The following is a 56,116-nucleotide window of genomic DNA, read 5'->3' as shown; positions in this document are numbered from 1 at the left end:
ACACGGCTTCGTGCTGCATCAGGCGGGCGATACCGTCGGTGAGCTGGATCTCGCCGCCCACGCCGCGTGGCTGGTTGCGGATCTCGTCGAACACGCCGGGCGTGAGGATGTAGCGGCCGGCCACGCCCATGCGCGAGGGGGCGACATCGGCCTTGGGCTTTTCCACGATGCGTTCAATGCGGATCAGCGGGCCGCCAGCGGGCTCGCCGGCCACGATGCCGTATTTGTGGACCTGGTCTTCCGGCACTTCCTGCACCGCGATGACCGAGCGGCCTTGCTGGCGGAAGGCGGTGGCCATCTGGGCCAGCACGGGCTGGCCGCCTGGGGGGCCCACCATCAGGTCGTCGGCCAGCAGCACGGCAAAGGGTTCCTTGCCCACCAGCGGCTCGGCGCACAACACGGCGTGGCCCAGGCCCAGCGAGCGGGGCTGGCGCACGAACGCGCAGTCCATGTCGTCGGGCTGGATGGAACGCACCAGCGCCAGCAGTTCCTTCTTGCCGGCGGCTTCGAGTTCGGCCTCCAGCTCATATGCCGTGTCGAAATGGTCTTCGATGGCGCGCTTGCTGCGGCCGGTCACGAAGATCATGTGGCGGATGCCAGCGGCATAAGCCTCTTCCACAGCGTACTGAATCAACGGCTTGTCAACCACGGGCAGCATTTCCTTCGGAGACGCCTTGGTGGCGGGCAGAAAACGGGTGCCCAGGCCAGCGACGGGAAATACGGCTTTGCGAACGGTGGTGGCAACAGTCATGAGACTCCTTGAGTGAAGACAGGGATTCGGGGTGTTGTGGTCGTCGTGGATATGCAAGTGTCAGGCCAGAGCTGCCCGGCCCTTCACTTTTGTTCTGTCAGCCCAGGCGACCCAGCTGGTCGCGCAGGCGGGTCAGCGTGGCGCCGAAGTCAGCGATGCGCTTCTTTTCCTGGTCGATCACGGCCGGTGGGGCCTTGGCCACAAAGGCTTCGTTCGAGAGCTTGTTGTTGGCCTTGGCGACTTCGCCTTCGATGCGGGCGATTTCCTTGGACAAGCGGGCCTTCTCGGCGGCCACGTCAATCTCCATGTACAGCGCCAGCCGAGCTTCGCCCACCACGGCCACAGGCGCTGCCTGCGCGGCAGCGGCCCAGGCGGCCTCGTCGTCAAACACCTTGACCTCGCTGAGCTTGGCCAGGGCCTGCAGCACCGGGCCCACGCCGCGCATGAAGTCGGTGTCGCCTACGGTGTACAGGGGCAAGCGGGTGGACGGGGACACGTTCATTTCGCCACGCAATGCGCGGCAAGCGTCCACCAGGCCCTTCACGCGGCCCATGTGGACAATCGCGGCCTCGTCGATCTTCTCGGGCTGGGCCTGGGGGTAGCGCGCAATGCTGACCGACTCGCCCGGGATGCCTGCCACAGGCGCCACCACCTGCCACAGGGCTTCGGTGATGAACGGGATGATGGGATGCGCCAGGCGCAGGATGGCTTCGAGCGTGCGGATCAGCGTGCGGCGCGTGGCGCGTTGCTGCGCTTCGGTGCCGTTCTGGATCTGCACCTTGGCGATTTCCAGGTACCAGTCGCAGTACTCGTTCCAGACAAAGTCGTAGATCGTGTTGGCCACGTTGTCTAGGCGGTATTCGGCAAAGCCCTTGGCGACTTCGGCCTCGGTCTTCTGCAGCAGCGAGCTGATCCAGCGGTCGGCCTGGCTGAACTGCATGTAGCCGTGGGCGCTGCCGCCGGGTTGGCATTCTTCCTTGGTGTGCTCCTTCAGGCCGCAGTCCTGGCCTTCGCAGTTCATCAGCACAAAGCGGCTGGCGTTCCAGAGCTTGTTGCAGAAGTTGCGGTAGCCCTCGCAGCGCTTGCTGTCAAAGTTGATGCTGCGGCCCAGGCTGGCCAGCGCCGCGAAGGTGAAGCGCAGCGCATCGGCGCCATAAGCCGGAATGCCCTCGGGGAATTCCTTTTGCGTGTTCTTGCGCACGGTGGGCGCGGTCTCGGGCTTGCGCAGGCCGGTGGTGCGCTTGTCCAGCAACGGGTCGAGGGCAATGCCGTCGATCAGGTCCACCGGGTCGAGCACGTTGCCTTCGGACTTGGACATCTTCTTGCCCTGCGCGTCGCGCACCAGGCCGTGGATGTACACGTGCTTGAACGGCACGCGGCCCGTGAAGTGCGTGGTCATCATGATCATCCGGGCGACCCAGAAGAAGATGATGTCGTAGCCCGTGACCAGCACGGTGCTGGGCAGGTAAAGGTTGAAGTCGTCGGTTTTGGCGGTGCCTTGGTTCGGCCAGCCCATGGTGCTGAAGGGCACGAGCGCGGACGAGTACCAGGTGTCCAGCACGTCTTCATCGCGGCGCAGCGTCTTGCCCGGGGCCTTGGCCTGGGCTTCGGCTTCGTCGCGGGCCACGATCACGTTGCCGTCTTCGTCGTACCACGCCGGGATCTGGTGGCCCCACCACAGCTGGCGGCTGATGCACCAGTCCTGGATGTTGTTCATCCACTGGTTGTAGGTGTTCACCCAGTTCTCGGGCACAAAGGTCACTTCACCGCTGGCCACCGCATCGATGGCCTTTTGCGCAATGCTCTTGCCGGTGGCGTCGCCTTCGCCCACCTTGCTCATCGCCACGAACCACTGGTCGGTCAGCATGGGCTCGATCACCTGTCCGGTGCGGGTGCAAATCGGCACCATGAGCTTGTGCTTTTTCACCTCGACCAGCGCGCCGATGGCTTCCAGGTCGGCCACCACGGCCTTGCGGGCCACAAAGCGGTCCATGCCCTGGTACTTGGCGGGCGCGTTCTCGTTGATGGTGGCCTGCAGGGTCAGCACCACGATCATGGGCAGCTTGTGGCGCTGGCCCACGGCGTAGTCGTTCTGGTCGTGCGCAGGGGTCACCTTGACCACGCCCGTGCCGAATTCCTTGTCCACGTACTCGTCGGCAATCACCGGGATCTGGCGGTCACACAGCGGCAGGTTGACCATCTTGCCGATGAGGTGCGTGTAGCGTGCATCCTCGGGGTGCACCATCAGCGCCACGTCGCCCAGCATGGTTTCAGGCCGCGTGGTGGCCACCGTCAGGCTGCCCGATCCATCGGCCAGCGGGTAGGCGATGTGCCACAGCGAGCCGTCTTTTTCTTCGCTCTCGACTTCCAGGTCGGACACGGCGGACTGCAGCTTCGGGTCCCAGTTCACCAGGCGCTTGCCACGGTAGATCAGGCCCTGCTCATACAGCTTCACGAAGGTGTCGGTCACCACGGCGCTCAGCTTGTCGTCCATGGTGAAGTATTCGCGGCCCCAGTCCACGCTGTCGCCCATGCGGCGCATCTGCGTGGTGATGGTGTTGCCAGACTTTTCCTTCCACTCCCACACCTTGCTCACAAAGTTCTTGCGCGCCTCGGGCGGGGTAGGGCCCATGTCGTAGCGGCTGATGCCTTGCTCCTGCAGCTGGCGTTCCACGACGATCTGCGTGGCGATGCCGGCGTGGTCAGTGCCCGGCACCCACACGGTGTTGAAGCCACGCATGCGGTGGTAGCGCGTGAGGCTGTCCATGATCGTCTGGTTGAACGCATGGCCCATGTGCAGTGTGCCCGTCACGTTGGGCGGGGGCAGCTGGATGGAAAAGGCGGGCTCGCCCGCCTGGGGCTGGCCCGTGCCACGGTGGCCTGCGGTGCCATACCCGCGCTTTTCCCATTCGGGGCCCCAGTGGGCTTCCAGCGCGGCGGGTTCAAAGGACTTGGACAGGCTGTCGAGGCCGGGTTGTGCTTGGGGCGTGCTCATGGGGTTTGGCAGAAGGAAGAGGCAGGCACAGGGCGTGCCTCAACGGTCAAGAGGGTGGACCGGGCATTTTACGGGAGCGCCAGCCGGTCTTCCCCTGCGCTCGCATCCCACCGGCATTCCGTCTGTCGGGCATTTCTCGCCAATTGTTACCTTGTCGCTCGACCTGCCCGCCGTGGCGTCTTGATAATCCCGCCCGGTGGAGCGAGAGGGCCCCTGGAGAGGGGGCGGGCTCCACGCATTGCCCGGGTCAAAAACATACAACCAATCGGTCCCATCCATGCATCTTCCATCCGCACTCCGCGCGGGCCTTGCCAAGGTCTTTGTCTACGCGCTGCTGGCGCTTTTTCTCATCCCGGCGTTGACCTATGGGTTCACCGTCTACGCGCAGCGCGACCAGGACGCGAACTTTGTGGCCGGCATCAGCCAGCGCATCGACGCTGAAAAGGGCATGCCGCCCGCCGAAAAGCAGGCGCGCAAGGATTACTACCGCAGCAATCCGCCGTCCACCATTTGCAGCAGCACCGACCCCGACGCGCAGGACTACCGCGAAGCCCTGTGTGAGCGCTATTCCGACGTGTGGCAGTTCCACATGGCGCGAGCAGTGTCGTTCTGGACCCTGGTGGCCAGCGGCGTGCTGCTGGTGGCCGTGCTGGGCCTGGGCGCGCTGGCCTTTGCCGACCGCACGCTGCAGTACACCAGCTTTGTCGCGGGCTGGCGCCTGACCACCTGGGCCAGTGCCGCCGCGCTGGTGGTGCAGGGGGCGATGGCGGTGTGGCTGTCGTTCTGGGTCACGGCGTTCTTCTTTCACAAGTATTCGCCCAAGCTCATCATCGTCGTGGGGCTGGCCGTGGCGGTGGGTGTGTTTGTGGCGGTGGCGGGCATCTTCAAGCGCGTGCAGTCTGACAACCATGCCGTGGGCGAGCTGGTGTCCGAAGACGATGCGCCCCTGCTGTGGAAGCGCATCCGCCACATGGCCCAGCGCCTGAAGACCGAGCCTCCGAAGAACATCGTGGCGGGCATCGATGCCAACTTTTTCGTGACCGAGGCACCGCTCACGGTGGGCAACCACACGCTCACGGGCCGCACGCTGTTTGTCAGCCTGCCGCTGCTGCGCATCCTCGACCAGGCCGAGGCCGACGCCGTGTTCGGCCACGAGCTGGCCCACCTGCGCGGCGGCGACACCCAGAGCAGCGCCCGGCTGGGCCCGAAGCTGGTGCAGTTTGACCACTACCGCCATGCGATCCGCAGCGGTGGGCTCTCGGCCGTGGTGTCGCCAGTGCTGGACCTGTACCGCACCATCTTCGAAATTGCCCTGGCGCGCGACAGCCGCGAGCGCGAGTTCAAGGCCGACCGCATCGCTGCCAAGCTCATCTCGCCAGCGGCCATTGCGCAGTCGCTGGTCAAGATCGCGGCCTACGCGCAATACCGTTTCAAGATCGAGGACGAGCTGTTTGGCCGCAATGAGCGGCACGACACCACCACGCTGGGCATCGCCCGCTTTGTGGCCCAGGGGCTGGCGCCCTATGCGGCCTCCGACGATTTTCTGGATGCGATGAAGACGGCCAACGTGCCCCACCCCTTTGACTCGCACCCCGCCATGCCCGAGCGCCTGCGCAACGTGGGCATGGCACTGAAAGAGCGGGACTACGGTGCCATCGCCGTGCGCGCGCCCGCTGCCACCTGGGTGCAGGAGATATTGACGGCGGACGCGATCGAGCAGCGCCTGTGGAGTGACTACGAACAGCAGTTTGCGCAAGACCATGAACGAAGCCTGGCCTACCGCTACGAGCCCGCCACCGACGAAGAGCGCGCGCTGGTGCTGCGCTACTTTCCACCTGTGGTGTTTGCGCTCAAGGGGGAGAACACGGTGGAGGTCAGCATCGACGGCATCCGCACCTCGGCCGACGAGACCACGGTGTTCTGGGACGCCATCAAGGCGCTGGAATTCAAGGAAAGCAGCTTCGGCAATGCACTGGTCGTAACGCACCCCGAAAAGAACGCCCTGGGCCTGGGCGCCAAGACCAGCAAGATCAAGCTGTCCGGCCTCACCAAGGAAAAGGACCAGTTCAACGCCGTGTTGGGGGCCTACTGGCAGCGCCACCAGATCATGCGGGCGCAGCAGCAACAGCCTCAGGAAGGCTGATTGCGACCGGCGGAGTGGTTGGTGGAGCTTTGCTACCAAATAAATAGCTGTTAGCGCTTGTTGGTAAAGCGCTGGAGGCTATTTTTACCTGTATTTTTATCGCTGACGCCACGTTGCACGTTGGGTGTGCAACGTGGCGGCGCCAAAGGCTTGTCAGCCTTTGACGAACTCTGGCCGGTCGTTCTGCTGCGGCTTGAGCGGTTCCACCGCCTTGCCTTCAGCGCGCTCCTTGCGCCACTGCTCCTTGCGCGCCGTCCACTCGTTCAGGCGGGCGTGGGCCACGGTGCTGTCCTTGGCCATCTGTTCTTCGTCGGCCAGCTGGGCCGACAGCTCCAGACGGATACCGTTCGGGTCAAAGAAATAGATGCTGTGAAAGATGTGGTGGTCCGTTACGCCCAGCACCTCGATGCCGTGGGCCTCCAGGCGCTTCTTGGTGTTCTCCAGCTCCTGCACCGTGTCCACGCGAAAAGCAATGTGGTTGACCCACAGCGGCGTGTTCGGCGAGGGCTCTGCCTTCACGTCGTCGCCCAGGTCGAAGAAGGCGATGAAAGAACCGTCCTTGAGGCGAAAGAAGAAGTGCGTGTAGGGGCAGTATTCGCCCGTGCTCGGCACGTAGTCGCTCTGGATGATGTGGTACAGCGGCAGGCCCAGGATGTCCTCATAGAACTGGCGCGTTTCTTCAGCGTCACGCGCCTTGTAGGCGTAGTGGTGCAGTTGCTGGATGGGCGCGGGCGGGGGCAGGGTGGCCAGATCAGGTTTCAGGATGGCGTTCATGCAGAGTCTCCTCAAATCGGTTTTGCGATTCTACTATTCGTAATTGATTTACGTTAAGTTAATTTTTTGAGGGCCGGGATTGCGGTACATTCCGCAGTCGTCCTTCTTTGCCCCTGAGGTATTCGTCCGATGCGCCTGTAAGCCCCTCAAGCCTTTCCTTCCTGCTTGCCCATTGCCGGGCCAGGCGGTTGTATGTCTTGTCTGGAGTGCTTTTGCATGGCGACACCTTCAATGCCGGGCGATTCCGCCCATCGCAGCCGCAGCGCTGCCGCAGCCTCGACGGCTGCCTTCCCTCCTCGGCCCTCTAATGCCGCGCCCCGCAGTGCGGCTTCGTCTGCGGGTCCCGTTGTCCTTCAGTTCCACGACGTCACATTCAGCTTGCCTGACGGGCAGGCACTGTGGGCACGCCCGCTGAATGTGGCCCTGGGCCAAGGCGTGACCGGCTTGGTGGGCGCCAACGGCGTTGGCAAAAGCGTTTTCTTGCAGCTTGCGCAGCGCATGCTGCAGCCTGCAAGCGGTGTGGTGGCGGGCTGCCCTTCCGTGCACGCGGTGGCGCAGGAGGTCGGTGCAGCACCTTCGGCCACCGTCGCCGATATTGCGGGCCTGGGCCCGGTTCTGGGTGCACTCGACCGACTGGAAGCGGGCAGGGGCTCGCCCGATGATCTGCTTTTGGCCGACGGGCGGTGGGACCTGCCCTCGCAATGGCAGCAGGCGCTGCACGCGCTGGGGTTGGGCCACCTGCCGCCGGAACACGCGGCGCAGCAACTTAGTGGCGGCGAGCGCATGCGCATGGCGCTGGCAGGGGCATTTCTGTCGGGCGCCGATCTGCTGGTGCTGGATGAGCCCACCAACCACCTGGACCGTCCGGGTCGGCGCTGGTTGATGGAGTCGCTGGCGCAGTGGCGCGGTGGCGTGCTGGTGGCCAGCCACGACCGCGAATTGCTAGGCATGGCGAACAACATGGTTGCGTTGTCTGCAGCGGGGCTGCAGCGCTACGGCGGAAACTGGTCCGTGTACCAGGCACAGCGCCAGGCCGAGGCTGCTGCTGCCCAGGCCGCGCTGGACCATGCGCGCACCGAGCGCGAGCGGGGCATGCGGGCGCTGCAGCGCGAGCACGATGCCCAGCAGAGCCGCGCCGCGCGGGGGCGCGAGGCCGGCCGCACTGCCAACCAGGCATCCGTCCTGCTGGACCGCAAGAAGAACAACGCCCAGGCCCACGCGGGTCGCGAGCACGAGCGGCAGCAGCAGGAGCGCCTGCGGCTGAACGATGCGGTGCGCGAGGCCGCTCAGCGTGTTCCTGCGGGGGGCGATACGGCGCTGGTGCTGCCCCAAAGCGCCGTGCCTGCGGGCAAGCAGGTGCTGGCGTTCGAGCAGGTGCATGTGCCGCATGCGCCGCCCGGCTTTCCTCCGCTCCATGGAGTCTGGAACGGGCCCATCCGCATCGCCATCACCGGGCCCAACGGCTGCGGCAAAAGCAGCCTGCTGCGCACCATTGCCAACCCTGCGTTGGCCACTGCGGGGCGGGTGTTGCGGGGTGTGCGGGCCGCCTGGCTGGACCAGCACAACGCCGACCTGCTTCCACCCCAGCACGGTGTGTTGGCGCGCCTGCAGGCGCTCGGTACGCCCCTGTCCGAAGCGGCGCTGCGCACGCACCTGGCCCAGATGGGCTTGGGCGCGGACAAAGTGCAGCGGCCTGCGGGCGTGCTCAGCGGTGGAGAGCGCATCAAGGCTGCCCTGGCCTGCGCCCTGTGGTCGGGCGAGCCCGCGCAAATGCTGCTGCTCGATGAGCCCACCAACCATCTCGATGTGGATGCCATCGAAGCGCTGCAGTCCGCCTTGCAAGCCTTCACGGGCGCGCTGGCCGTGGTGTCGCACGACGTCACCTTCCTGCGTGCGCTCGGGCCTGATGTGGTGTGGGCCTGGCAGCCCCAAGGCTGGAACCTGGATGCCACGCTGGACGCTGCGTGACACGCCCGGCGAAGTGCGCGTGCATGAAAAAGCCACCCGCTGCGTGAACGCAGGGGTGGCCTGTGGGTTTGGCGCGCAGCAGCCGCCCTTCCGGGGCGAGCAGCCCGCGCGCCTGCCGATGGTGGATTACTGCTTCACAGCTTCAATCTGCACCACCAGGCGCACGTTCTTGGGGAAGCCCCATTCCACGCCGTAGTTCATGCCCCACTGGGTGCGGTCGATGGTGGTTTCAAAGTCGCCACCGCACACTTCGCGCTTGAGCATGGGGCTGTCGTAGCAGTTGAACTGCGTGGCCTTGAGGGTGACGGGCGCGGTCTTGCCCAGCAGCGTGAGCTGGCCGGTCACTTCGCTGACCTTGTCGCCGTTGAAGCTGAACTTGTCGGACACGAACTTGATCGTGGGGTGCTTGGCGGCGTCAAACAGATCGGCGCTTTGCAGGTGCTTGTCAAAGGGAGGCGTGCCGGTATTCACCGAGGTGGTGTCGATGGTGATGTCCACCTTGCCGGTCTTGGCGGCGCGGTCAAATTCCACAGTGCCTTGCTTCTTGTCGAAACGGCCACGGTTGGTGGTGGCGCCAAAGTGGCTGATCTCGAACGTCACGAAGGTGTGCGTGGGGTCGATGGCGTAGTTGGCGGCCTGGGCAGCGCCAGCGGTCATGGCAGTGGCAGCGGCCACGGCGAGCAGGGAGAAGAGGGACTTGCGCATGAAAAAGACTCCTTGAAAAGAGGAACTACGAAACGAACCAGGGGAAAAACGGAGGATGAAAGAGGCGTAGCTGGAGCCAGAAGCTGGTCAAAGCTTGCCGACGCCAGTCAGTGCGAGCTTGAACTTCACGGTCACGTCGTCGGCCACCATCGAGGTGTCGGCCCACTCGTTCTCGCCGATCTTGAAAGCCAGCCGCTTAATGGACAGCGTGCCGGTGGCCGTGGTGGTGGGGCCGCTCTGGGTCAACGTCACCGGCACTACCACGTTCTGCGCGGTGCCCTTGATGGTGAGCTTGCCCGCCACCTCAAACTTGCCGCCGCCCAGCGCCTTGATGGCCGTGGATTCGAACTGCGCCTGCGGGAACTTGGGCACGTTGAACCAGGTGGGCTTGGGCAGCTCGGCGTCGGTCTCGCGCGAGCCCAGCGTAGCGCTGCCGGTGTCTACGGTGAAGGCGATCTTGCTGGTGGCCAGCTTGGCGGGGTCAAACGCCACCTGGGCGTTGAACTTCTTGAAATGGCCATCCAGCGGCACGCCCATCTGGCGCGCGGTGAACTGCACCTCGCTCTGGGCGGGGACCAGTTGCTGCTGGGCCAGTGCGGCCTGCGCGCTCAAGGCTACGGCGGCCACCAGGAGGGTGCGAGACAGTTGGGAAGACAGGTTCATGCAAAAAACTCCGTTCAAAAGACAGAAAGTGAAAACCAGATCCATGATCTGGAGGGCGGTGCGTTGCCCCGCCCTGCACGCGACTCAGGGGTGTTTCATCTGCCCGGCAGCATGCGGGCGATGAGCCCATCGCGGTCCACGATCTGGTGCTTGAGCGCGCCTGCGATGTGCAGCAGCACCAGGCCCGCCATCGCAAAGGCGGTGTACTGGTGCCAGGGTTTGATCGCCTCGGCCAGCTCCTTGCTCACGGGCACGAAGTCGGGCAACTGCCACAGGCCCAGAAACACGATGGGAAAGCCTGCTGCCGAGCTGTAGGCCCAGCCAATCAACGGCACGGCGAAAAACAGCGTGTACAGCAGCCCGTGCGTGGCGTGGTGCGCCAGCTTTTGCCAGCCCGGCATGGCGTTTTCGATGGCTGGCGGCAGAGCGGGAGGGCGGTGCGTGGCGCGCCACAGCAGGCGCAGCACCGAGAGCACGAGGATGGTGACCCCCGCCCACTTGTGCCAGTTGTAGAGCTTGAGCCGCTGCGGCGAGAACGGCAGCCCGGTCATGTAAATACCCACGCCAAACAGCCCGATCAGTGCCAGGCCCAGCACCCAGTGCAAAAGCATGGCGGTGCGCGTATAGCGGCGGGGCGGGGCGTCTGCAGCGGTGCGGGTGGCGGTGGCTGAAGCAGTCATGAAGAGAGGAAACGTGGGGCTGTTGGACGGAGCGCCGGGCGGGGTCGCCAGCCCGTTCGGGGCTGACATCCGTCAAGCGATGGGGCAGTGTAGGAAGCCGTTGCCGCATTCGGCTTCAGGCAGATTGATGCTTCAATTCAAAAAAAATGAATTGATAAGGCCTGAGCGCTCAAAGTTCCCCAATGCTGTGCACGTTGCACCAGCGTGTATCCGATGGGGTGTGAGGGCGGCGGATTCACCAGGGATGCCCTGGTTCGGTGCGGCCCAGAGCGCTGCGGCCCGGGCTTTTTTACGCAAAGGGCTGCGCCTGGAAGGCGCAGCCTTGCAAAGAAGGCCGTTTACCGGCCGAGCGCGGCCTTCTTCCAGGCCTCGGCGGCGGCGCCGTCGTCGCCACGTTTTTCTGCCAGCTCGGCCAAGTGGCGCCAGGCGCTGGCCCGCAGGCTGCTGTCGCCCAGCTGCTGCGCCGCCTGTGTGAGCAACTGCTGGGCCTTGCCCCACAGCTGGCGCTTGAGGCAGGCCATGCCCGCCAGGTACTGCAGGCGGGCGTCGCGGGGATTTCCCTGGTAGGCCGATTCGATGCGCGCCAGCCAGGGGGCGTCGAGGTCGTCCAGCCCGGCTTCGAGTGCGCGCACCAGCTTCAGCGCGTGGTGTTCGGCCAGCGCATCGGGCAGGTCCACCATGCGGTCCCACACGGGCAGCAGCCAGGCGCGTACCTGCGTCGCGTCGCCGCCCAGGGCTGCCAGCCGCTGTGCGGCGTGGATGGCCAGCTCGGGCATGCTGCGCTCGGACGATTCCAGCGACATCCAGGTCTGCTGCAGCTGCGCGGTGTCGTGTGCGCTGTTGATGAGTTCAATGGCCAGGCCCCGCACGATGCTCTGGGCCGCAGCGGGCGAGAAGGCGCGGTGCTTGCCCAGCAGGCGTGCGGTGTCCAGCGCCTCCTGCGTCTGGCGTGCCAGGCGTGTGGCTTTGAGCTTGATGCGCAGCGACAGTGTGCGGCGTGCGGCACCTTGCGGCAGGGCCGCCAGGCGGTCGAGCGCAGCGTTGGCATCGCGGTCGTCCAGCGACCAGCGGGCGGCACGCATCTGGGCGCCCTCGCGCATTTCCTGCTCGTTCACGGTGCCGCGCAGCGGGGCCTCTTGCAGGGCGTCCTGCAGATGGCTTTCGCGCGTGGCGCTGTCTTGCAGCGCGTGCGAGGCCTCGGCCGCAATCATGTGGGCCAGGGCGCGCAACTGGCGGCCGTGGGGCACGGCCTCGCCAGCTGTGGCCAGCGCGTTTTCTTGCGACAGCGCAGCCACCGCGGCCTTGCGCGAGCGGATGAAGCGCCCGCCCAGCATGTGCGTCAGGGCGTCCAGCAAGGCCGCGTGCATGGCGCGCTCCTTTTGCTGCACGCGCCAGCGCCGGGCCTGGTGGGGCAACTCCAGCAGCGCCGCCAGGGCGCGCAGCGCGGCGTACACGGTGACAAACCCGCCCACCAGCAACAGCACGACCAGGTTCAGCGACAGGTCGATGCGGTACGGCGGCCAGTACAGGGTGACGGTGCCCTGGTTGTTGCCCGCAAACAGCGCGGCGGCCACCGCCACGCCAAACAACGCCAAAAGCCAGAGTGCTGCACGCATGCGTACCGCTCCCTTACCGGCCGGCTGCAGCTGTTGCCAGCGCAGAGAGCGTTTCGTCCAGGCGCGGCTGCTCGGCCGCCTTCATGCTGGCCTGGGCGGTCTGCAGCGTGCTGGCAGCGTTCTGCGTGCGGCGCGATGCCGGGTCAAAGTATTTGTTGAGCGCAGCGTTGGCGGCGGCCAGGTCGGCGCGGGCCGATTCGAACTGGCGCGCCAGCACGCCCAGGCGGGCATTGAGCAGCTTGAGCTTGAGATTCTCGCGCAGGAAGAAGGTCTGCTCGGGCGCCAGCAAGATGGCCTCGGGCTGGTCGATGCGGCTCACGCGCACCAGGCCCCGGGCCTCGTCGCGCACCACTTCCCAGCTGCGCTGCAGGGCTGCCTGCCACCAGGCCAGGTCGCCCTGGTTGAGCGGTGGCGTGTTTGTGGGAGCGGGTGTGGCTGCCAGGCGGCGTGTGGCGGCCGCCTGGGCCACGGCGTTCAGCACGGGCAGCTCGTCCACCTGGCGCACCAGGTCGTCCAGACGGGCCAGCAGGCCGGCAGTGTCGGTCACGGTGGCGCGGGTCAGGCGGTCCAGGTCGCGGCCAATGGCGCGCTGCACGGGGGCCAGGCGGGGCTGGGCGGCGCGTTCGATGCGCTGGTTGGCGCTTTTGAGCGCGGCCACCAGGGGCTCCAGGCTGCCGGTGAGCTGCGCCTGTTGCTGCGCCAGGCGGATGGCCGATTCGATGTCCACCACCAGGTTCTCGTCGCGCGAGCGCGACAGGCTTTGCATGAGTTCTTCGAGCTGGCTGCGCTGCAGCGCCACTTCGCTCACCCGCGCTTCGGCCACCGACAGGCGGGCTGCCGTCTCGCGCACCAGTTCTTCGGCCTGGCGGGCCATGGTGCGGGCCTCGATGGCCTGCGCGCCCGAGTCTGCGGACTGACGGGCAAGTTGCTCTTGAATGGCGCTGAGCTTTTGCCACAGCATGCCGCTGCTGACCAGCGCGGCAGCGGCCACCGCGCCCAGCAGCAGCGTGACGGCGCCACCCCGGCCCGGGGTAGGTGCTGGAGGTGCGGACGCGGCTGCCGGGCCCACGGCCGGTGCGCCCACGGGTGCCGCGACAGGTGCCGCCATGGGCGCTGCGGTGGGTGCGGGGGGCAGATCGTTGGGGGGCACGGAACTCATGCGGCCGATTCTATCGAGGCCACCACATCCTCCAGCGCCGGACGGCATTCCCGCACGGTGCCAAAGCCCGCTGCGCGGGCCGCTTCGGCGATGCGCGGGTGGGTGGCCAGTGCGTGCGCGGCGCCCCAGTGCTGGCCGGGCAGGGCCTCGGTCAGGTGGGCTACGGCTTCAGAGCTGCTCAGCAGCCAGATGGAGCCATCGCACGCTGCCTGTTGCGCCAGCGCCACCTCGCGCGCTGAAAAATGCGGCGCGCCGCGTTGGTAGGCCACCACAAACTCCACCGTGCCGCCCGCCGCCTCGATCTGGCGCGCCAGCCAGTCGCGGCCGTTGCCTGGGCTTTCATGTACACCCTGGGGCGTGGAGGACCTCCCGCGCACGATCAGCACGCAGTCGCCGGGCTGGATCTGCCCAGAGACCTGCTGCCACAGCGCTTCCGAGTCGAACTGGGGTGCATCCGGTGCCGGGCCGTCGATGCAGCCAGGCGGCACACCGGCCTGCTCCAGCGCACGCGCAGTGCCGGGGCCCGGAGCCCATGCTCTTGTTTTGATAGCTGCTAGTGCTTGTCCATCAAGCGCTAGGGCCTTATTTGGCTCAAAAAAATGAAACACCGCATTGCCACTGACAAACATCAGGGCCCGGTACTGTGGAAGCCGGGCATGCGCCTGGGTGAGTGCTTGCTCTGCTGCCGCGTCACGGCAGGGGCCGATGGCGATGAGTGGCAGGGCCACGGCATCCACACCGCGCGCGCCCAGCAGCTTGACCCAGTGCGCAGCCTCGCGGGCGGGCCGCGTGACGATCACCCGGGGCATGGCATGCGCGTTCAAACCAGGGGTTCGGCGCCCCGGGCACCACCGGCACGCAGGCGCTGCGCAATCGCGTCGCCCAGCGCTTCGGCCTGCGCCAGCGTGGAAACGGCGGCGCTGGCCGCTGCGCGCACCAGGGGCGCCTGCGCATCCACGTCGCCCCAGGCGGCGTCGAGCTGCAGCACGCCATCGGTGAACGTGCCGTGCGCTGCCAGCGGCATGGAGCAGCTGCCGCCCATGGCGCGGCTCACGGCGCGCTCTGCGGCCACGGTCAGCCAGGTGGTCTGGTGCGCCAGCGGCGCCAGTGCTGCGATCAGGTCTTGCCGGTCGCTGCGCACTTCAATGCCCAAGGCACCCTGGCCGGCTGCGGGCAGCATGGCCGTGGGCGCAAACGTGGCGCGGATGCGGGATTCGAGCCCCAGGCGCTTCAGGCCCGCAGCCGCCAGCACGATGGCGTCGTACTGGCCTTCGTCCAGCTTGCGCAGGCGGGTGTCGAGGTTGCCGCGCAAGGGCTCAATCTTGAGGTCGGGCCGCAAAGCCTGCAGCAGCACCTGGCGGCGCAGGCTGGAGGTGCCCACCACTGCACCCTGGGGCAGGGCATCAATGTTCGGGTAGTTGGGTGACACAAACGCATCGCGCGGGTCTTCGCGCTCCATCACGCAGGCCAGGGCAAAACCCTCGGGCAGCTCCATGGGCACATCCTTGAGCGAATGCACGGCAATGTGCGCGCGGCCTTCTTCCAGCGCCACTTCCAGCTCTTTCACAAACAGGCCCTTGCCGCCCACCTTGCTGAGCGAGCGGTCCAGGATCTGGTCGCCCTTGGTGGTCATGCCCAGCAGCTCCACTGTGTGGCCCTGTGCGCGCAAAAGAGCCTGTACATGCTCGGCCTGCCACAGCGCCAGGCGGCTCTCTCGGGTGGCAATGACGATGGAAAGGGGGGAATGGGCGAGGCTCAAGTTCGTAACCTGTTTGTAATCATTCAGGGGCGGGCGATGCTAGCATGCGCCCGCACTGGGGCCGGTGCGCCCCGGGGGATGCGGGGGCAGGCGGCGCCAGGTCACCTACCCACCTCCGGAGACCCACGCACCATGAAACGATCCGACAAGGACCAGCCCCTGATTGACGACATCCGCCTGCTTGGCCGTATTCTGGGCGATGTGATCCGGGACCAGGAGGGCGTGGCCGCCTACGAACTGGTCGAGCAGGTGCGCAAGCTCTCGGTGGCCTTCCGCCGCGATGCCGACCAGGAGGCCGACCGCGCGCTCAAGAAGCTGCTCAAGTCCCTGTCGGGCGACCAGACGGTGAGCGTGATCCGCGCCTTCACTTACTTCAGTCACCTGGCCAACCTGGCCGAAGACCGCCACCACATCCGCCGCCGCGCCGTGCACGAACGCGCGGGCGACACGCAAGAGGGCAGCATCGAAGTCGCCCTGTCGCGACTGCGCTGGGCTGGCATTGCGCCCAAGACCATCTCGCAGACGCTGGCGGGCAGCTACGTGGCCCCCGTGCTCACCGCCCACCCCACCGAAGTGCAGCGCAAGAGCATCCTGGACGCCGAGCGCGACATCGCCCAGTTGCTGGCCACGCGCGACGACATCCAGGTGCGCGCCCAGCTCTACAACAGCGCCAAAGACGCACTCACCCCGCGCGAGCTGGCCGCCAACGAAGCCCTGCTGCGCGCCCGCGTGGCCCAGCTGTGGCAAACCCGCCTGCTGCGCTACAGCAAGCTCACCGTGGCCGACGAGATCGAGAACGCGCTCTCTTATTACGAAGCTACCTTCCTGCGCGAGATCCCCAAGATCTATGCGGACCTGGAGAACGAGCTGGGCCAGTACCCCGTACACAGCTTTCTGCGCATGGGCCAGTGGATCGGCGGCGACCGCGACGGCAACCCCAATGTCACTGCGCAAACGCTGCAATACGCCCTGGGCCGCCAGGCCGAGGTGGCCTTGCGCCACTACCTGACCGAGGTGCACTACCTGGGTGGCGAGCTGTCGCTGTCGGCCCGTCTGGTGCAGGTGTCGGCCGAGATGGAGGCCCTGGCCCAGCGCTCGCCCGACACCAACGAACACCGCGTGGACGAGCCCTACCGCCGTGCGCTTACTGGCATCTATGCGCGCCTTGCCGCATCGCTCAAGGATCTGACCGGTGGCGAAGCCGCGCGCCATGCCGTGGCGCCGCAGAACGCCTATGCCAATGCCGAGGAGTTCCTGGCCGACCTGCGCGTGATCGAAGCGTCATTGAAGTCGCACCATGGCGAAGCCCTGGCCGCAGAGCGCCTGCACCCGCTGATCCGCGCCGTGCAGGTGTTCGGCTTTCACCTGGCCACGGTGGATTTGCGCCAAAGCTCTGACAAACACGAAGAAGTGGTGGCCGAGCTGCTAGCCAAGGCCCGTATCGAGCCCAACTATGCAAGCCTGCAAGAGGCCGCCAAGCGCGCACTGCTTATCAAGCTGCTGAACGACGCCCGCCCCCTGCGCGTGGTGGGTGCCGAATACTCTGCCCATGCCAAGGGCGAGCTGGCCATCTTCGAAACCGCCCGCGTCATGCGCGAGCGCTTCGGCCACGAAGCCATCCGCCACTACATCATCAGCCACACCGAAACCGTGAGCGACCTGCTGGAAGTGCTGCTGCTGCAAAAGGAAGTGGGCCTGATGAATGGAACCTTGGACACCGAGTCCAAGAACCACCTCATCGTGGTGCCGCTGTTCGAAACCATTGAAGACCTGCGCAATGCCGCGCCCATCATGCGCGAGTTCTATGCACTGCCCGGCGTGGCTGCCCTGGTGCAGCGCAGCGGTGGCGAGCAGGACATCATGCTCGGCTACAGCGACAGCAACAAAGACGGCGGCATCTTCACCAGCAACTGGGAGCTGTACCGCGCCGAGATCGCACTCGTTGAACTCTTCGACGAACTCGCCACCAGCCACGGCATCCAGCTGCGCATGTTCCACGGCCGGGGCGGCACCGTGGGCCGGGGCGGCGGCCCCAGCTACCAGGCCATCCTGGCGCAACCCCCCGGCACCGTGCGCGGCCAGATCCGTCTGACCGAGCAGGGCGAAGTCATCGCCTCCAAATACGCCAACCCCGAGATCGGCCGCCGCAACCTCGAAACCCTGGTGGCCGCCACGCTCGAAGCCACGCTGCTGCAGCCCACCAAGCCCGCCACCAAGGCGTTTCTGGACGCCGCGGCGCAGCTCTCGCTGGCCAGCATGGGCAGCTACCGCGCGCTGGTGTACGAGACCCCCGGTTTTACTGACTACTTCTTCAACTCCACCCCCATCCGCGAGATCGCCGAGCTCAACATCGGCTCCCGCCCCGCCAGCCGCAAGGCCAGCCAGAAGATCGAAGACCTGCGGGCCATCCCCTGGGGCTTCAGCTGGGGCCAGTGCCGCCTCACGCTGCCCGGCTGGTACGGCTTTGGCTCGGCGGTGGACGCCTTTGTGAACACCGAAGGCAAAGACCCCAAGACCCAGCTGGCCCTGCTGCAAAAGATGTACCGCCAATGGCCGTTCTTCCGCACCCTGCTGTCCAACATGGACATGGTGCTGGCCAAAAGCGACCTGGCCCTGGCCTCACGCTACAGCGAACTCGTCACCGACGCCCGCCTGCGCAAAAAGGTGTTCACCAGCATCGAGGCCGAATGGCACCGCACGGCAGAGGCCCTCACCCGCATCACCGGCGACAAACAGCGCCTCACCCACAACACGGCCCTGGCCCGCTCCATCAAACACCGCTTCCCGTACATCGACCCGCTGCACCACTTGCAGGTTGAGCTGGTGCGCCGCTGGCGCGCAGGGCAGGGGGATGAGCGGGTGCAGACGGGGATTCATATTTCTATCAATGGGATTGCTGCGGGGTTGAGGAATACCGGCTAGCAGAACGCGGCTGAAATTGAGAGGACTGCCGGGGATTATTTATAATTTTCTCCGGTTGTGGAGTTTGCTCGCGTTTTTCAAGCAGTTGTGAGCGGGTTGAGTATTAATAATAAGAGAGGGAGCACCCATGAGTGCATTTTTTAGGGCGGTTTTTATATTGTTTGCGATGCTGGCTGGTGGTCAGGTGCAGGCTCAAAGTAATTATTCTGATGTGTGCATTGAAGGGAGCCCGGCGGGTTTCATGATCTGCCGCTTGAAGCCTGATGTTTTTACGGAATGGGTATATGGATCGGGGTATGGCATTGCCCCGTATGATGTGCCAGGCGGGTATTCTACTGAGGCTAAAGCTGTTCATGAAACCATGAACCGCCTCGTTTATTCAAGTACCGGCTTCAAAAATATGTGTGCAGTCTCGCATTCGCTGGCTGGCACGACAACCGTCTATACCAGGGATGGTTTCATTTTATCCAATGCATCCATTTGGCAATCGAGAACTCTGAATATCACAAAAGGCTGGATTGTGGATGGAAAATGTAAGGATATTTCAACCGTTGGTGTGGAAATCTATGCCAAACGCCACTTTCAATGCAATCATCTGGAGCGCGGTGCACGTGTAAATTGGGCGCCTGACCTGCAAAGTAACATTTGTGCTACCCCGACGAATTCAACCCCGCCGCCTTGTGAAACATGCCCCCAAACCGCCCTCAAAGGCAACCCCATTCTTGTTCCTACCCGAGAAAAGGTGGAGTTAGCGATGGACCTGGTCAACGCAGGTCCTATGCCGCTGGAGTTTCGTCGGATCTATCGAAGTCATCGGGCACGGGACAAGGATATTTGGTTCAGCGGTTACTTTAACGGCCCCGTCCCAAGTTCGATGGGGCCCGGCTGGCTTCATAACCACAACATCCACCTTGCAGTTGCCGGTAAAGATACCAGTGGAGAGATTCATTCAAGAAGCGGCTCTGAAAGCGGCGTGGATGTGGGCACCGGCCCCTTGGTGGTAAGAATTCAAATGGGTGACGGGACGTTTAATTACTTCTATCGTCCAAACACCGGTTCAGCCTTTGTTGGCCGCAACAAACTTCAAACGCTTGAATTCAATGGTACTCGATGGATATTTAACGATGGTGAAGCCGAGATACGGTATGCCTTTGGTTTGAAGGGGCTTTTGGAAGAGCAGGTATATCGCAATGGCTGGCGCTTGGTCTATGGCTACAACACGCAGGGCCTTCTGGCCGTGGTGCAAAACAATTTTGGCCAGAGTCTGCAGTTTACGTATGGGGGCGCTCCGAATGGCGCGCTGATCTCTGTTACCAGCAGCGATCAGCGCAGCGTGTCGCTGATGTACGCGGATACGGGGTTTCTAACGTCTGTGCGTCAGGCAGACGGCACCACCATTCAGTACGCATATACCAACGCTACTGCCAAGGTGGGCTCCTTGCTGGCCGGGCGTATTGACGAGCAGGGGGTGCGATACACCACCTTCAATTACGACACGGAGGGCTGGGCGCTCAGTACAGAAAAAGCGGGCGGGGTGGATAAGTACACGGTGCCTACAAATAACGGGTATGTAGATCCTCTTGGCACCAAGCGTAGTCACAGCTTCCGCATTTATGGAAACGAGCTGGTTTTTGTGGGGGCGTCGCCAGCGCCAGCTTCTCCTAGTGAGCTTCCCATCGCTTCCCGCACTGTGCGCTCAGATGGTCTTGTGGAGCTCGAATACGACCAGTCCAGCAACCGGTCTACCTACCAGTGGGACGCGCCCCGCCGCCTCCCCATCTCCGTCACCGAGGGCGTAGGCGCCCCCGAATCGCGCATCACCCAAGTCACCTGGCACCCCCAGTGGCGCCTGCCGGTGACCATCACTGAACCGGGCCGCGTTACCAGCTACGCCTACGACAGCCTGGGCAACCCCCTGACCCAGACCATCACCGACACCGGCGGTGGCTCCGGCAGTTCAGGCACCACCCGCACCACCAGCTGGACCTACCACGCCAGCGGCCTCGTCGCCACCGAAACCGCCCCCAACGGCGCTACCACCAGCTACCAGTACGACAGCGCAGGCAACCTCACCCGCGCCACCAACGCCCTGGGCCATGTAGACGCCTACACCCACGATGGCGCAGGCCGCGTGCTCAGCCACACCGCCCCCACGGGGCTGGTCAGCACCTACACCTACGACGCCCGGGGCCGCATGCTCACCGCCAACCGGGGTGGGCAGCTCACCACGTTCACCTACCGCCCCAGCGGCCAGGTGGCCACCGCCAGCCTGCCGCACGGCCATGTGGTTACCTACACCTACGACACCGCCCAGCGCCTCACGGGCTGGAGCGACAACCGGGGCAACTCCGGCGCCTACACCCTGGACGCCATGGGCAATCGCACGCTGGAAGACATCCGCAACCCCCAGGGGCAAACGGTATGGCGCCTGGCGCGCTCCATCAATAGTCTCAATCGTGTGGCCTCTGCCACCATTGGGGGGCAGACCACCACCTATGGCTACGATGCCAACGGAGACTGGGTGTCTACGACCAACGGTTTGAACCAGAGAACAAGCCAATCCCTGGACGCCCTGCGCCGCACCAAGGCCATCACCAATGCCGAAAACGCCACCGCATCCCTGACCTACAACGCCCTTGACAGCGTCATCCAGGCCAAGGACGCCAAGAACGTAACCACCACCTACACCCGCGACGCCCTAGGCAACGCCACCACAGAAACCAGCGCCGACACCGGCACCGAAACCGCCCAGTACGACGCCCTGGGCCTGCCCAGCACCATCACCGACGCCCTGGGCCAGGCCACCACCATCGAACGCGACCTGCTGGGTCGCCCCACGCTCATCACCCATGCCGACGGGCGCACCACCACCCTGCGCTACGACCTCACGGCTGCCAGCAAAGGCTACCTGGGCGAAATCCTCGACCCCAGCGGCACCACCACCTACGAGCGCGACGCCCACGGCCGCGTCACCACCAAAACCCAGCGCCTGATCAACGGCGACACGCGCAGCGTCAGCTACGCCTACAACGCCCAGGGCCTGCTGGCCAGCACCACCTACCCCGGCGGGCAAGTGCTGCAAAACGTTTACGACACCACCGGCCAGCTCACCGGCCTGACCTGGGCGGGCCAACTGCTGGTGAGCGGCATCACCTGGAACCCCCTGGGCCAGCCCACCGGCTGGAGCTGGAGCCTGCCCGGTGGCGCGGCCCCCATCCCGGCCACCCGCAGCTACAACACCGCAGGCCAGCTCACCGCCACGGAATTCAGCGGCTACCAGTACGACGCAGCGGGCCGCATCACGGGCATCACCCAAGACCTGTGGCAGCCTGCCAGCACCAACCCCCAAGACAGCACCCTCAGCCAAGCCACCAAGCTCTGGACGGTGAAGTACGACCTGGCGGGCCGCATCATCCAGCTTGGAGACACAGGGCGCACCACCACCTACACCTACGACGCCAACGGCAACCGCAAAACCAGCGTGCAGACCACCACCGTGGGCACCCCTGGCACCATCAGCCGCACCTACGGCAATGCCAGCACCCACAACCGCCTGCTGGGCTTTACGCAAACCGCCACCGCAGGCAGCAACAGCGCTACCACCAGCGTCACCTACCAATACAACCCCGCAGGCGACCTGCTGGGCGACGGCCTGACCAGCTACCGCTACGACAGCGAAGGCCGCATGGAAAGCGCCAGCACCGGCCAAGGCGAAGACGCCCCCACCACCAAATACGCCCACAACGGCCTGGGCCAGCGCGTGTTCAAGACCGAGCCGCTGTACAGCAGTACCCCGGCCAGCGGCAGCAGCAACAAAAACCTCAACAACCTGCTGGCCGACGACGACGAACCGCAGGCAGAACCACCCGGCCTCATCCAGCAAATCCTCAGCTTCTTCAGCAAACTCTGGAGCCCCAGCACCAGCGACGCAGAAAAGCTGGGCTACAGCTACGTCTACGCAGAAGACGGCAGCCTGCTGGGCGAATACGGCTCAGGCGGCAGCAACAGCACCGGCACCGCGCAATACCTGTACCTGCCCACCGCCAGCGGCCCCATGCCCATAGCGGCCGTGATCAAAGGCCAAACCTATGCCGTCCACAGCGACCACCTGAACACCCCCCGCAAACTCACCCAGCCCGACGGCCAGGTGGCCTGGCAATGGGCGTACAGTGCGTTCGGAGACGAACAGCCCACCATCGGGGCCAAGCGATTTACCAGTGAGAGCACGAACCCGACGACGGGCGCCACCAGCATCCCGGAAGTCACGTTCAACCTGCGGTATCCGGGGCAGTACTTCGACAAGGAGACGAAGCTGCACTACAACTACTTCCGCACGTATGCGCCGAGCACGGGGCGGTATACGCAGGGGGATCCGATTGGGTTGGATGGGGGATTCAACAGATTTGGGTACGTAAATCAAAACGCATTGTCATTTATTGACCCTGCAGGATTGAGTGCGACTGATATTGAGATTATGCTTAAGGAACTAGCATATGAATTTGACGAATTTCGACCAAGAGGAACTTGGATGTTTGGTGTTCCTAGTAATCCTGATGACATTGCTGCGACAGAATTAATATCTGGAAATATGATTTTTCGTCCTGAATGGTCTACCCCTGGGTGTTTGTCGCCTGAAGAATTTAATACTCGAATTAGCAAGGTTTTTCATGAGGGTATGCATAGTACGGATAGTGCGTTTCGGAGAATTTTTGGAGGCGAGGCAAATCACGAATTAATATGGAATCGTGAGAGATGGGAATTTGGGGTTATGCATCCAAGTAAGAGAAAAAAGAAGGGGGCGATGTGGGGAAATCCGAGATCAACCCCCGTGGATGAGGATGCCATCTACAGCAGGTATTTAAAGAGCAATCCAGACTGCACTTGTAGACGATAGGAAAAAGCATGAGTCGTCCAAAAGTTGTTGTTTTGATTTTATTTCTATCAATTGGTTTTATATTATTTGGATTTTTGTTCTTTGGGAAGGCGCATGAAAATCAGCGCGAGAAAACTACAAATATGAATATTTCTGATGTGGGTGCCGCTATTGGTTTGTTTGAAAAAGAATATCATCGTTATCCTATAGTATTAGAGGAATTGGCTCCGCCGCAAGGGAATTTTATATATCCAACCGCGCGTGTTCTTGATGGATGGGAACAACCGATCAGGTATTATTTGACGGAGGGGGCTATAAAGCCTTTCAATCTGTACTCGATTGGTAAAAATGGCAGGGACGAGCATGGTTCTGGGGATGATTTGAGTTTTTGGACTTTAGAAAATGCAGGCCTGGAAGGGCGGATTCAAAAGTGAAGTGCAACACGCTCCACTCATGCTGGCTCTCAGCTATTGAAAACTCCTAATTTCATAGCTGCCAGCGCTTACTCATCAAGCGCCAGAGGCCAATTCGGCCTCAAACCCGCCAAGGCCAGCAGGCTCCCTCCCTGCTGGCCTTGGCCTCTTGGTTGCCGGGGCGACATCCCATGCCATCAGCCTCCCCAGGATTTCCCCGGCCAGCCATGGCCACCCGCACCTGCTGGGCGACGGCCTGACCACCTACCGCTACGACAGCGAGGGGCGCATGGTGAGCGCCAAAAAACAAGGGGGCAGGCAGTAGAGTTTTCGAGGCATTCCAACACCAACAAAAAGGGCTCCCAAAGGGAGCCCTTTTTGCCTGCCCGCCCCTGCGGTTCAGTTAACACTCCCCATGGCAGCGCCACCCGCAAATGCAAAGTGCCACCACCATGGGAAGTCCCGCAACTGCTTCAACCAATCTCAAGCAGTTGGTCTACCAATTACATGGCGCTGAATTCGCCCGAAGGGATCTTGCCGGTGCGCAGGGCTTCCGCAGCCTGGGCACGCACAGCAGCGCGGTCAGCGGTGGAGGTGTAGGTCACCACACGCGAACCAGCAGGTTCCTGGCTGCGGGTCTGGGCGACGGTTGCGGCTTCAGCGGCCACTTCAGCGCGGGTGCGGTTCGTTTCGAACTTCAGGGCGAATTGCGAGCTGTCGGCTTCGTCAGCCTGGGCGCCAAAAGAAGCGAAAGCGGCAACAGCAGCGACGGAGAGGAAACGGGCGGTCTTGTTCATGATGAAAATCCTTGAAAGTTAAAAAGCGTCTCAAAAAAGCCGGGTCAAAAACCATTCCTGAACCGGGTTCGGTGAGTCGCCTTGCGGGTTCGGCTCATCGATGGGATGAACTGTACGCCGATGGTGTTCACGAAAAAACTACCTGGTCGCGAACTAACTGTTCCAGTATTGGAAACAATCTTTGAGGCCGCCTTGACCTCCTGGGCCACGCAGGTGCGCCGTGATGGTGAGTGATGTGGGTGGGGTGGGAGAGGTGGGAGAGGTGGGTGAGGTGGGTGAGGTGGGTGAGGTGGGTGAGGTGGGTGAGGTGGGGCTGAGATGCCCATCGCCCCGCAGCGTGGCGAGGGGGGGCATCTGCCGGTTTGCGGCAGATGCCGTGTGTCAATCCCCCAGCAATTCGCCCACGGCCTTCAGATCTTCGACCCGGTCGCACACGGCTTTCACGGCCATCATCACCGGGATGCCCAGCAGCAGGCCCCACAGGCCCCACAGCCAGCCCCAGGCGAGCACGCTGACGAACACGGCCACGGGGCTCATGCTGCTGGTGCGGCTGGTGAGCCAAGGGGTGAGCAGGTTGCCTACCAGGGTGTGGATGACCAGCGATGCACCGCCGATGGCCAGGGCCATGTCCAGGGTGCCGAACTGCAGGAAGGCCACCAGGGCCGATGCGCCGGTGACCAGGGCCGAGCCGATGTAGGGCGCGAGGTTGAGCACTCCGGCCGCCACACCCCACACGGCGGCGTTCTCCAGGCCCAGGGCCCAGTAGGCAAGGCCGGTGGCCACGCCCACCAGCACGCTGGTGAACACCTGCACCATCAGGTAGCGCTGGATCTGGTTGGTGATGTCTTCCAGCACGTGGATGGTGACCTTGCGCCGCTCCAGGCTGGTGCCCGCGATGCGCAGCAGCTTGTTGCGAAACAGGTTGCCCGATGCCAGCGCAAAGTAGGTAAGGAACACCACCACCGTGAGCTGCCCCAGCGCGGACATGAGCCCCATGGTGCCGCTCCACAGGTAGTCGCGGATGTTGAAGGGCGGGCGCTCTACCACCACGCGCTGCACGCCGCGCCGAGGTGGGCTGGCGGTGGCGCTGTTTTCGTTGGCGGCCTGTTCGATCTGCGTTGCGGCCTTTTGCATGGTGTCGAGCGGGCTGCTGGCGCCGGTGCGCGCCTTGAGGCTGTCGCGCACCTTCTTGGCGGCCACGGGCAGCGAGTCCACCAGTTGCGCGGCGCCGTCGCTCAGCGACCAGGCGGCGCTGGCCAGGCCCACCACGATGGCGATCAGCAGCACACCGGCCCCCAGCCAGCGGGGCACGTAGCAGCGCCGCAAGACTTCCACCACAGGCCGCAGTGCCGTGGTGAGCAGCAGGCTGAGCATGATGGGGATGAACACGGCGCTGGCCCAGTGCAGCAGGGCCACGCTGGCAAACAGCGCCAGCAGCGCGAGCGAGAGGTTGCGCACGTCCACGGGCATGTGGAGCATGAGCGGGCCGGGGAGGGATGCGGTGGCTGCGGGCGCGCCGCTTGGTGGTTGCGCAGGCGGTGGGGGGCTGTCGGGGGTTGACCGGGCTTTGGCGGGTGGGGCCGCTTCGTCCGCTTCGGCCATTTGGGCCACTGGTTCGGGGTCGCCCGCCGCAGGCGCGTGGGGGGGCAAGGTCGGGGCTGCGTCAGCGGCGGGGCTGCCTGGCTGTGGGGGCTCGGCAGCGGAGGCGGGCGGGGATGCAGGGGTGGGCTCGGTCATCATGCGCGGATTGTGATGGGACTCGGGCCTGCTGGGTTGTAGGTCGGGCTGACATGCAGTGTGTCGGCGGGGGGATGTGGCGGTTCGGAAGCTCTGGCGGGTGGTTTGCCCGGCGACCCGCCAGCGGTGCCTGTGTGGCAGGGTTCGGCGCCCTGCCCGTTGGCATCAGCACAGCGGCAGCGGGCGCTTCTTGTTGAGTGCATCCACCGTGCCCAGCAGTTGCTGCCAGTAGGTGGGCAGTGATGACCACGAGGCGCCGATGGCCAGGTTGGTGGCATAGACCATGCCGGTGTTCAGGCGGGGCCGGTGGGCGTGCTTCACGGCAGCCTGCATGTCGGTGCAGGTGCTGGCGGTGTGGACCAGCATGGCCTGGGCGGCGTTGTCCTTGGCGTAGACCCAGGTGCTGGCGGGCTGGGGGTCTGTGGCCTGGTAGGCGGCGGCATTGCCAGCGTAGGTGACCAGCGTGTCGGCCACGCCCGCATAGGCCGCTACGGGGTAGGTGCCTGGGTTGCCGATCACGGTGGGCGCGTTGGGCGGCGTGGCGCCTTTGCTCATGCCCGAGGCCCGGGCCTTGGCGTAGTTGTAGACGTCCTGAAAGTACGCCAGCCGTGCGCTGTCGGTGGCCATGCCGTCCAGGAAGAAGCCGTCGAGCTGGTCGGGGTAGAGGCGGATGTAGTTGTCGATGGTGGCCTTCACGTCAGCCACCGAGCGCGACCCGCCGCTGCCCGAGGTGGCCACGTAGGCGACGACTTTGTTGGTGGTGCCCGCCACGGCCTTGAAGTCTGTGATGGCCGTGAGCAGGTCGTCGTCAACCTCGGAGTCCGCGGTCAGCACGCCGTCGCTGGCGCTGGCCACTGCAGTGATCTGCACGTCCGGGTAGCTGGCTGCGCCGCTGGTGAGGGTGGCCCAGGGCGATGAGGTGCCGCTGGCGCTGAAATACGCGGGCACCAGCACCTGCAGGTTTTTGTGGGTGGGGCGCACGTAGTACGTGAGGCTGTCGCCCGCCGTGTTGGCGCTGCTGGTGGCCGTGGCGCTGACCTGGAAGGTGGCGCTGGGCGGCAGGCTGCTCACGGTGAGCGTGGTGCTGGCCACGCTGGCCACGGTGGTGGGCGCCACGGGGGAGAAGGTGGCGGCTGCGGAGGGGCTGACGGTAAAGGTGACCACCGTGCCGTTGGGGGCTGCGCCGCCGTTGACGGTAACGTCGGCCGCCAGCGGCTCGGAGGCGCCGGGTTCGAGCACGTTCTCGGTGGGCTGCACGAAATGCAGCGTGACGGGCGCGCTCGCGGGTGGCGGTGGGGCTGTCGTGTTGTTGTCCTTGTCCGTGGCGCCGCCGCAGCCCGCCAGTGCCGCAGTGAGGGCCATCAAGGACGCGAGGCGGTGGGTGCGGGTTGTGGTGAGCATGGTCTTCACGGAGGGTTGGTATGAATGGGTTGATTGTGAAGGTTCGTGCGTGCGGCTCCAAGGGCTGAAACGGCCGCTTTGACCGGGAAAAACGGCCTTGTTGCGCCGATTGCCGCAGGCGGGCGCCAGTACCATGGCCCACATGCCATCCTTCCTTCACCGCATTCCGGCCGCCGCAGCAGCCTTGCTGTGCGCAGCGCTGCTGGTCGGCTGCGGCACGCTGGACGTGCCGCGTGCCGACAACTACCCCGCCACCGGCCAGAAGAAAGCCCGCGCCGTGCACCACTGGGATGTGCTGGCGGGCGATGTGGCCGGGCGCGTGGCCGAAAAAATCGCATCCTGGCCCGAGGGCGAATACCCGCTGTACGTCACGGTGGCGGACAACTCCAGTTTCAACCAGAGCTTTCTCAAGTTGCTCAAGGTGCACCTGCTGAACCGGGGCGTGGCGGTGTCCACGGTGCCCACGGCGGTGGAGCTGGAGGTGCAGACGCAACTGGTGCAGCACGGGTCTGGCTCACCGCGCGGCCTGCCCGTGCCCATGGCCGGCACCATCATCGGCACTGGCGTGGGCGTGTGGCGCGACTGGGCGGTGCACTATTCCGACCGCACCCTGTTGCCGGGTGTGGCCACGGCCCTGGGCGTGGGGGCAGGGGTGGCGCTGGACATGGCCCAGCTCTACACCCAGGGCGCCGCCGCAGGCGGACCCACGCGCACCGAGGTGCTGATCACGTCCACGCTCAAATCGCGCGACCGGTACCTGGCCGGAACGGCCGATCTGTATTACATCGAGGGGGCCGACGCGGTGCTGTATCAGCCCGAGCGACCGCCCGCGCCTGCACCGATGACGCCCGTCAAGACCTGGCGGGTGGTGGCGCCATGAAGGGGCTGTGGACGTCGCAACAAGCTCCCCGGGGCGCACGCGCCGCCAGCTGGTGGGCGGCTGCCGCCCTTGCGCTGGCGGGCCTGCAGGGCTGCGAGACCACCAACCCCATGCACAGCTACTACTACGGTGACCGGGCGGGCGGAATATCGCGCTCCAACCTCATCGAGCTGAATGAACGCGCCACCGATACGCTGCTGCAGACCGCACCGCTGGATGCCAACCAGCCCGTGCTGGTGGCCACGCTGGTCAATGTGGACCGGCTCACTGAATCGTCGCGGCTGGGCCGCATCTTCTCGGAGCAGATCGCGGGCCGCATGGTGCACCGGGGTCTGAAGGTGACCGAGGTGAAACTGCGCGAGAACCTGCTGCTGCAGCGCGACCAGGGTGAGCTGCTGCTGTCGCGCGAAGTGCGCGAAGTGAGCCAGTCGCAGAACGCGCAGGCCGTGGTGGTGGGCACGTATGCGGTCTCCACGTCGGTGGTGTACATCAGCCTCAAGCTGGTGAACCCGGCAGGCAACACCGTGGTGGCGGCGCACAACTATGCCGTGCCAATGGATGAAAACGTGCGCGCGCTGCTTGCAGGGCGTTGAGCGGTGAGCATGGAGGACTGCCTGCCACATGCAGGAAAGCCCCTTTGAGGGGCGGCGTCCCTTTTGCTATTAAAAATATAGCTTGTTGCGCTTGTGGATAAAGCGTTGGAGCCTATTTTTCCTCAATTTCTCAATGCAACATGAGTGCGCCAGCCGTCTTGCTCTTGCCGGCGCGGGCGGGTGGGTTGCACAGGCCGCAGGTGAAGTGGCGGTTCTCATACAGCTCGGTCACGAAATGGCCGCTGCACTGGCTGCACTTGGTGCGCGTCAGCATGCCAGCGTCCACAAATTTCACCAGGCGCCAGGCGCGTGTGAAGGAGAGCAGGGGTTCGATCTCGGCCGTGGCGACCTGTTCGTTGTACAGGCGGTAGGCTTTGGTCAGCAGCTCCACCGAATCCAGGTCCACGCCCTTGGACAGGTATTCGTAGATGTTCAGGAACAGCGAGCTGTGGATGTTCTCTTGCCAGGTCAGGAACCAGTCGGTGGAGAAGGGCAGCTGGCCTTTCGAGGGTGATTTGCCCGCGATCTCTTTGTACAGCCGGATCAGGCGTTCATACGAGAGCGTGGTTTCCGATTCAAGCACCTGCATGCGGGCGCCCATCTGGATCAGCATGGCCGCGCGTTCGATCTGCTTGGATTCGTTCAGCACGCTCTTGGCGGGGGCTTTGGCAGCGGGTGCGTTGGTGGACATGGCGGGCTTTCGGTGGAGACTGGGGGAAGAGGGCTGCGGGCAAATGCTTCAGAGCACTTCCGACACGCGGCTGGCCATCAGGATGTTGGCGTGCAGCGTGTTGGTGGCTTCGTTGCCCACCTTCTTGGCCGAGTGGTTGGTGAGCAAGCTCCACACCAGGTTGTCGTCCACGCGGAAGCTGCAAAGAAGCGTGTTGCGGGAGGCCAGTTTCATCACTTGCGCTGGCGACAGCGATGCCAGAATGTCGGCAGACTCTTCGTTCATGCCCAAGCGGAACACGGCTTCGGCCTTGTCCTGACGGATCAGGGTTTGGGCCAACATCAGGTAGGTGAGGTTGGCTTCGCGGATTTCAGCGAGGATTTGTTCGTTGGTCATGGCAGCTTCCTTTTTTCCAGTACCGGGTCTTGCGTTGCCTGCTGATTGCAGGTTTTGCGTGATCCGTTGAAATGGATTGTGAAACCGCCCCAATCAGAAATTAAGTCGGGGTTTGGCTGTGCCGCGTGTCTGGTTGTGCGGTGGGCCGTGTAGGAATTTGCCCTACACGCACATCAGGTGCAGGCTGGCATTTCAGGCGATGGCCGCTGCTGTGGCAGTGGGCCCAGGCTGCCCACTTCTGTTCATGGTTTTGATAGCACCCTCAAAACCATCTTTTTTGCACTTTTACAACCTGCGCTGCCGTGCTGGACGCTGGATCAGCCTTTTTCGACCGGGCGCGTGGGGTCTGAACACCACTCGCTCCAGCTGCCAGCAAACAATGCCGTCGGGCCGAGGCCGGCTATCTCCATGCCCAGCAGATTGGGCACGGCGCTCACGCCGCTGCCGCACTGGTGCACCACGGTGGCGGGGTCGCGGCCGCCCAGCAGCGCTACAAATTCAGCGCGCAGCACGTCGGCAGGCTTGAAGCGGCCATCCGCGCCGATGTTTTCGGCAAATGGGCGGTTCAGCGCGCCCGGAATGTGGCCGGCCACGGGGTCCAGCGGCTCCACCTCGCCCCGGTAGCGGGCACCTGCACGGGCGTCGATCACGGTCTGGCCGGGCTGCTGCAGGCGCGCGAGCACCTCGCTGGCCGTGGCCAGCTGGCGCAAGGGGGTGCCCAGCTGGAAATTGGTCTGGAAGTGCGCGGGCTCTTCGCCGCTGTTCACCGCCCCACCGGCGGCCTGCCAGGCTTGCAGCCCACCGTCGAGCACGGCCACGGCATCGTGCCCCGCCCACTTGAGCATCCACCACAGGCGGCCACAGTAGTTAGCGCCCTGGCGGTCGTACACCACGGCCTGCATGCCATTGGCAAAACCCACGCTGGACAGCCACATTGCAAAACGCTCGCGGCTGGGCAGGGGGTGGCGTCCACCGGATGCCGGCTGGTCGGCTTCCTGGGCGGTCAGCGTGCCGTGAGCGCCGGGGGCACCGTGTTTGGCGCTGAGGTCGTTGTCAAGGTTGGCGTACACCGCGCCGGGGATGTGCGCCTGCGCGTACTGCTGGGAACCGGCCGTGGGTTGCATCAGTTCGAAGCTGCAGTCAAACACCATCAGCGGCGCACCGCTGGCGATCAGGGATTGCAGGTCGGGGGCAGAGATGAGCGTGGTGTAGGTGGTCATCGGCAGAAAATGGGCAAAGTGACGGAGTGCGTCGAAAGGGGCTCCATTGTGGCCATCCCGGTGGGGCGTGTCCTCGTCTGGCCGTATCTGTTTTTGTATCCGTCAGTGTTCTTCGGCAGGTGCCCCGGGCGCAGCCCGCGCGCGCAGGATGGTGGCCACAATGCCGCTGCCCACGATGAGGGCCATGCCGAACCAGCCGATGGGCGGGATCTTGTCGCCAAACAGCAGCACGCTGTAGACGGCGGCAAACACGATGCCCGAATACTGCAGGTTGGCCACCACCAGCGTGCCGCGCTGGGTCTTGGCGCTGGCGTAAGCCTTGGTCATGCACAGCTGGCCGCCCGCAGCCAGCACACCGATGGGCAGCAACCACAGCGCCTGCCAGCCCGGCCAGTCCGACACGCCGGTAAACAGCATGGCCCCGCCCCCCGCCACCGCAGAGCCCACGGCGAAGTAAAAAACGGTGCGCGATTCGGGCTCGCCCAGGCGCGACAGCGCCACCACCTGCATGTAGGCAAATGCAGCCGTCAGGCCCGACATCAGGCCGATCATCCCGGCAAAGGCCTGGTTCTGGTCCAGGCTGGGGCGCAGCATCAGCACCACGCCCACGAATCCGGTGAGCACGGTGAGAATCAGCGGCCCTTGCAGGGCGGGCCGTGGAGATGCCGCAGAAGGGCGCCAGGCCAGCAGCGTGCCGCCGACCAGGAAGGCGGCGATCCACACGCTGCTCATGTAGTTGAGCGTCATGGCCGTGGCCAGCGGCAGGTGGGCAATGGCGTAGAACCAGGCGCCCAGCGACGCCACCCCCACCAGGCTGCGCCAGGCGTGCATGCCGGGGTATTGCGTGGCCAGCGTCACTTTTTGAGAGCGTGCCAGCAGCCACAGGATGGCCATGCCGATCAGGCCCCGGTAACACACCAGTTCGGCCGAGTTGAAGAAGTCCGATGCGATCTTGACGCACACCCCCATGCTGGCAAACAAGAACGCGGCCAACACCATCCAGAGGGCTTGCATCGTGACGTGATCCTGTGAAAGGCCGCGCACCGCACGTGGGGCATGGGATTGCACGGCTTGAAATAAAAATAGCTGCCAGCGCTTGCGGATCAAGCGGTGGCAGCTATTGTAATGAGAGCGGTCAGGGTGGTCGTCGCGAATGGATAGCGTTTACCTCGCTGTTCGAGACTTCACGGATCGACGGCACAAACTCAGGTTGGGGCCTCTCAAAACTGGCGGTGCTCAGGCCAGTGCCCCCGCGCGAGGGCCGCCAAGCCGCGGATGCGGCACTTCGCTTGCGTACGCCGGGGGGCGTCCCCCGTGGGGGGAAGACGCGAAGTGGCTCAGGGGGGGCTTCCCATGACCTGGCGGTACCACTCGTGGAAGTGCTGCATGCCATCTTCCATGGGGCTCTGGTAGGGGCCGACTTCGTTGTCGCCGCGCGCCAGCAGGGCCTTGCGGCCTGCGTCCATGCGCTCGCCGATTTCGTCGTCCTCGATACAGGTCTCCATGTAGGCGGCCTTTTGCGCCTCGACGAATTCGCGCTCGAAGGCAGCGATCTCCTCGGGGTAGTAGAACTCCACCATGTTCAGCGTCTTGGTGGGGCTGATGGGGTGCAGCGTGGACACGGTGAGTACATGCGGGTACCACTCGATCATGATGTGCGGGTACAGCGTGAGCCAGATGGCGCCGTACTTCGGCGGCTTGCCTTCGCGGTAGTCCAGCAGCGCCTTGTGCCAGCGCTCGTACACCGGGCTGCCGGCCTTGCCCAGTCGGTTGGCCACACCCACGGTTTGTACCGAGTAGTTCTTGCCGAACTCCCAGCGCAGGTCGTCACACGTCACAAAGCTGCCCAGGCCTGGGTGGAAGGGGCCAACGTGGTAGTCCTCCAGATAGACCTCGATGAAGGTCTTCCAGTTGTAGTTGCACTCGTGCAGCTCCACGTGGTCGAGCACGTAGCCGTCAAAGTCCAGGTCGGCACGCGGGCCCATCTGGGCCAGGTCGGCGGCCACGTCGTAGCCGTTGTCTTCAAACAGCAGGCCGTTCCACTCGCGCAGCTTGTAGTTGTTCAGGTTCAGGCACGGGTCATGCGCAAAGTGGGGTGCGCCCAGCAGTTCGCCCTGGGGGTTGTACGTCCAGCGGTGCAATGGGCACACGATGTTGCCGCCCGCGCTGCCCTTTTGCTGGGTGTTCAGCGAGCCTTTGCCCTTGAGCATGACGGCCTGGCGGTGGCGGCACACGTTGGACACCAGCTCAATGCCGCCTTGGGCGTTGCGCACCAAGGCGCGGCCCTCGCCCTCCTGGGGCAGTGCGTAGTAGTCGCCCGTGTTGGGCACCGCCAATTGGTGCCCCACATAGCGGGGCCCGCGCTGGAAGATGGTGTCCAGCTCGCGCTGGAACAGCGCATCGTCAAAGTAGCTTGAAACTGGTAGTTGGCTTGCGGCCTGCTGCAGTTGAAGACTTAAATCAGACATGGGTGACCTGACCTAAAGACTCCCCACAGGGAGAAAGTGCGGGAGGTGCGCCGGGGAATGCGCATCTGGAAAAAAGGAAACCGGCTAGGGTGGCTAGCCGGCTCGACTGGAATGGGATTATAGGCGGTGGGGTTATTCCCGCACCCCCGCTACGTGAATAGAAAACATCGCTTTCTGAAAATAGAGCGGCGTCACGCATCGGACCGCGTCTGACACGAAGGGCGTACCGGTGCGCCTAAAATCATCGGTTTTTCACCCGCGCTCTGCCGCCCCCTCCATGCCCAAGGCCCCTGCAACCCCCGCTCCTCCCGCCGAACCCGCCAGCTACGAGGCGGCCCTGGAAGAGCTGGAGCAACTCGTGGCCCGCATCGAGTCGGGCCAGTTGCCGCTGGACCAGATGCTGGCCGGCTACCAGCGCGGCGCCACGTTGCTGGCGTTTTGCCGCCAGCGGCTCGAAGCCGTGCAGGACCAGATCAAGGTGCTGGATGAAGGGCAACTGCAACCATGGAACCAGGAATGAGCGCGGTGCCAATGAATTTCGAGAGCCAGCCGCTGGACATGAACCTCTGGAGCCAGAACCACCTGGCCCGGGTGGAGCAGGCCCTGTCGCAATGGGTGGGCGATGGCGCACCCGCCGGGCTGGGCGACGCCATGCGCTATGCCGTGCTCGATGGTGGCAAGCGGCTGCGGCCCCTGCTGGTGCTGGCGGCCTATGAGGCGGTCTGCAGCGGCGCACCGGCCTCTGCGGTGGTTGACGATGCCGCGCTGCGCGCTGGCCTGGACGAGGCGGCCCTGCGGGCCGCGTGCGCGGTGGAACTCATCCACGCCTACTCGCTGGTGCACGACGACATGCCCTGCATGGACAACGACGTGCTGCGCCGTGGCAAGCCCACCGTGCATGTGCAGTTTGGCGAGGCCCAGGCGCTGTTGGCGGGCGATGCCTTGCAGGCCTTTGCATTTGAGCTGCTCACGCCCGACAACACCCTCATCCCCGCCGCCACGCAGGCCACGCTGTGCAGGCTGCTGGCGCGGGCCGCCGGCTCGGCCGGCATGGCGGGCGGGCAGGCCATCGACCTGGCCAGCGTGGGTGTGGCGTTGACCGAAGACCAGTTGCGCCAGATGCACCGGCTCAAGACCGGCGCGCTGCTGCAGGGCAGTGTGCTCATGGGGGCGGCGTGCGGCCACGCCGTGGGCGCGGCCTACCAGGCGCTGTCCGACTACGGGGCCGCCATGGGCCTAGCGTTCCAGGTGGTGGATGACATCCTGGACGTGGTGGCCGATTCGGCCACGCTGGGCAAGACGGCCGGCAAGGATGCTGCGGCCGACAAGCCCACCTATGTGTCTTTGCTGGGGCTAGCGCGGGCGCAGGCCTATGCCCAGGAGCTGCTGGCCGAGGCCCATGCGGCCCTGGCCCGCAGTGGCCTGCCCGATACCCGCGCGCTGGCGGCCCTGGCGGACATGGTGGTGCGACGCTCGCATTGAGCCTGGCCCGATGATCCGTGCTGCACCCTGTTCATGCCCGTTGCAGTGAAATCAATGCCAAATTGGCCTCCAGCGCTTTCCTTTAAAGCGCTGGCAGCTATGAAAAGAATAGTAAATGTCCACGATGTCCTTTCCCCTGCTGCAGACCATCAATGACCCGGCCGACCTGCGCCAGCTTTCGCGCGCAGATCTCAAGGCCCTGGCGACCGAGTTGCGCGGGTTCGTGATCGAAAGTGTTGCGCGCACGGGTGGGCACCTCAGCTCCAACCTGGGCACGGTGGAACTGACGATCGCGCTGCACCACGTCTTCAACACCCCCGAAGACCGCCTGGTGTGGGACGTGGGCCACCAGACCTATCCGCACAAGATCCTGACCGGCCGCCGCGACCGCATGCACACGTTGCGCCAGTTGGGCGGCATCTCGGGCTTTCCGCAGCGGGCCGAGAGCATTTACGACACCTTTGGCACGGCGCATTCGAGCACCAGCATCTCGGCCGCGCTGGGCATGGCGCTGGCCGCCAAGCGCAAGGGCGAAAACCGCCACGCCGTGGCGATCATCGGCGATGGCGCCATGAGTGCGGGCATGGCGTTTGAGGCACTGAACAACGGCGGTGTGGCCGATGCCAACCTGCTTGTGGTGCTGAACGACAACGACATGAGCATCAGCCCGCCCGTGGGCGCGCTCAATCGCTACCTCGCTCAGCTCATGAGCGGGCAGTTCTACGCGGCTGCCAAGAACGTGGGCAAGACCGTGCTGCGGCCCGTGCCGCCCTTGCTGGAGCTGGCCAAGCGCTTTGAGCAGCAGGCCAAGGGCATGGTGGTGCCTGCCACGCTGTTCGAGAAGTTCGGCTTCAACTACATCGGCCCCATTGATGGGCATGACCTCGATTCGCTGATCCCCACGCTGGAGAACATCAAGGGCCTCAAAGGACCGCAGTTCCTGCACGTGGTCACCAAAAAGGGCCAGGGCTACAAGCTGGCCGAGGCCGATCCCGTGGCCTACCATGGCCCCGGCAAGTTCGACCCCTCCGTGGGCCTCACCAAGCCCGCCACGCCGCCCAAGCAGACGTTCACGCAGGTGTTTGGCCAGTGGCTGTGCGACATGGCCGCACACGACTCTCGCCTGGTGGGCATCACGCCCGCCATGCGCGAGGGCTCGGGCATGGTGGAGTTTGAAAAACGTTTTCCGGACCGCTACTACGACGTGGGCATTGCCGAGCAGCATGCCGTAACCTTTGCCGCGGGCATGGCCTGCGAAGGCGTCAAGCCGGTGGTGGCGATTTACTCCACCTTCTTGCAGCGCGGTTATGACCAGCTGATCCACGACGTGGCCCTGCAAAACCTGCCCGTGGTGTTTGCGCTGGACCGCGCGGGCCTGGTAGGCGCCGACGGTGCCACGCATGCAGGCGCGTACGACATCCCGTTTGTGCGCTGTATTCCCAACATGAGCATGGCCTGCCCGGCTGACGAGCGCGAATGCCGCCAACTGCTCAGCAGCGCCTTCGAGCAAGACCACCCAGTGGCCGTGCGTTACCCGCGTGGCAGCGGTGCTGGTGTGGCACCGCTGGCGGCGTTGGATGGCCTGCCTTTTGGCAAAGGCGAGATCCGTCGCGAGCGCCAGGGCACCGATGCCACGGCGCCGCGCATCGCGATCCTGTCGTTTGGCACGTTGCTGTACCCCTCGCTGGAAGCGGCCGAGGCTCTGGACGCCACGGTGGTCAACATGCGCTGGGCCAAACCCATCGACGAGGCCTTGTTGCGCGAGGTGGCCGAGCGCCACGATGCGCTGGTCACGCTGGAAGAGGGCGCGATCATGGGCGGTGCGGGCAGCGCCGTGACCGAGGCGCTCCACAGCATGGGCATCGTGCGGCCCGTGCTGCAGCTGGGCCTGCCGGACGTGTTCATCGAGCACGGCGACCCGGCCAAGCTGCTTGCGTTGCAGGGACTCGATGCCGAGGGAATCCGCCTTGCGATCGAGCGGCGGTTTTTGCCCGCGCTGCAGTCTGTGCGGGCTGCCTGATCTGCCAGGGTGGTCTGCCGCAGTCCCGTTTTGCAGCGGGGTGTGTGCGGCTGTCCCCAAGATGCTTGCAGAAGCCTGAAGCCATGTGCAAGGGCAGGGATTTTCGCGGGAAAACCCGCAAAAGTCTGAGGGGGCATGTTTCTACAATGAACCCGACTCAAACAAGTCCTTGACGGCGCCGTGCACAACGCGTGCGCCCAAGTTTCGCAATCACTATATCGGAGAGAACCTCATGGATCGTCGTTCAATCATCAAGCAGGCTGGCATCGCTGGCGTGCTGGCTGCAGGCGTTGCGCCTGCCGTCCACGCCCAGGCTGCCATTCGTTGGCGTCTGGCTTCCAGCTTCCCCAAGTCGCTGGACACCATCTATGGCGGCGCTGATGTGTTCTCCAAGGCCGTCAAGGCCATGTCGGGTGGCAAGTTTGAAATCTCCGTGCACGCTGGTGGCGAGCTGATGCCCCCCTTTGGCGTGATGGACGGCGTGCAGCAGGGCACCGTGGAGATGTGCCACACCGTGCCTTACTACTTCTACGGCAAGAACCCCGCCTTCGCGCTGGGTTCGGCAGTGCCCTTCGGCTTCAATGCCCGCCAGATGAATGCCTGGATGCTGCATGGCAATGGCCGCAAGCTGATGAACGAGTTCTACGCGAACTACAACGCCATCAGCTTCGCTGGCGGCAACACCGGCACCCAAATGGGTGGCTGGTTCCGCAAGGAGATCAAGTCGCCGGATGATTTCAAGGGCATGAAGATGCGCTTGGGCGGTGGTCTGGTCGGTGAAGTGATGCAAAAGCTGGGCGCTGTGCCCCAGAGCATCCCTGGCGGCGAAATCTACCAGGCCCTCGAAAAGGGCACGCTGGACGCTGCTGAATGGGTGGGTCCGTACGACGACCAGAAGCTGGGCTTCAACAAGGTGGCTCCGTTCTACTACTACCCCGGCTGGTGGGAAGGTGGCCCGGAAGTGGACTTCTTCGTCAACCAGAAGGCCTTCGACGGCCTGTCTGCCGAGAACAAGGCCATCATCGAAGCCGCAACCAACGTGGCCCACATCGACATGCTGGCCAAGTACGATGCGCTGAACCCCACGGCCCTCAAGCAACTGGTGGCTGCCAAGACCAAGGTGCTGCCGTTCTCGCAAGCCGTGATGGACGCTTCGTTCAAGGCCTCTATGGAAGTCTTCGCTGCCAACGACGCGAAAAGCCCCGAGTGGAAGAAGATCTACGCCGACATGCGCGCATTCCAGCGCGATCAGGTGCTCTGGTTCCGTTTTGCCGAAGCCCGCTACGACTCGTTCATGTCTTCGCAGAAGCTCTGATCCCGAGTGGCTCTGGAGTGGCGGCGCAAGCTGCCATTCCAAGGTCTGCAAAACCCGTCCACTTTTGGGCGGGTTTTTTTTCGTCCCGGTATTCTGCGAGGCGACGCCTTGCTGCGGCCATGCGGCCCCCTCAACCGCAGGAACGTGGGCGAGGTCCCAAGCCCCCAAGCCCAGCCCGACCAGGCTGCTTGACTCTCGATGCCTTGGAGTGCGCGGCCGGTGCCTGTTTCCTGCTGAAGCCTCTCGATTCGTGAAGAGGCTTCCTTGGGGCTGTTCGCCGCCAAGAAAGGGGGCAGGGAATCAAGAGTCTCGTCTGCTTGCGCGATGTGCCAAAGTCGATGCCCCACCGCTACCTCCATGATCCATGGCGCACCGGACCCCCTCCGCGTCTGCTCCATAAAAAAACCTCCGCAGAGGTTTCCCATCTGCGGAGGTTTGAGGACCAGGGCGCGGGGCCCGGGTCAGACTGAATCACGGTCGTCTTGCAAGCGGTGTGCTCACTTCTTGTCGGTGGACATGGAGTCTTGCAGTGCCTTCAGGGGGTCGTCTGCTGCAGGAGCAGGCGCGGGGTCCGCAGCGCCTGCCATGCCGGCAGTCGGATCGGCCGCTTCGGCGCTAGCGTCGGGCATGGCGGCTTCCATTTCCATGCGGACCTTGTCGAGGTCATAGACCTGCTTCTCGTCGAGCCCGCTGGAGACAATGCCCGGGAAGGCGATCACCAGAGCCACCATCAGCAGCTGGATGCACAGGAAGGGAATGGCACCCCAGTAGATCTGGGGGGTGGTGACCGGCGCAATCATCTTCTTGGTGACCTTGTCCATGTACTCCTTCGCCGGGGCCACGCTGCGCAGGTAGAACAGCGCAAAGCCGAACGGCGGGTGCATGAACGACGTCTGCATGTTGATGGCCAGCAGCACGCCAAACCAGATCAGGTCAATGCCCAGCTTGTCGGCCACGGGGGCCAGCAGGGGCACGACGATGAAGGACAGTTCAAAGAAGTCCAGGAAGAACGCCAGGAAGAACACCATGACGTTCACGACGATCAGGAAGCCCAGCTGGCCACCGGGCAGGCCGGTCAGCAGGTGCTCCACCCACAGCGGGCCGTCCACGCCTTGGAAGGTCAGGCCGAACATGGTGGCGCCCACCAGGATGAACACCACAAAACATGACAGCTTGGTGGTGGTGGTGACAGCCTGGCGCAGCAGCGACATCGTGAGGCGGCCACGGATGATGGCCATGATGCCCGCGCCCAATGCGCCCATGGCGCCGCCTTCGGTGGGGGTTGCAACGCCCAGGAAGATGGTGCCCAGCACCAGGAAAATCAGCAGCAGTGGCGGGATCAGCACAAACGTCACGCGCTCGGCTGCGCGGGACAGCAGGCCCATGCGGGTGATCTTGTTGATGCTGGCTGCCACGAAGGCCAGTGCCACGCCAAAACACATGGACACCACGATGGTTTCGTCCAGCGCCACGCGGTCCACGGCTTCACCGGACCACCAGGTGTGAAGGGCAGGCATGTTCTTGGCCACATACATCGATGCGGCCACGCAGATGCCGGTCAGCACCAGCAGCGAGGTCACACCGCTCTTGCCATTGTCGTCCCGCAACGTGCGCGCTTCGGGCGGGATGGCAGGCACCCACTGGGGCTTGAAGATGGCCAGCAGGATCACGTAGCCTGCATAAAAACCCGTCAGCATCAGGCCGGGCAGGAACGCGCCCTTGTACATGTCACCCACGCTGCGGCCCATCTGGTCGGCAATGATGATGAGCACCAGGGAGGGCGGAATGATCTGTGCCAGCGTGCCGGAGGCTGCGATCACCCCCGCCGCGAGTCGCCGGTCATAGCCGTAGCGCAGCATGATGGGCAGCGAGATCAGGCCCATCGAGATCACCGATGCGGCCACCACGCCTGTGGTGGCTGCCAGCAGCGCACCCACGAAGATCACGGCCAGTGCCAAGCCGCCACGGATGGGGCCAAACAGCTGTCCGATGGTGTCGAGCAGGTCCTCCGCCATCCCGCTTCGCTCCAATATGAGCCCCATGAGCGTGAAGAACGGAATGGCCAGCAAGGTGTCGTTCTGCATGATGCCGAAGATGCGCAGCGGCACGGCTTGCAGCAGGGCTTCGGGCAGCACGTTCAATTCAATGCCGATGAAGGCGAAGAACAGTCCGCAGGCGCCCAGGCTGAAGGCGACCGGGAAGCCCACCAGCAAAAAGCAGATGAGCCCCGCGAACATGATGGGGGCAAGGTTGTGGGTAAGAAATTCCATGGTGTGTGTCTCCGCTTGGTGGGGCCGCTCAGTGGGCCTCGGCCTTGTTCTTGCCGTTGCCCTTGGCGGCTTCGGCCAGGTTGCGGATGGATTCGGCCAGTTCTTCTTCAGCCGTTTTTTCAATCTTCTTGACCGTGGGGTCTTCGATCAGGCCCTGGAGGAAACCCAGGCGCTTGATGAGTTCGGAGATGCCTTGCAGCCACAGCAGGGCAAAACCCAGCGGCATCATCAGGTACACGGGCCAGCGGATCAGCCCGCCAGCGTTGTTCGACATTTCGCCCGACGCGAGGGCGCGGGTGAAGAAGGGAATGCCATACCAGAGCACGGCCAGGCACATGGGCGTGAGGAAGACGATGTAGCCGAATACGTCGATCCAGATCTGGGTGCGCTTGGAAAAGCGGCTGGAGATCACGTCCACCTTGACGTGTTCGCCCTGGAGCAGCGTGTAGCCAGCGGCCAGCAGGAACGACGCGGCAAACAGGTACCACTGGATTTCCAGAAAACCGTTGGAGCTGATGTTGAACGCTTTGCGCACTATCGCGTTCACGCCGCTGATTACCGTGGAGGCCAGGATGAGCCAGACCACGTATTTGCCGACCTGGGTGTTAAGCCAGTCGATCCCCCTTGATAACTTCAGTAGAGCCTGCATGGTGTCTCCAATAAAAAGGCTTTGCGTGCGATATGCCGACCCACGCGCCGGTAAGCGCAACGATTCGACAAACTTTTACAACGGCGCGATTCTACGGAGCACTGTAGGCCCAGGCTGACGGCAGCGTGACGGTGTTATCCCGCAGCCGGTACTCATTCTGTAGCTATAAAAAAAGTAGCAATTAGGGTTTCTTCCTAGGCTCGGAAGTGCGCTTTTTGCGGGTGAACTGCCACCACGGCAGCACCGTGTTCATGGCCTGCACCTCACCGCACTGCCAGGGGCTGTAGCCCGGCAAGGTGGCCATCTGGGCCAGCCATTCGGGGGTTTGCAGCAAGTTGCGCAGGGCCAGCGTGGCGGGTTGGTCCAGGCTGGCTTTCAGGCAGGCCAGGTGGTAGCGCTCGTGCACCAGCGGCACAAAATCCAGCCCACGCGCCCGGGCTGCCACTTCAATACCCATGCCCACATCGGCCGCACCCGCAGCCACAGCCTGGGCAATGGCGGTGTGAGACGGTTCGTTGAGCGCATAGCCACGAATGGCCTGGGCCTCCACGCCAGCCTGGACCAGCAGGTCGTCGAGCAGCACGCGGGTGCCGGTGCCCAGTGGCCGGTTGAGAAATCGGGCGCTGGTGCGGGCCACGTCGGCCAGACTGCCCAGCCCAAGCGGGTTGCCCGGTGCCACGATGAGGCCCTGGGTGCGCTGGGCAAAGCCGATGATCTTGTGCAACCCGGGCTGCAGCAGGGGCTTGTAGGTGCGCGCAGTCAATGAATCGGCTGCGGGGTGCTCCACCGTGTGAAAACCCGCCAGCGTGCAACGCCCCTCATTCAGCGCACGGATCGCATCCACACTGCCCGTGAACCGGATATCGAGGTGCAGCGCGCCCGCATCGGCCTGCGCGGCGGCGTGGGTGCGCAGCGCCACCAGCGCATCGTCATGGCTGGCGTACAGGGTGAGCACATGGGCGTTGGGGTCAAAGGCCACGGCAAAGGCGCGCTCCAGGTCGGCATGCAGCGCGGCGATCTGCGGCGCGAGCCGCGCCTGGGCCTGGCGCTCGGCCCACAGCAACTTGGTGCCGAACTCGCTGAGCTGCGCCGACTGCCCCTTGCCCCAGATGATCAGCTCGCCGCCCAATTGCTCCTCCCAGCGCTTGAGGGCGCCCCAGACATGGCGGTAGGACAGGTCCAGCGCGCGCGCCGCGCCCGAGATGGAGCCCTGCTCGGCCACGGCCTGCAGCAGTTCGGGCAGTGGGTTGCGGATCAGCGCATTGCCTGCATCGCGGCTGAGCGTGTAGTGAAGTTGGACCCTATGCACGGACGTTCATATCGCTGGATATTGGTGAGGTGCCTACGATAGCTGAACCCGATCACAAGGCCCCATGTCCACCCTTACCGAAAGCGCGAGCACAGCGCTGCAACTCACCCTCTCCTCCGACCCCGTCCTGTGGACCATCGTGGGCCGCTCCTTGTCCGTCAGCGCCACCGCATGCCTGATCGCCTGTGGCGTGGGCCTGGTGCTGGGCGCCTGGCTCGGCGTCGCCCGCTTTGCCGGGCGCGGTGCCGTGCTGGCGGTACTCAACACCTTGCTGGCGGTACCGTCGGTGGTGGTGGGGCTCGTGGTGTACCTGGTGCTCTCGCGCAGCGGGCCGCTGGGTGCGCTGGGCTGGCTGTTCAGCTTCAAGGCCATGGTGCTGGCGCAGGCCATTTTGGTGCTGCCGGTGGTCACTGCGCTCACACGCCAGACGGTGGAAGACGCCGAGCGCGCGCATGGCGAACAACTGCGGTCGATGGGCGCGAGTCCGCTGCTGCGCAGCCTGCTGCTGGCCTGGGACGAGCGTTATGCCCTGCTCACCGTGCTGCTGGCCTCGTTTGGCCGTGCGATCTCCGAGGTGGGTGCGGTGATGATCGTGGGCGGCAACATCGACGGCTTCACGCGTGTGATGACCACCGCCATTGCGCTGGAGACCAGCAAGGGTGACATGCCCCTGGCGCTGGCGCTGGGCATCATCCTGCTGGCCGTGGTGCTGGCGCTCAACGTGCTGATCGCGCTGGTGCGCCGCTGGCGCGAACGGGTGGATGGTTCTGCGTCCAGCACGCCGGTGGGGGTAGCCGCGTGAACGCGCCGTTGGCACCTCCGTGGGTGGATCTGCGCCAGGTGTCCGTGCGCTACGGCCGCGTGCAGGCGCTGGACCAGGTCTCGCTCTGCATCACGCCCGGCGAGCGCGTGGCACTGGTGGGCGCCAATGGCAGTGGCAAAAGCACGCTGCTGCGCGTGCTGCACGGCTTGGCGGATGCGGCGGGCGGAGGCTTTCAGTGCGATGCCACCTTGCAGCAGGCCATGCTGTTCCAGCGCCCGCACATGCTGCGCACCAGCGCGCAGAACAACGTGGCGCTGGCGCTGTGGCTGCGCGGCACGCGCTGGCGCGATGCGCGGCTGCAGGCCCTCACGGCACTGCAGCGCGTGGGCCTGGCCGACATCGCCGCGCAGAACGCACGCACCCTGTCGGGCGGGCAGCAGCAGCGTGTGGCGCTGGCCCGCGCCTGGGCGCTGCGGCCCGATGTGCTGCTGCTGGACGAACCCACCGCCAGCCTCGATCCCCATGCCAAGCGCGAGGTTGAGGCCCTGATGGCCGACTTTGCCGCCAGCCACAGCGCAGCAGGCCCGGCCCACCCCGTGACCATGGTCTTCAGCAGCCACAACCTGGGCCAGGTCAAGCGTCTGGCCAGCCGCGTGATCTATCTGGAGCACGGCCGCCTGGTGGCCGACCTGCCCGTGCACGACTTTTTCAACGGCCCCTTGCCGGAGGCCGCCCGTCTGTTTGTCAAAGGAGAACTGGTATGACAAGAATTGACCCCCACGCTCCCCACTTCGTGGGGTCGCTGCCCCGCCAGGGGGCTTTTTCATCGTGGGGCGGCCCGGTGATGAAAGACTTCAAGCCTTTTTGTGGCCTAGCGCTTATCCATAAAGCGCTAACAGCTATCATACTTGTAGCATCCGGCCCGGTGCTTGCGCAGAGCATCACCATGGCGTCCACCACCTCCACGGAGCAGTCCGGGCTGTTCGGCTACCTGATGCCTGAATTCAAGAAGGCCAGTGGCCTGGACGTGAAAGTGGTGGCGCTGGGCACCGGCCAGGCGCTCGATATGGCGCGCCGGGGCGACGCCGACGTGCTGTTTGTGCACGACCAGGTGGCCGAAGAAAAGTTTGTGGCCGACGGCTGGGGCGTGAAGCGCTACCCCGTGATGTACAACGACTTCATTCTGATCGGCCCCAAGAACGACCCGGTGGGCACCCAGGGCAAGGACATCGTTCAGGCCCTGCAGAAGCTGTCTGCCGCCAATGGCAACTTCATCTCGCGCGGCGACAAGAGCGGCACGCACGCGGCCGAGCTGCGCTACTGGAAGCTCGCGGGCGCCGACGCCGCAAATACCTCAAAAGGCAGCGGCTACAAGGAGTGTGGCTGCGGCATGGGCCCTGCGCTCAACATTGCGGCATCGAGCGGCGCCTATGTGCTGGCCGACCGTGGCACCTGGCTCAACTTCAAGAACCGCGCCGACCTGGCCGTGTTGGTCGAAGGTGACACCAAGCTCTTCAACCAGTACGGCGTGATGGTCGTGAACCCCGCCAAGCATCCCCATGTGAAGGCGCAGGATGCGCAGAAGTTTGTGGACTGGGTGGTGTCGCCCGCAGGCCAGGCGGCCATTGCGGGCTACAAGATCGGCGGCGAACAGCTGTTCTTCCCGAACGCGGGCAGGTAAATCCCCCTGAGTCGCTTCGCGCCTTCCCCCAAAGGGGGACGCCAGCGGTGGTCCGGCAAGGCCGGTTCCGCGGCATCGGCTTTGGTCGCGCCAGTTTCCTGGCGGCGGGGAGAAGGGCTGCCGCCTCAGCGCCGTAGATCGGGCTGGCCCGAAGGGCGTAACCCGACAGCTGCATGCTCAGTCATCGTCGCGGTGGTGGCTGCTGCGCCAGATGGCCCGCACCAGCCACAGGCCACACACCACGGCACCAAAGAACCCCAGGAAGCCAAACGCTGGCAGGCCAAACAGCGTAGGCCCACCCTTCACGGTCATCACGATGGACGAGCCAATGATGAGCGCTGCAATTACCAGCGCCATCGCCAGCCGGTTGGCCGACCGGTCGATCTGGTCGCCCACACGTTTGAGGTGGGCCAGCTCGATGCCCACCTGCAGGTGCCCGCGCCGCGCATTGCGCAGCAGCCGCCCGAGGTCGTCCGGCAACTGCTCCACCGTGGCCAGTGCACGCCGCAGGGTGCTCCACGCGCGCCCGGCGAGCACCTTGGGCTCGTAGCGCTCGCGCACCACCTGCTTGAGCAGCGGCAGCGCTTCGCTGGCCATATGGAAGTCCGGGTCCAGGTTGCGGCCCATGCCTTCGAGCGAGATGAAGGCCTTGATGAGCAGCGCGAGGTCGGACGGCAGCCCCAGGTGGTGTTCGCGCAGGATGGCCGTCACGTCGGCCAGCATCTGCCCCAGGCTCAGCTGTGCCAGCGGCACGCCGTGGTACTGGTCCAAAAAGGCCTCGATCTCGGTTTCGAGCTGGCCCAGGTTCAGGCCCTGCGCGTCGCCCGTCCAGTCCAGCAGCACGTCGGCCACGGCCTGGGGCTGGTGTTCGACCAGGCCCAGCAGCAGTTGCAGCAGCTCGTCGCGCCGGCGCTGCGACAGGCGGCCCACCATGCCGAAGTCGATGAAGGCAATGCGGTTGCCGGGCAGGTAGAACACGTTACCGGGGTGCGGATCGGCGTGGAAAACGCCGTCCTTCACGATCATCTGCAGCACTGCCTGCGCGCCCCGCTGCGCCAGCACGGTACGGTCAAAACCGGCCTCGGACGTCAGCGCCGCGAGAGCGCCACCGGGTGTGCCGTCGATGAAATCCTGCACGTTGATGCGCTCGCGCGTGTAGGTCCAGTGCACGCGCGGGATCACGATGTGGGGCAGTGCGGCCATGTTGGTGGCAATGCGTTCGGCCTGGCGGCATTCGCCGGCCAGGTCCAGCTCGCTGCGCAATGAGCGCGCGAACTCGCGCACCAGTTGCTGGGGCCGGTAGGGCTTGAGCGCGGGCAGCTCTGCCTCGGCCAGCGCAGCCAGGCGCTGCAGCAGGCGCAGGTCGGCCTGGATGGTGTCCGCAATGCCGGGGCGGCGGATCTTGACGATGACTTCGCTGCCGTCCTGCAGGCGCGCGCGGTGCACTTGCGCAATCGATGCGGCGGCCAGCGGCGTGGTGTCAAACCAGGCAAAGACGGCTTCGGGATCGGCGCCCAGGTCTTCGCGCAGTTGCGGGCGCAGGGCATCGATGGGCACGGCAGGCACCTGGCTGTGCAGCTTCTCGAATTCTGCGATCCACTCCGGGCCAAACAGGTCAGCCCGGCCCGCAAGGATCTGGCCAAACTTGACGAACGCGGGGCCCAGCTCTTCGAGTGCCAGCCGCACCTGCACGGGCGGCTCCACGCGGGCCAGGTCGGCGGCGTGGGTCCAGTTCAGCGCCTGGCCCGCGCGCTCCAGCCGGTCGGCCAGGCCCAGGCGGCGCACGGTGTCGCCAAACCCGTGGCGCACCATCACGCCCAGGATTTCCTTCAGGCGCCCCAGGTCACGGGCGGTGTCCAGCGTCTCAATCAGCATGGGGCGATGATAGGTTCAGAAGTTCAGGGCCGGTTTGTTCACCATCAGGTAGAACACCACGGCCATGGCCACAAAGGCCGGGTAGCCCAGTGCCTCCCACCAGCGGGCGTAGCGCCAGTACAGAGGTGGCAGCACCCCGTCGCCCTGGGGCGCCTGTGCCGCCTCAACCGCCATGTCGCGCATGCGCAGCTGCAGCCACACCACGGGCAGCCAGCAGGCACCAGCCACCAGGTACAGAGCAATGGACACTGCGAGCCACGGCGTGCTCCAGGGCAGCCCGGCCATGGCCGCCATGGCAAGCCCCGTGGCGGGCTGGATGAACACCGTGGGCGTGGTGAACCACCAGTCCGCCCGCACCACCAGGCGTGTGACCACCGCCTGCGCCTGCACATTGCCGCTGCGGTTGGTAAAGAACATGTAGAACGCCGAGCCCAGCCCGGTGCCCACCAGCAGCACGCTGGAGATGATGTGCAGCCATTTGAGGGTGAGGTACAGGCTCATGGCTTGGGTGGTGTCGTAGACGTGTCTTGCAGCAGCACCCACAGGATGGCAGCAATGGGCAGGTTTTTGGTCAGTGGCCCGAAGGGGTGCAGCCACCATGCAGGGTGTATGGCCGTGGCCAGCAGTGTCATGGCCAGCATCACCAGCAGGGCCGCTCCATACGCCTTACGGCCGGGGCGGAGCGCCAGCCACAGCCCCAGCACCGCATCGGTAGCCGCCCCGGCCAGGATGATGGCGGTGGGTAGCCACGATGTGTTGCCCTCGGTCCACGCGGCGGGTAGGCCCGCCAGCAGCTCGCGGCTTTGGCCGTGGAGTTCCCACACGCTGACCAAGGCGGTGGCCAGCCAGACGACCACGAGGCTGGTGCGCAGGAGATTGGCGGACGAGAGATTCATGGATTGACCTGGTGCGGGACGGAGGGCGCTACCCGTTGCGCCTGTTGCCAGTCTGCAATGTCGGCAGCACGGCTCGCCAGGAACTGAGCCAGGCGCTGGAATCTTTGGCGTGTCTTTCGGACAAAGATCCAGTCCACGGTTGGCTCCAGAATAAACCTCATGGGCGCTGGCCCCACTTGGAACGTGTAGGTGTAGACCAGCAGTGATTGGTTCGTCCCGACTTCCTGGTGGCGCATGGAGGCGGCCCACTGTGTGAAGGGAAACGAACGGCCAACCATGGTGGCGGCCGCGAGCACAGGGCGGTCATAGCTGATGAACTGCGTGCGCATGGAGAGCGCTCGCAGTGCGCCCGCACCCAGGTTCTCGGTGGTGGCGCCCACGCTGGGGCACTGCGCGCCATTTTCGACGCTGGTGCGGCGTACCAGCGAATCCCACTGGCGCCGCCATTCGTGATAGTGGAAGGCATCAAAAACAATATCTGCCCGCGCTGGCATGGGGAAGATCATTTTCTGGTGGGCCATGGCCTCATTCCTCAACCACGTCCGTCACCATGCCCCACTTCGCAAACTCGGGTGCAAAGGCCTCCAGGGGCAGCAGGCTGGTGCTGGTGTGCGCCCCGCGGGGCAGCGGTTGCCCGGCTGCGAGCTGGCGGGCCAGCAGGATGGCGGCCATGCAGGGGATCTCAAGGCCATGGTCGTGGTCGGCTGCAATGTGCCAAGCGCGGCGGCGGGGCTGGCCTTGTGCATTGGTGCCCGCAACGCGCACGACCATGCCGCCCAGTGGCGTGCCCAAAAAGTCCAGCACGCCGCCCGCGTGGTGCATCAGCCAGGCCAGCTTTTCGGGATGGGGCAGCACGCCCCAATGGCGCAGCGCTGCAAGGGTGGCGAAGGCTCTCTGTGCCAGGCCCACCTCCAGCGCTGCGCGGAAGGTGACGCGGTCGCGGGCTTTGTAATGGGCCGGGAAAATTTCCAGATCCGGGATGTCGCAGACCGCCCCCAGGCGCGGTTGCAGCCGCTGGAACTTGACCGGCGTGGGCTGCGCCCAGCCCCGTTTCGGCTGCCAGCGGCCGTCTTGCCACACATCGATGGCCAGGCCGCAGTAGCTCAGCACGGCCGCCAGCGTGGCCTGTCCGCGTGGCGCGCGTTGCGCGGGGGCGATGCAGATATCGATGCTGTCAATGCACTGCCAGTCCGCGCACAGGTGGTCGATGACGGCCGAGGACAGCGCCGGCACCGTGCTGGCGCCAGCAACGGCCGTGCGTCCGGCGGCGGTAAACGCGGCCTGCATGGCAGCTGGAAAATCGCACACAAAACGGCGGCCATCGGCCAGGTCGATGTAGTGCGCGCCCGCCGCAGCGGCGGCCTGGGCCACGCTGTAACCCTGCGCCTGAAAAGGCCCCGCAGTGTGGATGACCAGATCCACGCCCCATCCGCGCAAGGTGGCAGCAAGACCCGGGGCCTGGTGGTCGAGGGCCACGCCCTGAGCGCCGTGGCCCAGTGTGTTCGCCAAGGCCTGGGCGCGGGATGCGTCGCGGCCCGCCACCAGCAGGGCGATGTGGTGGCGCGTGGCCGCGTCGCCTGCCAGCGCGCGGCAGATGCGTGCGCCAAAGTTGCCGTACCCGCCCAGGACCAGTGTTTTGAGTGTTGCCATGGGTTCAGTGTCCGGGGGCTGGCGCGATGGCGGGCGGGAGTGCTGAAAACGGTGTGGAACCCGCCGGGCGCAGCAAGGCCTGCAGCGCTGCGCGCTGGGGCTGCATGTGGGTGTGGTGCCAGTCGGGTACGTGGGCTGCTGGAATGGGTTTGCTGAACACGTAGCCCTGGATGCAGTGCAGCCCAATGGCGGCCAGCGTCTGCAGCTCCTCCACGGTCTCCACGCCTTCCACCACCACAGACAGGCCGAACTCGCCGGCCAGCGCGCTGATATGCCGCAGCAGCATCTGTCGCCGGCTGTCCTGCGGCAGCTTTCGCACGAAGAGCCGGTCGCATTTGATGCCTGCAATCGGCAGATCGGCCAGCATGCCCAGCGACGAGTAGCCGGCGCCAAAGTCGTCCATCCACACGACAACACCCATGGCGCTGAGTGTGTGGATGGCGGCCACCATCTCCGTGCCCAGCGCAATGATGGCGTGTTCGGTCATTTCGAGTTTGAGGGTGCGCGGCGGCAGGCCGCGCAGGGCCAGTTCCTCACGCAGCCACGGGGCAAAGCGGTCGTCCAGCAGCGTGATGGGGGCCACGTTCACGCTGATGGTCGTGTCGTTCAGGCCCTGGGCTTGCCAGGCCTTGGCACTGTCGAGTGCGTTGCGCAGGATCATGCGGTCCACTTCGGGCGTCTTGCCCTGCAATTCGCACACCAGCAGGAAGGTTTCAGGGTTGATGGCGCCCAAGGTCTTGTCGGTCATGCGCAGCAGGGCTTCGAACTGCACGCCACGCTGCTGAAAATCGACGATGGGCTGAAAGTGCAACGCCAGGTTTTCCGGGTGCAGAAGCCGGTGCAAATGGTCCGCAATGAGCGACAGCTGCATGTCGCGCTGGGCGTTTTGCGCCGTGGCCGATGACCGCATCATCGACAGCCCGCGTCGCAAGAGCTGCTGGCGGCCAGCGTCCGAGCGCATGTTGCTCATCTGTTCCAACGCTACGGCAATGGCAAAGGCCAGCACGGTGACCAGCAGCGCAATGCCGTCGGACTCACCGCTGGGGTCGCCCAGGTGCAGTGCAAAGGTGTTGACCAGCATCCAGTGCAGCACCAGGATGGCGGCGCCGCACAGCACCTTGTCTTCCCAGGTTTGTGCGCGGTAGCGGGGCGTGAGCATGCTGAGCTTGGCCGAGCGGTGCCGGATTGCGGTGCACGCCGCAAGGGCCACGGCCGTGGCCATGGACGCCATGATTGCCAGCACATTGACCTGCGAAAAACTCTGCACGTGGCCCCAGGTGATCGCAAAGTGCCCCGTCAGCATGCCAGCCGCCAGCCACACACCGGCCACCACAATGCGCGCCTTGCTGGCGCTGGTGCTGAGTGTCGGAATGGTGAGTCGCGCACTCACCGCCATGATCAGCAGGCCACTGAGGGCGGGCACCAGCTCCAGCACGTGGTGCGCCAGCTCGGCATACATGAACAGACCCACCACATCCAGGGCCCAGACAATGCAGCCAATGCACAGGGCAGCTTGCGAGGCGCTGATGCGGCGGCTCGATGGATCGACCGAAAACGCCGTGTGTTCGACCAGACGCTGGCACACATGCACCACCAGCGACGCGAAGATCCAGAACAGCAGGCTTTGGAGCAGCGGCGGAAACCCCACTGCAAACGCCATGGTGGCGTCGTGCCAGATTGAAACCATTTCCACCCCTTGTTCCCACCCTTGTTTTTTGACGGTCATCATACGACCGATGGGAGGCCGTGGTGGCCACTGGGTTCGCCTGTGGGGCCTTCGGAGGGAGGCCCGGATTGCGCTGCCCATCAGTTCACGATGGCAATGCCCTTCACCTGTGCAAATACGGGTTGGCCGGGCGCCAGCGCCAGCGCCTGGGCCGAGCGTTGCGTGACCCGCGCCAGCAGCCGTGTGGTGCCTGCATCCAGGGCCACCATCATTTGCCCGGGGCTGTCTTCGCCCAGCGCCACCACCGTGGCTGGAAGCACATTGAGGATGCTGGTGTCGCAGGGTGCGGTGAGTGCCAGGCTTACATCACGCGCCTGCACCCGCAGCCGGATGGGCTCGCCCGTGGCGTGTGCCCTGGGGCTGACCAGCATCAGGTGCCCACCGCTGAATGCCACGGTCGTGATGTGGTCCTGCGGGTCGTGCTGTTGCACCGTGCCTTCGATCACCGTGGCGGCAGTGTCGCCATGGGCCAGGGGCAGGTCCAGCCGCACGATCAGTTCGTTGGTGCGGCCCTGGGCCAGCACACGGCCCTCGCGCAACAGCACCATGTGCCCGGCCAGACTTGCCACCTCGTCGATGGCGTGGCTCACATACAGCATGGGGATGTCGAGGGTGTGTTGCAGCCTCTCCAGATAGGGCAGGACCTCGGCCTTGCGCTGGGCGTCCAGTGCAGCCAGGGGTTCGTCCATCAGCAGCAGGCGGGGGCTGGTGGCCAACGCACGGGCGATGGCCACGCGCTGGCGTTCGCCGCCCGACAAGGCCTGGGGCTTGCGGTCCATCAGGGGGGCGATGCCCAGCAAGTCCACCGCCTGCTCCAGCGCCACCTTGCGGCGTGCGGGGGGCGTGCGCTTCAGGCCGTAGTCGATGTTTCCACGCACGCTCAGGTGGTCGAACAGACAGGCCTCCTGGAACACATAGCCCAGGCCCCGCTCGTGTGTGGCGCGCCAGATGGTCTGTGCATCGTCCTGCCACACCTCGCCGTTGACCTCCACACGCCCAGGCTGCGCGCGCTCCAGACCGACAATCGCGCGCAGGCAGGTGGTCTTGCCGCAGCCCGAGGGGCCGAAGAGGGCGGTCACACCCCGGCCGGGCAATTGCAGGCCCACATCCAACGTAAACCCGGGGCGAGTCAGCGTCAGTTGCGCGGTGATCTGTGCCGAAGAAGCAGTGGTGGCCATCACTGCACCATCGACAAGGTTTTGCGGCGGGTGAGGTTCAGCCCCAGCAGCACCACAAACGAAAACAGCACCATGCCGCCCGCCAGCCAGTGCGCCTGGGAGTATTCCAGCGCCTCGACGTGGTCGTAAATCTGCACAGACACCACGCGCGTGACACCCGGGATGTTGCCGCCCAGCATGAGCACCACACCAAATTCGCCCACCGTGTGCGCAAAGCTCAGGATCGCGGCGGTGATGAACCCGGGGCGCGCCAGCGGCAGCGCTACAGTGAAGAAACGGTCCAGCGGCCCTGCGCCCAGCGTGGCCGCAGCCTCTAGCGGGCGCCGGCCGATGGCTTCAAAAGCGTGCTGCAGAGGCTGCACCGCAAAAGGCAGCGAATAGATGAGCGAGCCCACCACCAACCCCCAGAAGGTAAAGGGCAGGGTGCCGAGCCCCAACCACTGCGTGAACTGCCCCAGGGGGCCGTTGGGGCCGAGCGTGACCAGCAGGTAAAAGCCGATCACCGTGGGCGGCAGCACCAGCGGCAGCGCCACCACGGCCGACACCGGGCCGCGCCAGCGCGACGGCGTGTGCGCCAGCCACCAGGCCAGGGGCGTGCACAGCACCAGCAGCAACACCATGGTGGTGCCCGCCAGCCGCAGCGTGAGGCCGATGGCTGCCAGATCAGCGCTGGAAAATGGCATGAAGATGGGCGATCCGTCGAGAGGGGCGCAGGCGGTCAGAAACTATAGCCGTACGATTGAATGAGTGCGCGCGCCTTGCTGCCGCGCAGGTAGGTCAGCAGTGCGCTGGCCGCCGCGCTGTCCTTGCCTGGCATCAGCTGCACGGCATCTTGCCGGATGGGTTCGTGCAGGCTGGCCGGCACATGCCAGGCCGAGCCGCTCGTGATCTTGCCGTCCACCATCACCTGCGACAGCGCCACAAAGCCCAGCTGCGCGTTGCCGGTGGAGACAAACTGGAAGGTCTGGGCGATGTTCTCGCCTTGCACCAGGCGCGGCTGCAGGGCCGTCGCCACGCCCAGCTTTTCCATCACCTGCAGGGCCGCCGCGCCATAGGGCGCCAGCTTGGGGTTGGCAATGGCCAAGTGCTTGAAATCACCCGACTTGAGCACATCGCCCTTGGCGTCCACGGTGCCGGGTTGTGCGCTCCACAGCACCAGCGTGCCGATGGCATAGGTAAAGCGCGAGTGGGCTACGGCCTTGCCCTCGCGCTCCAGCCGGGCAGGCGTGGTGTCGTCGGCCGAAAGCAGCACCTGAAACGGCGCCCCGTGGGTGATCTGTGCGTAAAACTTGCCGGTGGCACCGAACGAGAGCTCGGCCTTGTGGCCCGTGTCGGCCTCAAAAGCTGCGGCGATCTTCTGCATGGGCGCCGTGAAATTGGCGGCCACCGCGACCGAGACGGTGTCGGCATGTGCCACCCCTAGCATGGCCCATGCAACACCAGCACAGGCGAGGGTGCGGATCATGGATGCGGCGAGGTGGGGCATGGCGGTTGGCGCAAAAGCGCTATTCGTTTATGGAATAGCGAGAGTATAGGCAAGGTCGTGAGTTTTCCCTGCCTGCCTCTGTCTATCCTTCTCGCGCGACGACCCGTGCCACCAGCTTTCGAGCCAGCGGCGCCGCCAGCATGACCGCCGGGAAGGCGAACAGCCACCCCGTGAGCCACGCGCCCGCCCAGAGGCCTAGAAACCCCTGGTCCACCTGCGCGGCTCGAAAGGTGGAGATGCCGGACACCAGCAGCGACATCACGCCCGACAGGATGAAGCTGAACAGCACGGGGCCGTAGCGGGCGGGGATCATGCAGCCACCGCCTCAGCGGGTTGGTGTGCCGCCACACCGCCCAGGCGCTGCAAGGTCTCGGCGAAATGCCGCCCAAACATGCGGGCGGTCTTGGTATCGCCTGGCACAAACGCATCCGCTGCCGCCCCATGGCCTGCCTGCGCCATCAGGCCCGACCAGGATCCCAGCCGGTTGGCTGCTTCGTCATACGGAACCCCGGTGTGCTGCTCGGGCAGGATGGGGTTGCCCACCCACACCATGCCGTGCTGCATGGCAAACACCCACATCGACAGCAGTGTGGACTGCTTGTCGCCCGCTGGCAGCGACGACACGGTGAAGCCCGCCGCGAGCTTGTTCTTGAGCTGCTGCGTTTTCCACAGACGGCCGGTGGCGTCCATGAAGGTCTTGAACGGACCGGAGACTCCGCCCAGGTAGGTGGGCGAGCCCAGGATGAAGCCGTCGTAGTGCAACAGGCTGTCGGGTGCGTGGGCCAGGTCTTCGGCTTGGCGTAACTCGGCATGGATGCCGGAAACGCCCTGGGCGCCCTCCAGAATGTGGCGGGCGATGTGTGCGGTGTGCCCGTGGGCGCTGTGATAAATGATGGCGATGGTTTTCATGGCATGGGTTCCAAACAAGTGATTTCGAGGGGAAAAATGCGCAGAACCGTCATCGAGAAATCAGTGCGATGGCGAGCGCAGACAGGTACAAGCCGAAGCCAAAGACGGTGTGGTTGGCCAAGCTGCGCAGGCAGTTCTTGAGCGGCGTGGGCGTGCGCGATGCTGCAAAGCCCGAGCCCATGGCGGGCTGCATCACCAGCAGCGGCGCCGCCACGGTGCAGACGCCCACGGCCAACGCGGGCAGCAGGGTGGGGCTGCGTACCCAGTCGGCGCCCTGGAGGCCGACCAGCACGGTGGCAAACGCCACGCCCACGGCGTAGTGCGTGATCCAGCCCCAGGCCAATTCCCCCCGGATGGGCACCGCCTTGGCGATGGCGGCATGGGCAAACTGGCCCCGAAACAGATGGCCCACCCAGCGGCCGATGAAGGCGAAGTTGAGGGTGGGGACGCCCAGGTGCTTGAGCAGCAAAAGCCATGCATCCATGACGGCGGTGGCGCCGATGCCTATCAGCATCGCGAGGGGAAATTCTTGCAGTGGGAGTGTCATCAAAGCACCTCGAAAAGTTGACGGAAGCAGGTTTTGGATGGAATATAGAAGTTCAAGTCAACTTGAAGTCAAGAGGTTTTTGATGGACATTGCCGAAGTTGCCAAACGCTCCGGGCTGCGGGCCTCCACGCTGCGGTATTACGAGGAAAAGGGGTTGATCCACTCGGTGGGAAAACCTGGTGAGCGCCGTCGTTTTGCGCCGGGCGTGCTGGACCAGCTGGCGCTGATTGCATTGGGGCAATCGGCGGGGTTCTCGCTGGACGACATCCGTGCCATGTTTTTGCCCAGCGGCGAGCCCAGCATTGACCGGCAACTGCTGTCGGCCAAGGCCGATGAACTCGATGCCATGGTCAAACGCCTCAAGGCCATGAGCAACGGTCTGCGGCATGCGGCAGCCTGCCCGGCCGAGAGCCATGCGCAGTGCCCCTCCTTTCAGCGGCTGCTGAAGGCAGCAGCGACTGGCGCGCTGGAACGCCAGCAGAGGCTGGCAAAGCCTGTCACGGGGCTGCGCCGCAAGGCGGCGTGAAGGGAGCGCTCAGGCATCATCCGCGCATGCCTGTTTCTCTTTCTCTCACGGATGCGCTGGGCCATGCCCTGGCCGACAAACGCATCGACATCCTGCGCCAGATTGGCACCTGCGGCTCCATCTCGCAGGCCGCGCGTGCCGTGGGCGTGAGCTACAAGGCCGCGTGGCAGGCGGTGGACACGCTGACCAATCTGGCGGGCACGCCGCTGGTGGCACGCGCGGTGGGTGGAGCAGGGGGCGGCGGTGCGCAG

49 protein-coding genes and 1 pseudogene (2 of these 50 only partly in view) are annotated in these 56,116 nt (G+C 64.8%); 17 read left to right on the top strand and 33 right to left on the bottom strand.

The window, feature by feature from the left end:
- Positions 1-751, bottom strand: the 5' portion of a protein-coding gene (galU, locus tag ACODS0_RS17500) for a UTP--glucose-1-phosphate uridylyltransferase GalU (RefSeq protein WP_055401640.1). It extends 137 nt beyond the left edge of the window; the window shows 751 of its 888 coding nt (coding positions 1-751); its start codon is at positions 749-751; its stop codon lies off the left edge, out of view.
- A 97-nt stretch (positions 752-848) separates the two neighbouring features.
- Complete coding sequence (locus ACODS0_RS17495) at positions 849-3,746, bottom strand: valine--tRNA ligase (RefSeq protein ID WP_488836160.1); 2,898 nt, start codon at positions 3,744-3,746, stop codon at positions 849-851.
- Between the two features lie 277 nt (positions 3,747-4,023).
- Here ACODS0_RS17495 and ACODS0_RS17490 point away from each other — a divergent pair, with 277 nt between their 5' ends.
- Positions 4,024-5,889 (top strand): M48 family metalloprotease, encoded by a 1,866-nt coding sequence (locus ACODS0_RS17490; RefSeq protein ID WP_488836159.1) that lies wholly within the window; start codon positions 4,024-4,026, stop codon positions 5,887-5,889.
- A gap of 153 nt (positions 5,890-6,042) precedes the next feature.
- On the opposite strand, the gene ACODS0_RS17485 is transcribed toward ACODS0_RS17490, so the two are convergent.
- Complete coding sequence (locus ACODS0_RS17485; RefSeq protein ID WP_055401646.1) at positions 6,043-6,663, bottom strand: VOC family protein; 621 nt, start codon at positions 6,661-6,663, stop codon at positions 6,043-6,045.
- A gap of 216 nt (positions 6,664-6,879) precedes the next feature.
- On the opposite strand from ACODS0_RS17485, the gene ACODS0_RS17480 reads away from it, so the two are divergent.
- On the top strand, positions 6,880-8,631 hold the full coding sequence (locus tag ACODS0_RS17480) for an ABC-F family ATP-binding cassette domain-containing protein (RefSeq protein ID WP_488836158.1): 1,752 nt from the start codon (positions 6,880-6,882) through the stop codon (positions 8,629-8,631).
- Positions 8,632-8,757: 126 nt separating this feature from the next.
- Here ACODS0_RS17480 and ACODS0_RS17475 read toward each other — a convergent pair whose 3' ends face one another.
- The 7 genes from ACODS0_RS17475 to hemC all read right to left on the bottom strand — a co-directional run bounded on the left by ACODS0_RS17475 (position 8,758) and on the right by hemC (position 15,213).
- A complete protein-coding gene (locus ACODS0_RS17475; protein ID WP_228899928.1) occupies positions 8,758-9,336 on the bottom strand; it encodes a YceI family protein in 579 nt (192 codons plus the stop codon).
- A gap of 87 nt (positions 9,337-9,423) precedes the next feature.
- The gene (locus ACODS0_RS17470; RefSeq protein WP_488836157.1) at positions 9,424-9,999 is read right to left on the bottom strand and encodes a YceI family protein; all 576 of its coding nucleotides are present in this window, start codon (positions 9,997-9,999) and stop codon (positions 9,424-9,426) included.
- Positions 10,000-10,094: 95 nt separating this feature from the next.
- Complete coding sequence (locus ACODS0_RS17465) at positions 10,095-10,679, bottom strand: cytochrome b (RefSeq protein WP_228899929.1); 585 nt, start codon at positions 10,677-10,679, stop codon at positions 10,095-10,097.
- Between the two features lie 338 nt (positions 10,680-11,017).
- On the bottom strand, positions 11,018-12,295 hold the full coding sequence (locus ACODS0_RS17460; protein ID WP_487262225.1) for a heme biosynthesis protein HemY: 1,278 nt from the start codon (positions 12,293-12,295) through the stop codon (positions 11,018-11,020).
- Positions 12,296-12,308: 13 nt separating this feature from the next.
- Positions 12,309-13,454, bottom strand: a complete 1,146-nt coding sequence (locus tag ACODS0_RS17455) for a uroporphyrinogen-III C-methyltransferase (RefSeq protein WP_228899930.1) — start codon at positions 13,452-13,454, stop codon at positions 12,309-12,311.
- The gene (locus ACODS0_RS17450; protein WP_488836156.1) at positions 13,451-14,263 is read right to left on the bottom strand and encodes a uroporphyrinogen-III synthase; all 813 of its coding nucleotides are present in this window, start codon (positions 14,261-14,263) and stop codon (positions 13,451-13,453) included. Before ACODS0_RS17450 ends, ACODS0_RS17455 begins: the two co-directional genes overlap by 4 nt.
- 11 nt (positions 14,264-14,274) lie before the next feature.
- Complete coding sequence (gene hemC / locus ACODS0_RS17445; protein WP_488836155.1) at positions 14,275-15,213, bottom strand: hydroxymethylbilane synthase; 939 nt, start codon at positions 15,211-15,213, stop codon at positions 14,275-14,277.
- A gap of 132 nt (positions 15,214-15,345) precedes the next feature.
- On the opposite strand from hemC, the gene ppc reads away from it, so the two are divergent.
- The 4 genes and pseudogenes from ppc (at position 15,346) to ACODS0_RS17425 (ending at position 23,442) form a co-directional block, all read left to right on the top strand.
- A complete protein-coding gene (gene ppc, locus ACODS0_RS17440; protein WP_488836154.1) occupies positions 15,346-18,135 on the top strand; it encodes a phosphoenolpyruvate carboxylase in 2,790 nt (929 codons plus the stop codon).
- 127 nt (positions 18,136-18,262) lie between these two features.
- Positions 18,263-19,060 (top strand): annotated as a pseudogene (locus tag ACODS0_RS17435) (DUF6531 domain-containing protein); the annotation flags it as partial.
- Positions 19,061-19,303: 243 nt separating this feature from the next.
- Positions 19,304-23,029, top strand: coding sequence for an RHS repeat-associated core domain-containing protein (locus tag ACODS0_RS17430; protein ID WP_488836208.1), 3,726 nt, complete (start codon positions 19,304-19,306; stop codon positions 23,027-23,029).
- Between the two features lie 8 nt (positions 23,030-23,037).
- Positions 23,038-23,442, top strand: a complete 405-nt coding sequence (locus ACODS0_RS17425) for a hypothetical protein (protein ID WP_488836153.1) — start codon at positions 23,038-23,040, stop codon at positions 23,440-23,442.
- 482 nt (positions 23,443-23,924) lie between these two features.
- On the opposite strand, the gene ACODS0_RS17420 is transcribed toward ACODS0_RS17425, so the two are convergent.
- The 3 genes from ACODS0_RS17420 to ACODS0_RS17410 all read right to left on the bottom strand — a co-directional run bounded on the left by ACODS0_RS17420 (position 23,925) and on the right by ACODS0_RS17410 (position 27,356).
- Entirely contained in the window at positions 23,925-24,218 is a 294-nt protein-coding gene (locus tag ACODS0_RS17420; protein WP_057225447.1) for a hypothetical protein, read from the bottom strand.
- A 381-nt stretch (positions 24,219-24,599) separates the two neighbouring features.
- Positions 24,600-25,958 (bottom strand): AI-2E family transporter, encoded by a 1,359-nt coding sequence (locus tag ACODS0_RS17415; protein WP_488836152.1) that lies wholly within the window; start codon positions 25,956-25,958, stop codon positions 24,600-24,602.
- Between the two features lie 162 nt (positions 25,959-26,120).
- Complete coding sequence (locus ACODS0_RS17410; RefSeq protein WP_488836151.1) at positions 26,121-27,356, bottom strand: spherulation-specific family 4 protein; 1,236 nt, start codon at positions 27,354-27,356, stop codon at positions 26,121-26,123.
- A 142-nt stretch (positions 27,357-27,498) separates the two neighbouring features.
- On the opposite strand from ACODS0_RS17410, the gene ACODS0_RS17405 reads away from it, so the two are divergent.
- On the top strand, positions 27,499-28,236 hold the full coding sequence (locus ACODS0_RS17405) for a hypothetical protein (RefSeq protein WP_228899943.1): 738 nt from the start codon (positions 27,499-27,501) through the stop codon (positions 28,234-28,236).
- Positions 28,233-28,829, top strand: a complete 597-nt coding sequence (locus ACODS0_RS17400) for a FlgO family outer membrane protein (RefSeq protein WP_488836150.1) — start codon at positions 28,233-28,235, stop codon at positions 28,827-28,829. The genes ACODS0_RS17405 and ACODS0_RS17400 overlap by 4 nt, the downstream gene beginning before the upstream one ends.
- 130 nt (positions 28,830-28,959) lie before the next feature.
- On the opposite strand, the gene flhC is transcribed toward ACODS0_RS17400, so the two are convergent.
- The 5 genes from flhC to ACODS0_RS17375 all read right to left on the bottom strand — a co-directional run bounded on the left by flhC (position 28,960) and on the right by ACODS0_RS17375 (position 33,583).
- Positions 28,960-29,520 (bottom strand): flagellar transcriptional regulator FlhC, encoded by a 561-nt coding sequence (gene flhC / locus ACODS0_RS17395; RefSeq protein WP_488836149.1) that lies wholly within the window; start codon positions 29,518-29,520, stop codon positions 28,960-28,962.
- Positions 29,521-29,568: 48 nt separating this feature from the next.
- Positions 29,569-29,895 (bottom strand): flagellar transcriptional regulator FlhD, encoded by a 327-nt coding sequence (gene flhD, locus ACODS0_RS17390; protein WP_055400499.1) that lies wholly within the window; start codon positions 29,893-29,895, stop codon positions 29,569-29,571.
- A gap of 317 nt (positions 29,896-30,212) precedes the next feature.
- Entirely contained in the window at positions 30,213-31,115 is a 903-nt protein-coding gene (locus ACODS0_RS17385; RefSeq protein ID WP_488836148.1) for a sulfurtransferase, read from the bottom strand.
- 102 nt (positions 31,116-31,217) lie between these two features.
- Positions 31,218-32,129 carry a DMT family transporter gene (locus tag ACODS0_RS17380; protein ID WP_055400504.1) on the bottom strand — a complete coding sequence of 304 codons (912 nt, stop codon included), beginning with the start codon at positions 32,127-32,129 and terminating at the stop codon, positions 31,218-31,220.
- Positions 32,130-32,452: 323 nt separating this feature from the next.
- Positions 32,453-33,583 carry an aromatic ring-hydroxylating oxygenase subunit alpha gene (locus ACODS0_RS17375; RefSeq protein WP_121419318.1) on the bottom strand — a complete coding sequence of 377 codons (1,131 nt, stop codon included), beginning with the start codon at positions 33,581-33,583 and terminating at the stop codon, positions 32,453-32,455.
- 277 nt (positions 33,584-33,860) lie between these two features.
- On the opposite strand from ACODS0_RS17375, the gene ACODS0_RS17370 reads away from it, so the two are divergent.
- From ACODS0_RS17370 to ACODS0_RS17355, 4 genes are all read left to right on the top strand, one after another.
- Positions 33,861-34,103: an exodeoxyribonuclease VII small subunit gene (locus tag ACODS0_RS17370; protein ID WP_055400508.1), complete on the top strand. Its 243-nt coding sequence runs from the start codon at positions 33,861-33,863 to the stop codon at positions 34,101-34,103.
- Positions 34,100-35,065, top strand: coding sequence for a polyprenyl synthetase family protein (locus ACODS0_RS17365; protein WP_488836147.1), 966 nt, complete (start codon positions 34,100-34,102; stop codon positions 35,063-35,065). The genes ACODS0_RS17370 and ACODS0_RS17365 overlap by 4 nt, the downstream gene beginning before the upstream one ends.
- Positions 35,066-35,180: 115 nt before the next feature.
- The gene (dxs, locus tag ACODS0_RS17360; protein WP_488836146.1) at positions 35,181-37,085 is read left to right on the top strand and encodes a 1-deoxy-D-xylulose-5-phosphate synthase; all 1,905 of its coding nucleotides are present in this window, start codon (positions 35,181-35,183) and stop codon (positions 37,083-37,085) included.
- 232 nt (positions 37,086-37,317) lie between these two features.
- Positions 37,318-38,400 carry a TRAP transporter substrate-binding protein gene (locus ACODS0_RS17355; protein WP_121419321.1) on the top strand — a complete coding sequence of 361 codons (1,083 nt, stop codon included), beginning with the start codon at positions 37,318-37,320 and terminating at the stop codon, positions 38,398-38,400.
- Between the two features lie 497 nt (positions 38,401-38,897).
- Here ACODS0_RS17355 and ACODS0_RS17350 read toward each other — a convergent pair whose 3' ends face one another.
- The 3 genes from ACODS0_RS17350 to ACODS0_RS17340 all read right to left on the bottom strand — a co-directional run bounded on the left by ACODS0_RS17350 (position 38,898) and on the right by ACODS0_RS17340 (position 42,628).
- The gene (locus ACODS0_RS17350) at positions 38,898-40,670 is read right to left on the bottom strand and encodes a TRAP transporter large permease (protein WP_487262231.1); all 1,773 of its coding nucleotides are present in this window, start codon (positions 40,668-40,670) and stop codon (positions 38,898-38,900) included.
- Positions 40,671-40,698: 28 nt separating this feature from the next.
- Positions 40,699-41,319, bottom strand: coding sequence for a TRAP transporter small permease subunit (locus ACODS0_RS17345; RefSeq protein WP_121507186.1), 621 nt, complete (start codon positions 41,317-41,319; stop codon positions 40,699-40,701).
- A gap of 181 nt (positions 41,320-41,500) precedes the next feature.
- Entirely contained in the window at positions 41,501-42,628 is a 1,128-nt protein-coding gene (locus tag ACODS0_RS17340; protein WP_228899953.1) for a substrate-binding domain-containing protein, read from the bottom strand.
- Positions 42,629-42,692: 64 nt separating this feature from the next.
- Here ACODS0_RS17340 and ACODS0_RS17335 point away from each other — a divergent pair, with 64 nt between their 5' ends.
- The 3 genes from ACODS0_RS17335 (at position 42,693) to ACODS0_RS17325 (ending at position 45,072) form a co-directional block, all read left to right on the top strand.
- Positions 42,693-43,430, top strand: coding sequence for an ABC transporter permease (locus ACODS0_RS17335; protein ID WP_488836145.1), 738 nt, complete (start codon positions 42,693-42,695; stop codon positions 43,428-43,430).
- The gene (locus ACODS0_RS17330; RefSeq protein ID WP_488836144.1) at positions 43,427-44,155 is read left to right on the top strand and encodes an ABC transporter ATP-binding protein; all 729 of its coding nucleotides are present in this window, start codon (positions 43,427-43,429) and stop codon (positions 44,153-44,155) included. The genes ACODS0_RS17335 and ACODS0_RS17330 overlap by 4 nt, the downstream gene beginning before the upstream one ends.
- Before the next feature lie 80 nt (positions 44,156-44,235).
- A complete protein-coding gene (locus ACODS0_RS17325; RefSeq protein ID WP_488836207.1) occupies positions 44,236-45,072 on the top strand; it encodes an ABC transporter substrate-binding protein in 837 nt (278 codons plus the stop codon).
- Positions 45,073-45,249: 177 nt separating this feature from the next.
- Here the strand turns inward: ACODS0_RS17325 and ACODS0_RS17320 are convergent, their stop codons facing one another.
- The 12 genes from ACODS0_RS17320 to ACODS0_RS17265 form a co-directional block, all read right to left on the bottom strand.
- Entirely contained in the window at positions 45,250-46,947 is a 1,698-nt protein-coding gene (locus tag ACODS0_RS17320; RefSeq protein WP_488836143.1) for an ABC1 kinase family protein, read from the bottom strand.
- Between the two features lie 15 nt (positions 46,948-46,962).
- The gene (locus ACODS0_RS17315; protein WP_487262235.1) at positions 46,963-47,448 is read right to left on the bottom strand and encodes a DUF2269 family protein; all 486 of its coding nucleotides are present in this window, start codon (positions 47,446-47,448) and stop codon (positions 46,963-46,965) included.
- Positions 47,445-47,843: a DoxX-like family protein gene (locus ACODS0_RS17310; protein ID WP_488836142.1), complete on the bottom strand. Its 399-nt coding sequence runs from the start codon at positions 47,841-47,843 to the stop codon at positions 47,445-47,447. Before ACODS0_RS17310 ends, ACODS0_RS17315 begins: the two co-directional genes overlap by 4 nt.
- Positions 47,840-48,364 carry an SRPBCC family protein gene (locus ACODS0_RS17305; protein WP_488836141.1) on the bottom strand — a complete coding sequence of 175 codons (525 nt, stop codon included), beginning with the start codon at positions 48,362-48,364 and terminating at the stop codon, positions 47,840-47,842. The genes ACODS0_RS17310 and ACODS0_RS17305 overlap by 4 nt, the downstream gene beginning before the upstream one ends.
- Before the next feature lie 4 nt (positions 48,365-48,368).
- A complete protein-coding gene (locus tag ACODS0_RS17300; protein WP_488836140.1) occupies positions 48,369-49,493 on the bottom strand; it encodes a saccharopine dehydrogenase family protein in 1,125 nt (374 codons plus the stop codon).
- Positions 49,494-49,497: 4 nt separating this feature from the next.
- On the bottom strand, positions 49,498-51,180 hold the full coding sequence (locus tag ACODS0_RS17295) for an EAL domain-containing protein (protein WP_488836139.1): 1,683 nt from the start codon (positions 51,178-51,180) through the stop codon (positions 49,498-49,500).
- Between the two features lie 119 nt (positions 51,181-51,299).
- Complete coding sequence (gene modC, locus ACODS0_RS17290; protein WP_488836138.1) at positions 51,300-52,397, bottom strand: molybdenum ABC transporter ATP-binding protein; 1,098 nt, start codon at positions 52,395-52,397, stop codon at positions 51,300-51,302.
- Positions 52,397-53,080 (bottom strand): molybdate ABC transporter permease subunit, encoded by a 684-nt coding sequence (gene modB / locus ACODS0_RS17285; RefSeq protein WP_488836137.1) that lies wholly within the window; start codon positions 53,078-53,080, stop codon positions 52,397-52,399. Before modB ends, modC begins: the two co-directional genes overlap by 1 nt.
- Before the next feature lie 35 nt (positions 53,081-53,115).
- Positions 53,116-53,883: a molybdate ABC transporter substrate-binding protein gene (gene modA / locus ACODS0_RS17280; RefSeq protein ID WP_488836136.1), complete on the bottom strand. Its 768-nt coding sequence runs from the start codon at positions 53,881-53,883 to the stop codon at positions 53,116-53,118.
- Between the two features lie 82 nt (positions 53,884-53,965).
- Positions 53,966-54,196, bottom strand: a complete 231-nt coding sequence (locus tag ACODS0_RS17275) for a DUF2798 domain-containing protein (protein ID WP_431152297.1) — start codon at positions 54,194-54,196, stop codon at positions 53,966-53,968.
- On the bottom strand, positions 54,193-54,792 hold the full coding sequence (locus ACODS0_RS17270; protein WP_488836135.1) for a flavodoxin family protein: 600 nt from the start codon (positions 54,790-54,792) through the stop codon (positions 54,193-54,195). The genes ACODS0_RS17275 and ACODS0_RS17270 overlap by 4 nt, the downstream gene beginning before the upstream one ends.
- 49 nt (positions 54,793-54,841) lie before the next feature.
- Positions 54,842-55,306: a DUF2938 domain-containing protein gene (locus tag ACODS0_RS17265; protein ID WP_488836206.1), complete on the bottom strand. Its 465-nt coding sequence runs from the start codon at positions 55,304-55,306 to the stop codon at positions 54,842-54,844.
- A 115-nt stretch (positions 55,307-55,421) separates the two neighbouring features.
- Here ACODS0_RS17265 and ACODS0_RS17260 point away from each other — a divergent pair, with 115 nt between their 5' ends.
- Together ACODS0_RS17260 and ACODS0_RS17255 are read left to right on the top strand one after the other, a co-directional pair.
- The gene (locus ACODS0_RS17260) at positions 55,422-55,865 is read left to right on the top strand and encodes a helix-turn-helix domain-containing protein (RefSeq protein ID WP_488836134.1); all 444 of its coding nucleotides are present in this window, start codon (positions 55,422-55,424) and stop codon (positions 55,863-55,865) included.
- 26 nt (positions 55,866-55,891) lie between these two features.
- On the top strand, positions 55,892-56,116 hold the start of the coding sequence (locus ACODS0_RS17255) for a TOBE domain-containing protein (RefSeq protein ID WP_488836133.1). 597 nt of this gene lie beyond the right edge of the window; the window shows 225 of its 822 coding nt (coding positions 1-225); the start codon lies at positions 55,892-55,894; the stop codon falls past the right edge of the window.

The sequence above is a fragment of the Acidovorax sp. FG60 genome, from assembly GCF_057808995.1.
This window is presented reverse-complemented; position numbering and strand designations above follow the sequence as displayed.

What these genes read in the sequence shown, in the direction of transcription:
- ACODS0_RS17460 (WP_487262225.1), bottom strand. Translation starts at nt 12,295, where the DNA reads ATGCGTGCAGCACTCTGGCTTTTGGCGTTGTTTGGCGTGGCGGTGGCC.
- ACODS0_RS17415 (WP_488836152.1), bottom strand. Translation starts at nt 25,958, where the DNA reads ATGATGACCGAGCCCACCCCTGCATCCCCGCCCGCCTCCGCTGCCGAG.
- ACODS0_RS17320 (WP_488836143.1), bottom strand. Translation starts at nt 46,947, where the DNA reads ATGCTGATTGAGACGCTGGACACCGCCCGTGACCTGGGGCGCCTGAAG.
- ACODS0_RS17380 (WP_055400504.1), bottom strand. Translation starts at nt 32,129, where the DNA reads ATGCAAGCCCTCTGGATGGTGTTGGCCGCGTTCTTGTTTGCCAGCATG.
- ACODS0_RS17310 (WP_488836142.1), bottom strand. Translation starts at nt 47,843, where the DNA reads ATGAATCTCTCGTCCGCCAATCTCCTGCGCACCAGCCTCGTGGTCGTC.
- ppc (WP_488836154.1), top strand. Translation starts at nt 15,346, where the DNA reads ATGAAACGATCCGACAAGGACCAGCCCCTGATTGACGACATCCGCCTG.
- ACODS0_RS17425 (WP_488836153.1), top strand. Translation starts at nt 23,038, where the DNA reads ATGAGTCGTCCAAAAGTTGTTGTTTTGATTTTATTTCTATCAATTGGT.
- ACODS0_RS17355 (WP_121419321.1), top strand. Translation starts at nt 37,318, where the DNA reads ATGGATCGTCGTTCAATCATCAAGCAGGCTGGCATCGCTGGCGTGCTG.
- flhC (WP_488836149.1), bottom strand. Translation starts at nt 29,520, where the DNA reads ATGTCCACCAACGCACCCGCTGCCAAAGCCCCCGCCAAGAGCGTGCTG.
- ACODS0_RS17275 (WP_431152297.1), bottom strand. Translation starts at nt 54,196, where the DNA reads ATGATCCCCGCCCGCTACGGCCCCGTGCTGTTCAGCTTCATCCTGTCG.
- ACODS0_RS17470 (WP_488836157.1), bottom strand. Translation starts at nt 9,999, where the DNA reads ATGAACCTGTCTTCCCAACTGTCTCGCACCCTCCTGGTGGCCGCCGTA.
- ACODS0_RS17400 (WP_488836150.1), top strand. Translation starts at nt 28,233, where the DNA reads ATGAAGGGGCTGTGGACGTCGCAACAAGCTCCCCGGGGCGCACGCGCC.
- ACODS0_RS17480 (WP_488836158.1), top strand. Translation starts at nt 6,880, where the DNA reads ATGGCGACACCTTCAATGCCGGGCGATTCCGCCCATCGCAGCCGCAGC.
- flhD (WP_055400499.1), bottom strand. Translation starts at nt 29,895, where the DNA reads ATGACCAACGAACAAATCCTCGCTGAAATCCGCGAAGCCAACCTCACC.
- ACODS0_RS17490 (WP_488836159.1), top strand. Translation starts at nt 4,024, where the DNA reads ATGCATCTTCCATCCGCACTCCGCGCGGGCCTTGCCAAGGTCTTTGTC.
- ACODS0_RS17495 (WP_488836160.1), bottom strand. Translation starts at nt 3,746, where the DNA reads ATGAGCACGCCCCAAGCACAACCCGGCCTCGACAGCCTGTCCAAGTCC.
- ACODS0_RS17300 (WP_488836140.1), bottom strand. Translation starts at nt 49,493, where the DNA reads ATGGCAACACTCAAAACACTGGTCCTGGGCGGGTACGGCAACTTTGGC.
- ACODS0_RS17305 (WP_488836141.1), bottom strand. Translation starts at nt 48,364, where the DNA reads ATGGCCCACCAGAAAATGATCTTCCCCATGCCAGCGCGGGCAGATATT.
- ACODS0_RS17325 (WP_488836207.1), top strand. Translation starts at nt 44,236, where the DNA reads ATGAAAGACTTCAAGCCTTTTTGTGGCCTAGCGCTTATCCATAAAGCG.
- ACODS0_RS17350 (WP_487262231.1), bottom strand. Translation starts at nt 40,670, where the DNA reads ATGGAATTTCTTACCCACAACCTTGCCCCCATCATGTTCGCGGGGCTC.
- ACODS0_RS17455 (WP_228899930.1), bottom strand. Translation starts at nt 13,454, where the DNA reads ATGAGTTCCGTGCCCCCCAACGATCTGCCCCCCGCACCCACCGCAGCG.
- ACODS0_RS17420 (WP_057225447.1), bottom strand. Translation starts at nt 24,218, where the DNA reads ATGAACAAGACCGCCCGTTTCCTCTCCGTCGCTGCTGTTGCCGCTTTC.
- ACODS0_RS17465 (WP_228899929.1), bottom strand. Translation starts at nt 10,679, where the DNA reads ATGACTGCTTCAGCCACCGCCACCCGCACCGCTGCAGACGCCCCGCCC.
- ACODS0_RS17345 (WP_121507186.1), bottom strand. Translation starts at nt 41,319, where the DNA reads ATGCAGGCTCTACTGAAGTTATCAAGGGGGATCGACTGGCTTAACACC.
- ACODS0_RS17450 (WP_488836156.1), bottom strand. Translation starts at nt 14,263, where the DNA reads ATGCCCCGGGTGATCGTCACGCGGCCCGCCCGCGAGGCTGCGCACTGG.
- ACODS0_RS17405 (WP_228899943.1), top strand. Translation starts at nt 27,499, where the DNA reads ATGCCATCCTTCCTTCACCGCATTCCGGCCGCCGCAGCAGCCTTGCTG.
- modB (WP_488836137.1), bottom strand. Translation starts at nt 53,080, where the DNA reads ATGCCATTTTCCAGCGCTGATCTGGCAGCCATCGGCCTCACGCTGCGG.
- ACODS0_RS17335 (WP_488836145.1), top strand. Translation starts at nt 42,693, where the DNA reads ATGTCCACCCTTACCGAAAGCGCGAGCACAGCGCTGCAACTCACCCTC.
- ACODS0_RS17295 (WP_488836139.1), bottom strand. Translation starts at nt 51,180, where the DNA reads ATGGTTTCAATCTGGCACGACGCCACCATGGCGTTTGCAGTGGGGTTT.
- ACODS0_RS17365 (WP_488836147.1), top strand. Translation starts at nt 34,100, where the DNA reads ATGAGCGCGGTGCCAATGAATTTCGAGAGCCAGCCGCTGGACATGAAC.
- ACODS0_RS17315 (WP_487262235.1), bottom strand. Translation starts at nt 47,448, where the DNA reads ATGAGCCTGTACCTCACCCTCAAATGGCTGCACATCATCTCCAGCGTG.
- ACODS0_RS17370 (WP_055400508.1), top strand. Translation starts at nt 33,861, where the DNA reads ATGCCCAAGGCCCCTGCAACCCCCGCTCCTCCCGCCGAACCCGCCAGC.
- ACODS0_RS17260 (WP_488836134.1), top strand. Translation starts at nt 55,422, where the DNA reads ATGGACATTGCCGAAGTTGCCAAACGCTCCGGGCTGCGGGCCTCCACG.
- ACODS0_RS17485 (WP_055401646.1), bottom strand. Translation starts at nt 6,663, where the DNA reads ATGAACGCCATCCTGAAACCTGATCTGGCCACCCTGCCCCCGCCCGCG.
- ACODS0_RS17270 (WP_488836135.1), bottom strand. Translation starts at nt 54,792, where the DNA reads ATGAAAACCATCGCCATCATTTATCACAGCGCCCACGGGCACACCGCA.
- ACODS0_RS17265 (WP_488836206.1), bottom strand. Translation starts at nt 55,306, where the DNA reads ATGCTGATAGGCATCGGCGCCACCGCCGTCATGGATGCATGGCTTTTG.
- ACODS0_RS17385 (WP_488836148.1), bottom strand. Translation starts at nt 31,115, where the DNA reads ATGACCACCTACACCACGCTCATCTCTGCCCCCGACCTGCAATCCCTG.
- dxs (WP_488836146.1), top strand. Translation starts at nt 35,181, where the DNA reads ATGTCCACGATGTCCTTTCCCCTGCTGCAGACCATCAATGACCCGGCC.
- modA (WP_488836136.1), bottom strand. Translation starts at nt 53,883, where the DNA reads ATGCCCCACCTCGCCGCATCCATGATCCGCACCCTCGCCTGTGCTGGT.
- ACODS0_RS17375 (WP_121419318.1), bottom strand. Translation starts at nt 33,583, where the DNA reads ATGTCTGATTTAAGTCTTCAACTGCAGCAGGCCGCAAGCCAACTACCA.
- modC (WP_488836138.1), bottom strand. Translation starts at nt 52,397, where the DNA reads ATGGCCACCACTGCTTCTTCGGCACAGATCACCGCGCAACTGACGCTG.
- ACODS0_RS17410 (WP_488836151.1), bottom strand. Translation starts at nt 27,356, where the DNA reads ATGCTCACCACAACCCGCACCCACCGCCTCGCGTCCTTGATGGCCCTC.
- ACODS0_RS17475 (WP_228899928.1), bottom strand. Translation starts at nt 9,336, where the DNA reads ATGCGCAAGTCCCTCTTCTCCCTGCTCGCCGTGGCCGCTGCCACTGCC.